Consider the following 46,235-nt stretch of genomic DNA (forward strand, 5'->3'; position numbering starts at 1 on the left):
GGCTCCTCCTGGTCTCCGATGGTCGCGGGGAGCCGGCCAGCGGCCGGCACTACCGTTTGTTGTCCTCTCGGCGCTATGGTCTGACGCTTCCCATCCAAGGTGAGGCGTCATGACGTTGCGCAGTCTGTCTTTGCTGGTTTCGCTGGCGTTGTGCACGCCACTGGCCGCCCACGCGATCGAATTCACCCCGCAGGAACTGGCCAGGGCATCTACGCTGCAGCACCGGCTGCTGACCTTGGACAGCCACCTCGACACGCCGGCCAACTTCCACCGCGACGGCTTCGACATCACCCAGCGGCACGACCATAACGCGCTGTCGCAGGTGGATTACCCGCGCATGGTCGAAGGCGCGCTCGACGGCGGCTTCTGGGCGATCTACACCGACCAGGGCGACCGCAGCGCGCAGGCGCACCAGCATGATCGTGATGCCGGCCTGCTGCGGCTGACCGAGATCCGCGAGATGCTCGCCGCGCATCCGGACACCTTCCAGCTCGCGCTGACCGCCGCCGATGCCGCGCGCATCAAGGCCGCCGGCAAGCGCGTGGTCTACATCAGCATGGAGAACGCCAGCCCGCTGGTCGACGACCCCACGTTGCTCAGCTACTACCACCTGGCCGGCCTGCGCCTGCTCAGCACGGTGCACTTCGCCAACAACGAGTTCGCCGATTCGGCTACCGATCCCAAGGGTGCCGAGTGGAAGGGCCTGAGTCCGGCCGGCAAGGCGCTGGTGGATGAAGCGGTGCGGCTGGGTATCGTCATCGATCAGTCGCATGCCGCCGATGCGGTGTTCGATGATCTGATCGAGCGCATGCCGGTGCCGTTCGTGCTTTCGCACAGCTCGGCCAAGGCGATCTACAACCATCCGCGCAACCTCGATGATGCGCGTCTGAAGCAGCTGGCCAAGGCCGGCGGCGTGATCCAGGTCAACGCCTATGGTGGCTATCTGATCGACACCGCCAAGAGCGAGGCGCGCAAGGCGGCCGAGACGGCGCTGATGGCGCAGCTGGGCACCGATTACGACGGCATGAGCATCCAGCAGGGCGTCGCGCTGAAGAAGGGGCTGGAGGAGATCGACCAGCGCATTGCGCTGCGCAAGGCCACGCTCGACGATTTCTTCGCCCACTTCGAGCACATCCTCAACGTGGTCGGCCCCGAACACGTGGGCATCGGGCTGGACTGGGATGGCGGCGGTGGCCTGGCCGATCTGCCCGACGTGAGCCAGCTGCCGAAGATCACCGCGTGGCTGCTGCGCAAGGGCTACAGCGAGAAACAGATCGCCGGTATCTGGGGCGGCAATCTGCTGCGCGTCATGCAGCAGGCGCAGGATCACGCGGCCAAGGTTGCCGCCGCCGCGAAGCCCTGAGTACAGGGGGCATCACGCGCGCTGCCCGGCAGCGCGGCTTCACCAGCGCCCGCAAAGAAAAAGGCAGGCCCAGGGCCTGCCTTTCCCACACCCGGTCATCGCCGGCCCGGTGGCCGGCGCGATCTCTCAGCGCTTGCCCAGCACCGCATTACGACGCCCGTAAGCGAAGTAGGCGATCAGGCCCAGAACGTTCCAGCCCAGGAAGTACAGCTGGGTCGTGCTCGGCAGGCTGAAGAACAGGTACACGCACCCGATCATCGCCAGCGGGCCGACCACGTAGGCCAGCGGCGTGCGGAACTTGCGCACGCGGTTCGGCTCGCGCTTGCGCAGCACCACCAGGCACAGGCCCACCGCGGTGAACGCGGCCAAGGTGCCCGCGTTGGCCAGCGCGGCGATCTCGTCCAGACGTGCCACGCCGGCCAGCGCGGCAACCAGCACGGCGGTGAACAGCGTGGTGGCGACCGGCGTGCCGGTGCGCGCGCTGACCTTGGACAGGCCACGCGGCAGCAGGCCATCGCGCGACATGACGAAGAAGATGCGGCTCTGGCCGTACAGGAAGGCCAGCAGCACGGTCGGCAGCGCGATCACCGCCGCTGCGCCGATCCACTTGGCCGCGCCCGGGCTGCCCAGCTCGCGCAGGATCAGCGCCAGCGGCTCGGCGCTCTGGCCGAAGATCGTGTAGCTCATCGCACCCACGGCGGCCAGCGCCACCAGCACGTAGATGATGGTGCAACCGACCATCGAGCCGATGATGCCGATCGCCAGGTCGCGCTCGGGCTTCTTGGTTTCTTCAGCGGCGGTGGAGATCGCATCGAAGCCGTAGAACGCGAAGAAGATGATCGCGGCGGCCGCCATCACCCCGCGTTCCACGCCATCGGCGCCCAGCGACTTGACGAAGCCGAACGGCATGAACGGCTCCATGTGGCTGGTGTCGAAGTGCGGCATCGCAATGGCCACGAACACGGTCAGCGCGATGATCTTGATCACCACCAGCACCGCGTTGAGGGTCGCGCTTTCCTTGGTGCCGGCCATCAGCATGCCGGCGACCAGGAAGGTGATCAGCACCGCCGGCAGGTTGATGAAGCCGCCTTCCACGTGGGGGCCGGCGGTCAGCATCAAGGGCAGGTCGATCCCGAAGCCGTGCAGGAAGCCGACCGCGTAGCCGGACCACCCGACCGCGACCGTACTCACCACCAGCGAGTACTCCAGGATCAGGCTCCAGCCGACCACCCAGGCCACCACCTCGCCCAGGGCGGTGTAGCTGTAGGTGTAGGCGCTGCCGGCGGCCGGCATCATCGTGGCCAGTTCGGCGTAGGACAGGGCCGCGCAGGCGCAGACCGCGCCGGCGATGGCGAAGGAAATCAGCACCGCGGGGCCGGCCAGGTTCGCGCCGACACCGATCAGGGTGTAGATGCCGGTGCCGACGATGGCGCCGATGCCCAGCGCGATCAGGTGCGGCCAACTCAGGGTCGGGATCAGTTGCCTGCCGGCTTCATGGACGGTGACGGTGTCTAGGGACTTGCGCCGGAGCAATGACATGGGGCCTCGCGGTGGATGACTGTGAACGACAAGTCTGCGAGTTTTACCGAACGCGGCGCAGCATTACTACTGCCAAGCGTCGTAAGCGGCTGCACGGCCCGCATGACTGAGGCGAAGGTGACGAAAGCGGCACAAAGGCCGGACGCTCATTCCCAGTGGCAGCCGGTGTCGGTGATCGCCTCGAAGTCTTCGCCGAAGGCGGTCTGCTGGCCGGTGCGCGCGTTGGTGTAGGAGAAGCCATAGATGCGCGCGCCTTGGGTGCTGATCGCGTAGTGGCCAATGACCTTGCCGTCCAGGTGCTCGTCCCACACCGTGTCGAACTGCCACGGGCGGTCTTCGGCCAGCACCGTGCTCTCCTGCGAGGCCAGGGTCAGCCGCAGCCACGCGGTCTTGCCGGCGTAACGCACATGGCTGACCCGCTCACCGTCCGCGGTGCCCTCGGGGAGTTTCCATTCGAGGTGGATCTGCTGGCGGCTGCCGCCGGTCAGGCAGCGGATCTCATCGGCGTGCGCCGGCGCGATGGCCAGCAGCAGCAACAGCGGGGCGAGCCAGCGCATGGGGCAGGGTCCATCCAAAGAGAAAGAGGGCCATTGTCCTCCTCACGCAGGGTTAGCGACGCGTCGGCCGGATCGAACATGCCGATCCGGCCGGTGGACATCAGCGGTTCAACGTCGCCATGGCCGCAGGGGCATAGCGCGGGCCGGCGGCGGCATGGGCCGGGAAGATCGCATCGATCCGGGCCAGTTCGTCGGCACTGAGCTGCACCTGCAGCGCGCCGAGGTTTTCTTCCAGATAGGCCAACCGCTTGGTGCCCGGGATCGGCACCAGGTCCTCGCCCTGCGCCAGCACCCAGGCCAGGGCCAGCTGCCCGGGCGTCACGCCCTGGGTCGCGGCCATTGCGGTCACCGCATCCACCAGGGCCAGGTTGCGCTCGAAGTTCTCGCCCTGGAAGCGCGGCGACTGGCGGCGGTAGTCATCGGCGTCGAAATCGGCCGGGCTGCGGATCGCGCCGGTCAGGAAGCCACGGCCCAATGGCGAGTAAGGCACGAAGCCGATGCCGAGCTCGCGCACCGTCGCCAGTACACCGTTGTCTTCCGGATCGCGCGACCACAGCGAGTACTCGGTCTGCACCGCGGTGATCGGATGCACCGCATGGGCGCGGCGGATCGTGCCGGCCGAGGCTTCGGAGAGGCCGAGGAAGCGCACCTTGCCCTGTTCGACCAACCGCGCCATCGCCCCCACGGTGTCTTCGATCGGCACCGTGCCGTCCACGCGGTGCTGGTAGTACAGGTCGATGTGGTCCACGCCGAGACGCTGCAGGCTGGCCTCGCAGGCGGCGATCACGTACTCCGGGCGGCCATCGACGCTGCGCGCGGCGGTATCGCTCGGCTCCAGCTTGATCCCGAACTTGGTGGCGAGGAACACCTGGTCGCGGCGGTCGGCGATCGCCTTGCCGACCAGCACCTCGTTGGTGTGCGGACCGTACATGTCGGCGGTGTCGAGCAGGGTGACGCCGCGCTCCAGCGCGCGGTGGATGACCGCGATCGCGTCGGCATCGCTGCCGCGGCCGCCATAGAACGCGCTCATGCCCATGCAGCCCAGGCCGAGCGCGGAAACGGTGGGGCCATCACGGCCAAGGGTGCGGGTCTGCATGCGGTACTCCGGGGAAGGGAAGGAACAGGACCAGCATCCTCCTGCGGACTATGTGGATAAACTGGCTGCTCCTGCATCGTCCTTGAAGCCAGCCTTCACAATGAGCGCTCAGCATCCTCTGCCCGCCGTGGTTGCCTTCGCCCGCGTCGCGCACCATGCCAGCTTCACCCGGGCCGCCGACGAGCTGGGCGTATCGCCCTCGGCGCTCTCGCAGACGGTGCGCGCGCTGGAGGCCCACCTTGGCGTGCGGCTGCTGCAACGGACCACGCGCCGGGTCGGCCTGACCGAGCAGGGCGCGCGCTTCCTGGCGCAGGTACGTGAGGGCCTGGCCCGGATCGATGCCGCGTTCGACGACCTGGACCAGCTGCGCGATGTCCCCGCCGGCAAACTGCGCATCAACGTGCCGAGGATCGCTGCCGAACTGCTGGTGCTGCCGCACCTGCCCGGCTTCCTGGCGCGTTATCCACAGATCGAGGTGGAGCTGTTCGTGGAGACCGCGCTGACCGATCTGGTCGCTGGGGGCTTTGACGCGGGGATCCGCTTGGGCGAAAGCCTGGCCCGCGGCATGATCGCAGTGCCGATCGGGCCGCTGGAACGCCAGGTGGTGGTGGCCACGCCGGATTATCTGGCCATGCATGGCGTGCCCGTGACCCCGGCCGACCTGGTCGGGCACGAGTGCATCGTGCACCGGCTCAGCACCGGACGGCGGATGGCGTGGGAGTTCACCGGCGAGGGGCGCGATTTCGAGGTCGAGGTCGCGGGCCGGCTGGTGTTCAACGACGCCGGGCTGATCCATGCCGCTGTCACCCGGGGCATGGGCCTGGCCCAGGGGTTCGAGGCGCTGTACGCCGGCGATGTGGCGGCCGGCCGGCTGCAGTGCGTGCTGCAGGACTGGCAGCAGCCGTTCGCCGGTTTCCACCTCTACTACCCGGCACGCGAGCAGATGGCACCCAAGCTGCGGGTGTTCATCGACCATCTGCGTGAGGCGATGCGGCACTGACGCGTGCGGCTCAGCCGGTGCCCGGCAGCAGGGCGCGTGCCCAGTCTGCCTGCGGTGGATGGCCCTGTGGATAGATCACCTGCGCATCCCCGGGGAAGCGCTTGCAGCACAACACGCCGTCGGCATCGAACAGACGCCAGCCCTGCGCCGCCGCTTCGGCCTCGGCGATGCGATGGCGCAGCCCAAGCACCAGGCTGGCGTGGCAGTCGAACAGGCACGCACGCAGATCGATCCGGTCCAGCGGCTGAAGCCCCGCGACGATGCGGGTCACGGCTGGATGGGCCAGATCGATGCGCCGGGTGTGCATGCCGAGCAGGCGCTCGTCATGACCGCTCAGGTGCTGCACGAAGTAGACAGGTGCCGGCATGGGTCCCCGCAGTGTTGTGCACGCGCCGGTGAGGCGACGTTGGACGATGGCGCCGATTGGACACCTCGCCGGTACGCAGGGGAATCTCAATGTTTGAATGAAAACCGAGCGTCGCGATGATGCTGCCTATCCGCGGCCGAACGCGACGCGCGCTGTCGTCGTGCACCACGCTTGCGTGCAAGGGCTCAGCCGCTCACGCCCAGCCGCACACCGAACCCGACCAGGAACACCCCCGCCACGCGCCTCAGCCAAAGCCCGACACGCGGGTGCTGCAGAATCCGACGGCGCAGCAGGTTGCCCACCCCGATCAGCACCGAGCAGTAAGCCAGCCCCATGACGAAGATGATCAGCGCCATGGTCGCAAACGTCACCACACCCTGGTGCCGTGCCGGATCGATGAACAACGGCAGGAAGGCCATGTAGAAGATGATCGCCTTCGGGTTGAGCAGGTTGATCAGCACCGCCTGGCGGAAGTAGTGGCCCGGCGTGAGGCGGATGCCACCTTCCTCGCCCTGGGCGCGCGGCTGGCGCAACAGGCCGATGCCGATCCACACCAGGTACCCCGCGCCGAGGTATTGCACCGCGTGGAACACCAGCGGGTTGGCCTTGAGCAGCGCCGCCACACCGGCCACCGCCAGCCACATCAGGATCTGGTCGCCCAGCAGCAGGCCGAACAGCGCCGTGTACCCGCCGCGCACGCCGCCACGGCCGGTGGCGGTGAGCAGGGTGAAGGTGCCCGGGCCCGGCAGTGCCAGGAACACCAGCACAGCAGCAACAAAGGTCCACAGATCCTGGATGCCCATCCACGGCATGGCGGTGACTCGACTACGGGGGAGGGGCATTGTCCGGCAGCCGCGCGCCGGGCGATAGCGTCAGCGCGCGCCGGCCGGCAACCCGGCAAGCAGCGGCTGCAGCCGTTGCGCGAATATCGCATGCAGCTGCCGGATCGCCGGCGAGAACTGCTTGCGGTGCGGGCACACCAGGTTCAACGGCAGGCTGTCGCCGGCCCCGCCCAGCAGCACCTGCAGGCGCCCGGCCTGCACATCGGCGCAGATATCCAGCCACGACTTGAAGACGATGCCTTCCCCTGCCACTGCCCAGCGGCGGACCACGTCGGCATCGTCGCAGACCATGTTGCCGCGCACCGGGATCACCGTGCGCCGGCCGTCGGCCTCGAAGCTCCAGCGGTCGTAGGCCCGCCCAGCGAGTTGATAGAGCAGGCAGTGGTGCTCCTTCAGCGCCTCCAGGCTGTCCGGCGCACCGTGCCGGGCCAGGTAATCCGGTGACGCGGCCAGTACCCGGCGATTGCCGGGCAGCAGCGGCAGGGCGACATAGCTGGCGTTGTCGAAGCGGCCCAGGCGGAAGGCGATGTCGACCGGGTCGCGGAACACATCGGCAACCTGGTCGGACACCTGCAGGCGCAGCTGCAGCTTCGGATGCGCGGCGCGGAACTCGGTCAGCCATGGCAGCAGCAGGTTGCGGCCCAGATCCGAGGGTGCGGCCACCTGCAGCGTGCCGCGCAGTTCGGCATCCTCGCCACGCACCCGGGCCTCGCCCTCGCGCAGCGCGGCCAGCACCTCCTGCGCATAGGGCAGGTACAGCGCGCCCTCGGCAGTCAGGCGCAGGCTGCGGGTGGAGCGCACGAACAGGCGCAGGTCCAGCTCGCGTTCCAGCCGCGCCACCGCCGCAGCAACCTGGCCGGGCAGCAGATCGGCCTCGCGCGCGGCGTTGGAAAAGCTGCCCAGCGCGGCGGTGCGGACGAACAGGGCGAGGTCATCGAACCGGACCATTTTCATTCCTGCTGTGAAAGTGCTGCCCGATTTTGCGCCTTTCTCCACCCCGCCGTGAAGCGCAGGCTGTCCGTCTTCCCCACTGGATCTCCCCCGATGAAAGCCGTCGCCTATACCCAGCATGGCCTGCCGATCAGCGACCCCGCCGCGCTGGTGGACATCACCCTGCCGATCCCCACCCCCGGCCCGCGCGACCTGCGGGTCGAGGTCCGCGCGATCTCGGTGAACCCGGTCGATACCAAGGTCCGCACCGGCGTGGCGGTCACCGAGCCACGCGTGCTGGGCTTCGACGCGGTCGGCATCGTGGATGCGGTGGGCGATGAGGTGACGCTGTTCCAGCCCGGCGACGCGGTCTTCTATGCGGGTGCGATCGGCCGTGCCGGCAGCAACGCCGAATACCAGCTGGTGGACGAGCGCATCGTCGGCCACAAGCCGGCCAGCCTGGATGACGCCGCCGCCGCGGCGTTGCCGCTGACGGCGATCACCGCCTGGGAACTGCTGTTCGACCGCCTGCGGATCGCCGAGAACGGCGGCGAAGGCCAGACCCTGTTGGTGATCGGCGCCGCCGGTGGCGTCGGCTCGATCCTGGTCCAGCTGGCCCGCCAGCTGACCCGCCTGACGGTGATCGGCACCGCCTCGCGCCCGGATACCCAGGACTGGGTCTACGCGCTGGGCGCGCACCATGTGATCGACCACACCCAGCCGCTGAGCGAAGGCCTGCAGCGCCTGGGCATCGCCGAGGTCAGCCATGTGGCCAGCCTGACCCATACCGACCAGCACTACGACCAGATCGTCGCGGTGCTCGCGCCGCAGGGTCAGCTGGCGCTGATCGACGATCCCGGCCAGCTCGATGTGATGGCGCTCAAGCGCAAGAGCCTGTCCCTGCACTGGGAATCGATGTTCACCCGCTCCAGTTTCAACACGCCCGATGTGCAGCGCCAGCATGAGCTGCTCGAGCGCGTCGCCGCGCTGATCGATGCCGGCGTGCTGCGCACCACGCTCGGCGAACACTACGGCCGCATCAACGCTGCCAACCTGCGCCAGGCGCATGCCCTGATCGAGAGCCACCGCGCGCGCGGCAAGCTCGTGCTCGAAGGGTTCTGACGCAGCCAATGAGACCGCCGCGGCCTACACTTGGCGCATGCAAACCGAATCTCTGATCCTTGGCGGCCTGGTGTGTGCCGTCCTCGTGCTGCAGCTGCTCGCGCTGCTGCGGCGTTCCGGCCATGGCGACCTTGAACAGACCCTGCGCGAGGAAGCGCGGGTCGGCCGCAGCGAACTGCGCGAGCAGCTCGAAGGCCTGGGCCGCCAGCAGGATGCCCGGCTGGAAAGTTTCGCGCGCGCGCTGACCGATCTGTCCACCCGCACCGACCAGCGCCTGGACCTGCTGCGCGATGCGCTCGGTGAAGACGCGCGCAAGGCACGCGAGGAAAGCACGCTCAGCCAGCAGCGCACCGGCGACCTGCTGGCCCTGCGCATGCAGGAAGTGCGTGCGCAGCTGGAAGCGTTCGGGCAACAGCAGCAGGCGCGCATCGAAGCGTTCGGCCAGCAGCTGGTGGAACTGACCACGCGTACCGACAGCCACATGGCCGCGTTGCGCCAGGCCCTGGCCGAAGACGCGCGCCTGGGCCGTGAGGAAACCGGTCAGTCCCAGCTGCGCCTGGGTGAATCGCTGGGCCTGCGCCTGCAGGAGATGACCCAGCGCAACGAGCAGCGTATCGGCGAGATGCGCGCCACGCTCGAGCAGCAGCTCAAGAGCCTGCAGAGCGACAACGCCGAGAAGCTCGACCAGATGCGGGTGACCGTGGACGAGAAGCTGCAGACCACCCTGGAAACGCGGCTGGGCGCTTCGTTCCAGCTGGTCTCCGAGCGGCTGGAGCAGGTCCAGCGCGGGCTCGGCGAGATGCAGCAGCTGGCCACCGGCGTGGGCGACCTCAAGCGCGTGCTGACCAACGTCAAGAACCGCGGCAGCTGGGGTGAAGTGCAGCTGGACAACATCCTCGAGCAGACGCTCACCCAGGAGCAGTACGCGCGCGGCGTCAAGGTACGCCCGGACAGCAACGAGATCGTCGATATCGCGGTGCGCCTGCCGGGCCGCGGCCATGAAGACACGCCGGTGTGGCTGCCGATCGATTCCAAGTTCCCGCGCGAGGATTACGAGCGCCTGCTCGATGCGCAGGAGCAGGGCGACGTCGAGGGTGTGCGCGTGCAGGGCGCGCAGCTCGAGCGCGCGATCCGCATCCAGGCCAAATCGATCTGCGACAAGTACATCGCCCCGCCGCACACCACCGATTTCGCGGTGATGTTCCTGCCCACTGAAAGCCTGTACGCCGAAGTGATCCGCCGCCCTGGCCTGATCGACCTGCTGCAGCGCGACCATCGCGTGGTGGTGGCGGGCCCGACCACCGTCACCGCGTTGCTCAACAGCCTGCAGATGGGCTTCCGCACGCTGGCCATCGAACAGCGCTCCAGCGAAGTGTGGGGCCTGCTCGGTGCGGTCAAGAGCGAGTTCGGCAAGTTTGCCGGCATCCTGGAAAAAGCCGAGAAGCAGATCACCACGGTTGGCCGCAGCCTCGGCGAAGCCAGCCGCAAGACGCGCACCATCGAGCGCCGCCTGCGCAGCGTGGAAACGCTGGGCAGTGAACAGACCCAGGACCTGCTCGGCGACATGAGCGGCGAGGACGAGGACGTGGCCGGCGACGAGACCAGCCCCGCGCAGGAGTGAACGCCGACGCCGTGCATGCAGGTGATCGCGCATGCTGCGCGGCACGTCTTTTCCCTGCCGTCTTCAACCTTTCAAGGAACCGCCCATGCGTCTGACCCTGATGCTGTCCCTCCTGTTCGCCCTGGCCGGGTGCAGCAGCACACCGCCTGCCGATACCACCGCCGCCACGCCCAGCGCCGCCGAATGCACCGCCGCCGGTGGCAGCCTGCAGCCGCTGGGTCGCCTGCAGCGCGTGCAGTGCGTGGTGCCCTACGCCGATGCCGGCAAGGCCTGCAGCGCCAAGGCCGACTGCACCGGCCAGTGCCTGGCCACCGGCGATGCCGCACCGGGAACGGCCGCGCGTGGCGTCTGCCAGCGCGATGTCAGCCAGAACTTCGGCTGCCGCCAGCGCATCGATGGCGGTGTGGCGATGGGCACGATCTGCGTCGACTGACCGCCCCACGGCACGGCTATGCTGTGCCTCCCCTGATCCAACGCAAGGAACCTGCCGTGAGCCAGACCGTCTACGACATCCCCGTGACCACCATCGAAGGTCAGCCGACTTCGCTGGCCGACTACCGCGGCAAGGTGCTGCTGGTCGTCAACGTCGCCTCCAAGTGCGGCCTGACCCCGCAGTACGAAGGCCTGCAGGCGCTGTACGCCGACAAGCAGGCCGCCGGCCTGGAAGTGCTGGGCTTCCCGGCCAACAACTTCCTGGCCCAGGAGCCGGGCAGTGAAGCGGACATCCAGCAGTTCTGCCAGCTGGAATACAACGTCAGCTTCCCGATGTTCGCCAAGATCAGCGTCGCCGGTGAGGACACCCATCCGCTGTACCAGCAGCTGACCGCCGCACAGCCGGCCGCCACCGGCGAAGGCCCGATGCGCGAGAAGCTGCAGGGCGCCGTGGCCAAGTATCCGGAGCTGGTGGTCAATGCCGCCCCGGGCGTGCTGTGGAACTTCGAGAAGTTCCTGATCGGCCGCGACGGCCAGGTCATCGCACGCTTCGCCCCGGACGTGCCGGCTGACGATGCCCGCCTGGTGGCCGCGATCGACGCCGCGCTGGCGGCCTGATCGGCGGACCCGGAAACAAAAAAAAGCCCCGCTTCGGCGGGGCTTTTTCGTGGGGGATCAGTTACCCCAGTTCGGCATCGGCATCGCATCGACCGGGATCGGCGCGGTGTCATCGGCGTCCTTGCCGCGCGCGTGCTTGCCACGCAGGTCGTTCTCGATCTGGTAGTTGCGACGTTGCAGCCACGCATCGCGGGTGAGGGCGTACTCGTCCACGGCGTTGTCGCGGATGTCATCCAGCGCCATCAACTGCGATCGCATGTCCACCAGCTGCAGACCCTGAAGACCGATACGAATCTTGTCTTCTTCAATGGTACGGATCGGCGAGAGCGGAATGTCGCCCGCTAGACCGAACACGTCGCGCACCGTCCGCGGGCCGAAGAACGGCAGCTCCACATAGCGCGAGCCGCGCCAGCCCCAGGCACCCAGGGTCTGGCCGAAGTCCTCGCTGCGTCGCGGCACCATCGCCTTGCTGGCCGGATCGAACAAGCCACCCAGGCCCAACGTGGAGTTCATCAGGAAACGACCCAGGCTGTCCCAAGCATCATCCGGACGGCCCTGCAGCAGCTGGTTGGTGATCGTCACCGGCGCGCGCAGGTTGCTGAAGAAGTTGGTGACACCGGTACGCGCAAAACGCGGAACCACGCGCGTGTAAGCAGTAGCAAGCGGTCGTGCCACGGCGCGGTCGACCACGTTGTTGAAACTGTGCACCTTGCGGTTGAAGGGTTCCCAGGGATCGTAGGCCGTACTGCCGCCTTCACTGCCCTCCGCGGTCGGGGCCGGGCCACCATACAGCGCGGCAAAATCGTCCTCGGCATTGGTCGGTGCGGTGCCGCCACTGACTGGCGCGGTGGCCGGGTCGGCGCCGGCCTGCGCAGCGGGGGGCGTCGTGTCGGCGACGATATCGGCCGGTACGGCATCGGCGTCGGCCGTCGCGGTCGTCGGTGCCGTCACGGGGGCGACCTCGACGCTGACCGGTGCGCTGTCGCGTGCGGGTTTGCCGGCACAGGCGCTCAAGGCCAGCGCCAGCACGAGGAGGGGGAGGGTGCGTATGACGTTCATGTCAGCTCGCCGCAGAAAGGGCATGGAAATCCAGGGTGGGTGCCAACCGGTAGGCGGCACTGAGGTCGGTAAAACCGTCCGGGCTGCCGACGATCGTCGGTGGGGTCCCGTCTGCACGCAGGCGTGCGGCCAGCTCGGCCAGCAGCGCCAGACCGGCGCTGTCGAGCCGGCTCACCGCCGCCAGATCCACCTGCTGCACGCCGTCCAGCGCGGTCAGCGAGGGCCACAGAGCCGTCACCGCCGCGCGGTCGAGCGCCCCGCTGAACACCAGCGAGGTGCCGTTGCGCTGCACGCTGGCGCTGTTACTTGCCACGCGGGGCCTGCCCGGCCTGCATGCTGCCGTTGCGCAGTTCGGTGGCGACCTGCTGGATCGACTTCTGGCGCAGCGGGGCGTCGAACTGGGTCTTGAAGGTCTGCACGTAGGAGATGCCTTCGATCATCACATCGAAGATCTTCCACTGGCCGTTGACGTTGCGCATCAGGTAGTCGACCGGGGTCGGCTCGCTGCCGGCGCGGATCAGCTCGGTGGACACGCGCACGCCACGGTTGCCCGGCAGCGGCGACTCGGTTTTCAGGCGGAAGGTCGGCTTGCCCTGGATCTCGAGCAGGGCCGAGCCGTAGCGCTGCATCAGGTTGTCGGCCATCGCATCGGCGAACAGCTTGACGTCGGCATCGGAGGCGCCGCGGCCGTGCACGCCCAGCACGAGGCGGGCGGCGTAGTCACGGTCGAAGGTCTTGTTGAGCTCGCTGTTGATGAAGTCACGCAGCACGGCCGGGTTGGCCCGGAACTCGGTGCGGCGCTGCTGCAGCGAGGTCAGGATGCGGGTGCTGGCGTCCATCACGGCCTTGCTGGCCTGGCCCTGCTGGGCGGCAGCGGCCGCCGGGGCGGCCTGGGCGAAGGAGAGCGAGGGCGTGGCGGCGAGCAGGGCCGAGGCCAGCAGTGCCGGGATCAGGGTCTTTTTCATGGTTGCGGTTCCGTTGCAGGCGCGGGCGCGCCGTTGCCATCGTGGGAGTCAGCGCCACCGGTGTTGGCCGGACCGCTGAACATGTACTTGCCGACCAGCTGCAGCAGGTCCACCGCCGGCTGGGTGAAGACGATCTCGTCGCCGGACTTGAGTACGTCCGGATCTCCGCCCGGCTGCAGTCCGATATAGCTCTCGCCGAGCAAACCGCTGGTGAAGATGCCGGCCGAGGTGTCGGCGGGCAGATCCTTGAACTTGCCGTCGAGCTTGAGGGTCACGATCGAGTCGAACTTCTGGGGATCCAGTTCGATGCCCGAGACCTGGCCGATGGTGACGCCGCCGATCTTGACCGGGGCCTGCTTGCGCAGCTGGCCGATCTGGGTGAAGCGCGCCTTGAGTTCGTAGCCGCTGCCACCGGTGCCCCACCGTTGATTGGTGGAGGCCACGGCCAGCACCAGCAGCGAGGCCAGCGCCAGCAGCAGGAACGCGCCGACGGAAAATTCGAGTCTGGGACCGCGGATGGCCATGGGATATCTCACTGTTCTTTGTCAGGTGCCTGGACAGGTGTCCGGGCGGGAAGTCTTTGCGTACCGACCCACGGTCGGTACCTACTGGAACATCATGGCGGACAGCACGAAGTTGAAGACCAGCACCAGCAGCGAGGCGTTGACCACCGCACGCGTGGTGGCGACCGAGGTGCCTTCGATGGTGGGTTCGGCATGGAAACCGACATAGGAGGCCACCAGGGCCGCCGTGCCGCCGAAGATCGCCGACTTCAGCATCGCCACGCCGAAGTCGTCCCAGAAGTCCACGCTGTTGCTCAGCGCCGACCAGAACACGCCATTGTCCAGGCCGAGCACGTGCACGGCCTCGAAGTAGCTGGCACTGATCGCCAGTGAACAGAAGATGCCGGTCAGCAGCGGCACGGTCAGTACCGCCGCCCAGAAGCGCGGGGCAACGACCTTGGCGACCGGGTCGATCGCCATCAGCTCCAGGGCCTTGATCTGGTCGGTGGCCCGCATCAGGCCCAGCTCGGCGGCGATCGAGCTGCCGGCGCGGCCGATGAACAGCAGCGCGGTCAGCACCGGGGCCAGTTCGCGGTACAGCGACAGGCCGAGCAGCGTGGACAAGGCATCGGCGGCACCGAAGGTGGTCAGCGTGCGGTAGCCCTGCAGGGTCAGCACCAGGCCCACGAAGGCACCGCCCACGGCGATGATCGGCAGCGAACGTGCACCGATCTTGTAGATCTCGCGGGTCAGCTCGGCCAGGAAATCGGCGGTCGGCAGCGAGCCGCGCAGCACCGTCAGCGAGAACAGGCCGGCGCGACCGAGCGAGCGGGTGGCGTCAACGAACGGCATCAGGCAACCCTCGCACGCGGTGCGGCATCAAACGGGATCGGGCCGTCCGGCTCACCATGCAGGAACTGCCGCAGCAGCGGGTCCTGGCTGGATTCGAGCGCGGCCGGGCTGCCCTGGAACACGATGCCGCCGTTGGCGATCGCGATCACCTGGTCGCAGATCGGCAGGGTCTCGTGCACGTGGTGGCTGACGATGATGCTGGTCAGCCCTAGGCTGTGGTTGAGGCGCTGGATCAGGCTCATGATCACGCCCGAGGCGATCGGATCCAGCCCGGTCAGCGGCTCGTCGTAGATCATCAGCGGCGGGTCCAGTGCCAGCGCGCGGGCCAGGGCCACACGGCGCGCCATGCCGCCGGACAGCTCGCGCGGCCAGGCATCGGCAGCGGCCAGCAGGCCGACCGCATGCAGCTTCATCTGCACCAGGCGGCGCAATACGGGCTTGGGCAGGCGGGTGTGGGTGCGCAGCGGCAGCGCCACATTCTCGGCCACGGTCAGGTCGGTCAGCAGGCCGTTGCCCTGCAGCAGCACGCCCACGCTCTTGCGCATCTCCAACAGCGCGCGTGCGCCGGTCGGGATGGGCTGGCCGAACAGGGTGACCTCGCCGGCAACCGGCCGCAGCTCACCGGTCAACGCGGCCAGCAGGGTGGACTTGCCACTGCCCGACGGGCCGAGCACGGCCGTGATGCTGCCGCGCGGAACGGTCAGCGAAACGTCGCGCAGGATCGTACGTCCGCCGCGGTCTATGCGGACGTTGGACAACTGCACCAGACTCTCTTCGGAAACCGTCATGAGCGCCATTAACAAAATTCCAACGTTGTAAGATCGTGGTGAACGGCTGAACATAACCGAACTGCACCGTGCAGTATTGTCGCACGGGCAGGTGAGGGCAGCGCCCCGGCAACCAGGCCGTGGGCTGCAACACAGCGTGTCGGGCCGGTATCGGCCACGGGCTTTTCCGCGTCCGGACACCGGCCAGCGCTGCGTTCGTGCGCGGGCTGCGGCACACTCCTGCGATGACCGACGCCGCTTCAGACTTCCGCCTGTACCACTCCAACTCGCTCGATGTGCTGGCCGCCCTGCTGGCCACGACGCTGCGCACGCCCGTGCCGGGCCAATCGATCCTGGTGCCGGAGGTGGTCCTGATCCCGCAGGTCGCGATGCGCCGCTGGCTGCAATCGACCCTGGCGGCCGAGTATGGCATTGCCGCCAACCTGGAGTTCCTCACCCCCGGTGAGCTGGTCGCCCGCGCCCTCAACGCCAACGTGCCCGGCGAACATGACGATCTCAATGCCGAGGGCCTGCGCTGGAGGCTGTACGCCGCGCTGCGTGACCCGGTGCTGATGGCGCAGCCGCCGATGGCGGCCCTGCAGGCGTATCTGTCCGCGGCCGATCCGCTCAAGCCGTGGGCGCTGGCCGCCGAGCTGGCCTCGGTGTTCGAGAAGTACCAGGCCTGGCGCCGCGATTGGCTGCTGCGTTGGGAGGCCGGCGCGGCACCGAACGACCCGCAGGCGATCCTGTGGCGGCATATCGCCAGCGGCAAGCAGTACCGTGCGCGCCGCATCGATGCCTATCTCGCCCGTTTCGAGGGCGCTGGCCAACCGCTGCCGCAGGGCCTGCCGGCGCGGGTGTTCGCCTTCGCCACGCTCAACATCTCCCCGGACGTGCTGCGGGTGATGGCCACCCAGGCGCGGGTCGGCACGATGCACTTCTATCTGCCCACACCGACCCAGGCCTACTGGGGCGATCTGCAGACCCTGGGCGAGAAGCTGCGCAGCGGCGCGCCCGATCCGTTCGGCGAGGCGGCCGGCGAGAACCGCCTGCTGCAGGCCTGGGGCGCGGCGGGCCGCGACTTCATGGCGGTGCTGGGCAGCTACGAGGTCGTGCACCCCTCCGGTGAGATCGCCGCCTACGATGATCCCGAAGAGGACGCGCGCCCGGACATGGACGCCGGCGGCCTGTCCGACAGCCTGCTGCATCGCCTGCAGCGCGACCTGTTCCACCGCCGCGGGCAGCCCGCCGGGCCTCTGCGCGAGGCGCTGCGCTACGACGACCCCAGCCTTCAGGTGCATGCCTGCCATACCCGCCTGCGCGAACTGCAGGTGCTGCACGACCAGCTGCGCGGCCTGCTCCAGGACCCGCGCTTCGATCCGCCGCTGCAGGCGCGCGAGATCGCGGTGCTGGCGCCGGACATCGATCCCTACGTGCCCTACCTGGAAGCGGTGTTCGGCGGGCGCGGCGGCGGCGATGACCACATTCCCTATGCGCTGGCCGACACCAGCCCGCTGGCGGGTGAGCCACTGGCCGATGTGTTCGTGCACCTGCTCGGGTTGCCGGTCTCGCGCTTCGGCTTGAACGAAGTACTTGATCTGCTCGCCAGCGCGCCGCTGGCCGAAGCGGCCGGTCTGGATGCGGCGGCGTTCGACCGCCTGCACGACTGGCTGCAGGCCGCCGGCGCGCGCTGGGGGCTGGATGCGACCCATCGCGGCCAGCACCAGGCCCCGGTCGATGATGCCTTCACCTGGCAGTTCGCACTTGATCGCCTGCTGCTCGGCCATGCCAGCGGCAGCGACGGCGATATCGCCGGGGTCGCGCCGTGGCCGGAGCTGGAAGGCAGCGCACTGGATGCGCTGGACCGCCTGCTCGGCCTGCTGCGGGTGCTGGCGCGCTACCAGAAGGCGTTGGGAGAGGCGATGTCGCCTGGCCAGTGGCGGCAGCGTCTGCTGGCGCTGCTCGATGCGCTGCTGCCGGAGCCACCGCAGGCCGCCAACAGCCAGCGCGCGCTGGAGCGGCTGCGCAAACTGATCAACGAGTTCGCCCGTGACGCCGACACCGCCGGCTTCGAGGGCGACGTGCCGCCGGAGGTGCTGCGCGCGCATTTCGCCGGGGTGCTTGCGCAGGCCGATACGCGTGCGCCGCTGCTGACCGGCGGCGTCAGCTTCGGGCGGATGGTGCCGATGCGCCTGCTGCCGTTCCGGGTGATCTGCGTGCTCGGGCTGAACGATGGCGATTTCCCGCGCCGCGACCCGGCTGCGGGGCTCAACCAGCTCACCGCCGAACTGGGCACCGACAAGCGCCGGCATGGCGACCGCTCGCTGCGCGAGGACGACCGCTTCCTGTTCCTGCAGCTGTTCGCCTCGGCGCAGGACGTGTTCTACCTGAGCTACCTGGGCGCCGATCCGCGCGATGGCAGCGTGCGCGAACCGTCGGTGCTGGTCAGCGAGCTGATCGATGCCGCCGCCGAGTACCACCTGGAGCCGCCCGCGGCCGCCAAGCGGATGACCGTGCGGCACTCGCTGCAGCCGTTCGCCCCGGCTGCGTTCGGGGGCGGTGAGGAACCGCGACGTTTCAGCTACCGCCAGCAATGGCACCCGGCCGCCGGCTCGCTTGGCGGCGCACGGCGCGCGCTGGCGCCGTGGTTCGCTCGGCCGCTGCCGCCGATGGAGAGCGTGGTGGGCGAGGCGGAACTGAGCGTGGATGCGCTGCGTCGCTTCCTCACCGATCCGGCCAGCCAGTTCCTCTCGCAACGGCTCGGCCTGCGTCTGCCCGACGACGTGGACAACGCCGAGGATGTGGAGCCGCTGGTGATGGCGGCGCGCGGTGGCGATACCGTACTGCTGCAGCAGGCGGTGATCGAGGCCACCCTCGACGAGGATGCCGCGCCGTTGTACCCCCGGCTGCGCGCGCGTGCGCTGCTGCCCTCCGGTGCACTGGGGGAGCGTCAGTTCGCGCTGCTGCAGGCGCAGACCGAACCCTACGCACAGGCGCTGGCGCAGTGGCAGGCCGGTACCGCTGCCGGCAGCCGCCGCTACGAAGTGGATATCGACGGGGTGCGTCTGCACGGCCGAGTCGACGGCCTGCATCCGCATGGCCTGGTGCGCCTGCGCCCGGGCCCGCTCAATGGCCGCGCCGCGATCCGCCAGGGCCTGGACTGGCTGCTCGCCAACGCCGCCGGCGACCCACAGCCGCTGGTCCAGTTCCACGACGCGGGCGATGACGGGCTCGGCCCGCACACGCTGCCGCCGCTGGAGGCCGAACGTGCGCACGAGGTGCTGCGCCGCCTGCTGCAGCTGCGCAGCGAAGGGCTGCGCGCGCCGCTGTTGTACGGCCCGTCCACCGGCTGGGTGCTGTACACCGCCGCCGAGGCCAAGCGCGAAGCCGAAGGCCGCGCCAAGTGGCATGGCAGCGACCGGACCTGGGGCGAATCCACCGGCGCGGGCTACCAGCTCGCGCTGCGTGGCCATGATCCGTTCGCCAGCGCGGACAGCTACCGACACGTGCTGCACAACAGCTTCGTGGTGTTTACCGCGGTGCGCGAAGGCCGGGTATTCCCGGGCTTTGACGAGGAAGGAGCCCTGCGATGATCGACCACGACCTGCTCAACGATCCCTATCTGGCGCTGCCGCTGGAGGGCGTGCGCCTGATCGAGGCCAGCGCCGGTACCGGCAAGACCTTCACCCTGGCCACGCTGTTCACCCGGCTGGTGGTGGAGAAGGGCTGGCGCATCGGCCAGATCCTGGCGGTCACCTTCACCGATGCCGCGACGCAGGAACTGCGCAAGCGCATCCGCGAGCGCCTTGCCTTGGCCGCACAGCTGGTCGAGCGCGCACCGAGCGAACAGGACAGCCCGGAGGTCGTCCTGACCCGGGCGATCCTGCACCGCCAGCTCGCCCTCGGCGAAGAAACACCGGCCGCGCTGGCGCGCCGGCTGCAGACCGCGGCCGACGAAATCGACCTCGCCTCGATCTTCACCATCCATGGCTTCTGCACCCGCGTGCTGCGTGAGCATGCCCTGGAGAGCGGACACACCTTCGATCCGCCGACCCTGCTGCCGAGCGAACGCGCGCTGCACGAGGAACTCGCCGCCGACCTGTGGCGCGTGCATGCCAACGACGCGGCCACGGTCGATGCGCTGACCTGGCTGTGGTCCTCGCCCGAGGCGCTGGCCGGCGATCTCACCACGCTGATCAAGCCGTTGCCGTTGCTGCCGGCGCGACCGACCCACACCTTCGACGACCCCGCGCCGCAGCTGCGGCTCGCCGCGGCCGCGCTGGCCGACGCCATCGAGACCCACGCCGAAGACGCGCAGGCGCAGATCGCCACCGCCTTCGATCGCAAGGTCTTCGACGGTCGCCGTGCCAAACGGCCCAGCTTCGACAAGGCCTTCGGCGAGCTGTTTGCCGGCCGCAGCGCGCAGCACTGGCCGCGCGGTGACAAGAGCCACCTCGGCAAGCTGCTGCCGGTGCAGCTGCTGGCCTTCTGCAAGGACGGCATGGACGGCCAGTGCCCGGTCTCGCCGCTGTTCGATGCACTGCAACGCTGGTGGCACGCCGCCGACGCGCGCGAGCAGTGGCTGCGCCAGCAGGCCACCGCGTTTCTGCATGACCTGCGCGATGAAGCGCGTGCGCGCCTGGCCGAGCTCAAGCGGATCGGCCGCGTGCAGACCTACGATGACCTGATCGACGGTGTCGCCGATGCACTCGACGGCCCGCACCGCGCCACCCTGGTGCAGCAGCTGCGCGCGCAGTACGCGATCGCGCTGGTGGACGAGTTCCAGGATACCGACGACCGCCAGTGGGGCATCTTCCAGCGCGTGTTCGGCGAGTCGGAGGAGACTCGCGAGGCCGGCCTGGCACCGGCATTGTTCCTGATCGGCGATCCCAAGCAGGCGATCTACGGTTTCCGCGGCGGCGATATCCACACCTACCTCAAGGCCAAGCGGCAGGCCGATGCCGCGCCCGCGCTGGACCGAAACTTCCGCTCGCGCCCGGCGGTGCTGCACGCGACCGAAGCGCTGTACGCCAATGCCGGCGAACGCGCCTTCCTCGAAGCCGACATCGCCTTCGAGCCGGTGCACCCCGGCAGCACCCGCGTGGATGCGGATTTCCTGCGCGACGGGATTCCCGCACCCGGCTTGACCGTGCGCGTGCTGCACAACACCGAGGCCGGCGATCTCAAGGCCGATCCCTCGCGCCAGCAGGCCAGCGACGCCTGCGTGGCCGCGATCCACCAGATCCTCAGTGAGGCCCGGCAAGGGCGCGCGCTGCTGCGCGACGTGCCGGTACAACCCGGCGACATCGCGGTCCTGGTGCGCTCGCACAAGGAGGCCACGCGCATCCAGCAGGCGCTCGGTGCGGTGGGTATTCCCGCCGTCGCCGCGGGCAAGCAGAGCCTGTACGCCACACCCGAAGCGCACGACCTGCGCCTGCTGTTGCTGGCCCTGCTGCAACCGGCCGATGAAGGACGGCTGCGCGCGGCGCTGTCGACCGTGTTGCTTGGCGAAGATGCCGAGGCGATCGATGCGCTGGAGCGTGAAGGGGATGCACAACGCTCGTTCCAGGTGCGACTGCTGGAATGGCGTGAGCGCTGGCAGCGCGGCGGCCCGTTCGCGGTGATCGCCGATCTGTGTGCCGAGCACGCCGAGCGCCTGCTCGGCCTGCTCGATGGCGAGCGCCGCTTGACCAACTACCTGCAGCTGGGCGAACTGCTGCAGCAGGCGGCCGGGCAGACGCTGGGCATGCACGGCCTGCTCGACTGGCTGCAGGTGCAGATGGCGCACGCCGACCAGAACGACGAACAGCAGCTGCTGCGCCTGGAATCGGATGCGCGCCGCGTGCAGATCATCACCCTGCACAAGAGCAAAGGCCTGGAGTATCCGCTGGTGTTCCTGCCGTTCGTGGGCATCGGGGGTGGCGCGCCGAACACCGAGGCCAACTGCACGGTGTACGCCAATGGCCGCCGTGAACTGCACTGGAAGCTGGACAAGGACGACAGCTGGAGCGCGGCCAGCACGCGCAGCGCGCAGGAACAGGAGGCCGAAGACGCGCGCCTGCTCTACGTCGGGTTGACCCGCGCCGAGCACGCGCTGTGGATCGCCGCGGGTGATCTGGCCGGCCTGGCGAAGACCCGCCTGGCACCGATGCTGTCCAACATGGCCGCCCTGCGTGACCACCCGGACATCGCCGTGATCGAAGGCCCGGTGGAGACCCGGCCGGCACAGCTCGCCTTCGAACGCGAGGGCGAACTGCCGCCGGTACGCGCGCTCACCCGCCGCGTGCCGCACGATTGGTGGGTGTACAGCTTCACCCAGCTGGCGCATGCCGACGCCGGCCACGACACCGATGCCGCCGCGACCGAAGTGCCGGCCCCCGCGGCCGACGAACCGGCCGGCGTGGACCTCACCCTGGACGCCGAGCAACCGGCCGTGGCCAGCGACGAGATCGACCCGCGTTTCATGGGCAGCCGCTTTGGCAATGTGCTGCACGATGCGCTGGAGAACACCGATTTCGCGCTGTGGGGCGGCTGGCAGGCCGGGCAGCCGGCACCCGGCGAGGACGCCGAGGTCCTGCGTGCTTCGCTGCGCGCCGAAGGCTATGCCGAGGAAGATCTGGACGATGGCGTGGCCATGTTGACCGCGCTGGTCGGCCAGACCTTGACCGTGCCCCTGCCGGAAGGCGGCGCACTGCACGACCTGCCGGCCGATGCACGCCGTGCCGAGATCGAGTTCCACTTCGCGATGCAGCCGACCGCCGTTCCAGCGCTGCTGAGCCTGCTGCACGCGCACGGACTGGTGCGTGACCGCCATGGCTTCGGCACACGCCGGCGGCTGGAAGGCCTGATGACCGGCAAGATCGACCTCACCTACGTGCGCGCGGACCGCTGGTACGTGCTTGATTACAAATCCAATCGCCTGCCCGGCTACGACGCAGCCCGGCTGGCCAGCGCCATGCAACACAGCGAATACGACCTGCAGGCACTGATCTACACCGTGGCGCTGCACCGCTGGCTGCGCTTCCGGCTGGGCGCGCAGTACGATTACACGCGCGACATGGGCGGCATCCGCTACCTGTTCTGCCGCGGCCTGGACGCCGGCCGCGAGGACAGCCCCGGCCTGTATGCGCATCGCTTCGATCCGGCCCTCGTGGATGCGCTGGATGCGCTGTTCGCCGGTGGCGAACACGCCCAGGCCCGCATGGCCGCCCGCGCACGGGGGGACGCATGAGCCTGCTCACCACGCTGTACCGCGGCAATGCGCTGCGCACACTCGATCACGCGCTGGCGCAAAGCCTGCGCCGGCTGCGCCCGGACACGCCCGAGGCGGTGCTGCTCGGTGCTGCACTGGCGTCGCTGGCGGTCTCGGAAGGCCATGCCGGCCTGGATCCGAGCCAGCCGCAGCGGCTGATCGATGCCGAGATCGAGTGGCCCGCGCCCGAGGGTTGGTTGGCGCAGCTGCGCAGCTCGCCGTGGGTGGAGGTGCCGGATGCAGATGACGCGGTCTCCGGCGATGCACCGCTGGTGTTGGAGAACGGGCTGCTCTATCTGCGCCGCTACCGCGAATACGAGCGGCGGCTTGCCGCGGGCCTGCAACGCATCGCCACGCATCCGCTGGCCGAGGCCGATCCCGGTACCTTGGCCACGCTGTTCGGCCAGCTGTTCCCGCAGGCGCGCGAGGGGATGGATCACCAGGCCCGTGCGGCGGCCGTCGCCCTGTGCCATCCGCTGGTGCTGGTGACCGGCGGCCCCGGCACCGGCAAGACCACCACCATCGCGCGGCTGCTGGTACTGCTGGCCGCACAGGCGGTGCAGGCGGACCAGGCATTGCCACGGGTCGCGCTGGCCGCGCCGACCGGCCGTGCCGCCGAACGCATGGCCGAGAGCCTGCGCCTGGCCGTGCAGCGGCTGCGGCTGGTCGGCATCGCGCCGGCCCTGTGTGATGCGATGCCGAGCACCGGCACTACCCTGCATCGCCTGCTTGGGGTGATCCCCGATTCGCCGCGCTTCCGCCATCACGCCGACAACCCGCTGCCGTATGACGTGGTGGTGGTGGACGAGGCCTCGATGATCGATCTGCCGTTGATGACCAAGCTGGTCGAGGCGGTCGCCGATGGCAGCCGGCTGGTGCTGCTCGGCGATCCGGATCAGCTGCCCTCGGTGGAAGCCGGCGATGTGCTCAGTGCGATCCTGCGTGCCAGTGGCGATGGGCTGGGCACGCAGGCCGACGACGCGCAGGCATTACGCGCGCTGCTCGCGCCCGACGCGCTGCAACCGCTGGCACCGCCACGCCGGTTCGCGGGCCGGCGCGTGCAGCTGCAGCGCGGCTACCGGCAGACCGACGCGCTCGATCTGGCGCCGCTGGCGCATGCCGTGCGCGAGGGCAACAGTGCCACCGCACTTGCCCTGTTACGCGTGGGCACGCTGGCCGGTGTGCACTTCCACGAGGACCAGAGCGACCCGCTGCAGCATCATCGCGAGCACCTGCTCGGGCATTGGCGTGGCCTCGGCGAAGCCGCCGATCCCGGTCAGGCGCTGGCCAATGCCGGCCGCATCCGCCTGCTTACCGCCGTGCGCGAAGGCCCACAGGGTGCACGCGGGCTCAACGCGCGCATCGAAGCACTGCTGGCCGGTGTGCCGCGGCCGGGCATGGCGCCGGGCTATTTCCACGGTCGGCTGCTGCTGATCACTGAAAACAGCTACCGGCACCGCCTGTTCAACGGCGACATCGGCATCTGCCAGATTGACCGGCATGGCAGCGTGACCGCGTGGTTCCCCGGCGAGACGCCGGACCAGCCGCGCGGCTTCCACCCGGGTGCGTTGCCCGCACATGAGAGTGCGTTCGCGATGACCGTGCACAAGGCGCAGGGTTCGGAGTTCGATGAGGTCTGGCTGCAGCTGCCGCGGCGCGACAACCGCGTGCTGTCGCGCGAGCTGATCTACACGGGTATGACCCGTGCGCGGCAGTCGCTGCACGTGCTCGGCAGTGCGGAAGTGTTGGAGGCCGCGTTGGCGCGGCATGCCAGCCGTTTGTCGGGCCTGGCGGCGCGCCTGCAGGGCGGCCAGGGCGACGCAGTAGCCGACGCCGTCGTGACGGCGCCGGCCCAGGGGCAGTTGTTCTAGCCCCGCGTCCGGTTTTACTCCGGAATCACCACGGTGCCATCGGGGAACACGATGGCACCGTCACCGCTGACATCGAAGAAGCCCAGCTGGTGGGTGTTGGCCAGCACCTGCACCAGGCCGTGCGCGTTCTCGGCCACCTCGTCATCGAACGAGGCATAGACCACGTGCTGGCCGATACTGTAATCGGTCACTTCCGGGCGGTCATCTTCCTCATCGGACAGCGGGCCGTCCATCGGCGGGTAGTGCTCGGCGAGCGCGGCGAAGAACGCCTGAAGCGCCGGCACCGACACCTTGGGGTCGTCGTAGTCGTGCGTCTCGTTCCATTCGGTCTGCGCGTCGTACCACTGCAGGAAGGCCTCGGCCTCGCGCGGGGCGACGGCGGGGTCGAACACCATCAGGTCGTAACTCATCGGAAATCACCTTGATCCATGCGCAAATGCATGCGTCAGGATAGCCCTGATCGGTGTGGGCCGGCCGGTCTGCGGCCAGGCCGGTTCAGCGCGGCGCGGGCAGGCCGGGTGCCGCTGCGGGGGTCTCGGCAGGGGTATCGACCACCGGCGCCTCGGGGAACAGGGCATAGCGCAGCCCGATCAGGCCCATCAGCGCCTCATCGCGGGCCTTGCCGGCCGCCACGGTCTGCACGCGCTTGAGCGAGGCCTCCAGCCGGGCCTGCAGCCCGGTGGGGGCGGGCACCGGCCGGCGCTGCGCGGCCTGGGCGCGGTAATGGCGGGCGGTATCGTCCAGGATCGCGTCGATCGCGGCCACGCTGGCCGGCGGCAGGCCGTGCCGTGAGCGGCGCAGCTGCAGGATGTTCAGGCCGATCCGCGCCTCGGTGAGCATGTCCACCGAGGCGATATCGCTGCCTTCCGGCGTCGCCGCCAGCCGCGGTGCCAGCAGGCCGAGCAGATCGAGCATGCGTGCGGCGAACTGCTGGCGGTCCTGCTGGCCACGGCCCTCGGCTGCATCGGCCAGCGTGTTCCAGCCCTGGCGTACGAGCCGGCGTGCGGTCCACTCGGCACCCACCGAGCGGAACAGCCGCGTCATCACCACCGCAAAGCCGATCCCGATGAACATCGCCACGGCAGAATTGATGAAGCTCTGGATGTTGGCGCTGTAGGTGTTCTGCACGTTCAACAGCGCGACCAGATTCACCGTGAGCGGCAGACCGATCAATGCGGTCTTGGGCCGATGCAGCAGCAGGCCCAGCGGCAGGAAGATCACCGCCAGCACCAGCACCAGGCTGCCGAAGTCGTGCACGGCCGGGAAGATCCCGAACAGGTACACGCCGGCCACCAGGCTGGCCACGATCGCCCAGAGCAGGAAGGACAGCATGCTTGGCGCCGGATCATCCTGCGCGGCGAAGAATGCGGCAGCCACCGCGGCCATCATCGCGCCGTTGCCGCCGCCCTCCCAGCCGAGCCCGATCCACAGCACGCAGTACGTCATCAGGGCGACGCCGGCACTGGCGGCCGAGAACAGCGCCATGCCGTAGTCCACGTGGCGCACGTGGTCCACGCGCTGGGTGCGCACGCGGTAGTGCGCGGTATCGCTCGGCGCGGTGCCGGCATCGATGGCGGCATGCAGGGTGGTGCAGTCCTGCCAGAGGTCCACCAGTTCTTCCAGGCGCAGCAGCAGGGTGACCAGCAGCAGGTGATCCAGCTCGCCGTCCACCGCCGGCTTGAGCGCGACGATGCGGGCGCGCAGTGTGGCGTACGTGCTGGCGCTGGAGCGGCCGGGCTGCTCCAGCCACTGCGCCAGATCGGCGATCAGCGTCTCCAGCCCAGGCGGCAGCGCACGGCCACCCGCGCGCAGCGCCCCCAGCCGGTCGGCGATCGAGGAGAGCACCGGCAACATCAGCAGCATGCGCTCGCGCAGTCGCTCCATCGAGACCGCCGCACCGGCATGGCGCGGGTCGTCGCGACGCATGAATTCGATCAGCGCCTCGAACTGGACCAGATCGGCGGCCAGCCGGTTGCGCGGGCCATGCGCGTGGCCGCGCGTCAGGATCTGCCGGCACCAGTCGGCGGCATCGCCCATCCAGTTGCCGATCCGCGCGCGCAGCATCGGCCGCACCGAGGCGGGGAAGAACAGTGAGGCAAACAGCACCGCCACCACCGTGCCGAGGATGATCTCCTCGCTGCGCGCCACTACGGCGTCGAAGATGGTGTCCGGCGAGGTCACCGCCGGGAAGCCGATGAAGGCGGTGGTGTACCCGGCCAGCAGGAACGCGTAGCCGCGCGGGCCACGGTTGAGCAGGGCGATGAACAGACACCCCGACAGCCACAGCGACATCGCCGCGCTCAGCAGCAGCGGCGTTTCCACCAGGTGCGGCAGCATCCACAGTGTCGCCGCACCGGCGATCAGCGTGCCGAGGATGCGGTAGGCGCCCTTGGCACGGGTCGGGCCCAGCATCGGCTGGGTCACGATGTAGACCGTGGCCATCGCCCAGTACGGCCGCGAAAGATTGCCGGCCAGGCCGATGTACAGCGCCGCGATCGCCGCCAGGAAGGTTTTGACCGAGAACAACCAGGCCTGTCTGTCCAGCAGCAGCATGGCTTACCTCGCGGCCGTGCCGGTGGCGACGGCGTCGGCATTCCAGCCGCCGCCGAGCACCAGGAACAGCTGGATCTGGTCGCGCGAGACCTGCGCCTGCGCGTCCGCCAGGGTCGCATCGGCGCTGGCCAGGCTGCGGTCGGCATCCAGGCTGGCCAGGTAGGGCGTGCGCCCGCCCTGATAGAGGCGGCGGTTCTGGCTGGCAGCCAGATCGGCCTGCTGCTGTGCCTGCTGCAGGAACTGCAGCCGCTGCAGATCCTGGGCATAGCGGCTCAGCGCGGTCTGGGTTTCGCGCAGGGCCTGCAGCACGCTGTGATCGAACTCGGCCAGCGCGGCATCGGCACCGGCCTCGGTGGCGTGGATGCGCGCATGCGTGCCGGAAGAGGGCAGCGTCCAGGAAATCAGCGGGCCGATCGACCATTGCTGGGTCAACGGCGTACCGAAGTCTTCCAGTAGGCCGGCCGCACCGACCGAGGCGCCCAGGCGGATGTCCGGGTAGAGCTCGGCGGTGGCCACGCCGATCCGCGCGGTGGCGGCGGCCAGCTTGCGCTCGGCCTGGCGGATGTCTGGGCGGCGTTGCAGCAGCGCGCGGCCATCGCCGATCGGCAGGGCCTGGGCCAGGGTCGGGGCCTGGCTGCAGTCGCTCACGCCCTCGGGCAGCTGGCCTGGCGTTCGGCCGAGCAGGGCGGCCAGCTGGTATTCGGAGGCCTGGCGGTGTGCACGCAACGGCGGCAGCGCGGCCTGCAGCATCGCGACCTGGGCATTGGCGCGGGCCAGCTCCGGCGGCGTACCGCGGCCGGCCGTGATCAAGCGCTGGGTGACCTCGCGGCTGCGCTGCTGCAGCTGCAGCGAGTGCTCGGCCACGTGCAGCTCATGGTTGGCGTGGCAGATGTCGGCGTAGCTGCCGGCCACCTGCGCGACCAGCGACACGCGCGCCAGGTCCATCGCGGCGGCGGTGGCCTGCTCGTCGGCATGCGCGGCCTCGGAGGCGCGCTTGAGCTTGCCGAACAGATCGAACTGATAGGACACCGCGAATTTGCCGTCGGCCAGGTTGATCGGCGGCAGTTCGTGCTCAAGCAGGAACGATTCGGCCGAGAGCTGCGCGCGGCTGACTCCGGCCTCGGCCTCGTACTCGAACCCACCCGCATCCAGCGCCTGCTCGTACACGGCGGCGGCGCGGCGCAGGTTGGCATCGGCCACCTTCAGTTCCACGTTGTCGCGCAGCGCCTGCTGCACCAGCGCGTTTAGGGTGTCGTCCTGGTACAGCTCCCACCAGCGTGCGGGCAGCGCGGCGCCAGCGGCGACCTGCGGGTTGCCGGTGTCCAGGAAGGCGGCGTTCGCCTCCGGCCGCTGGAAGGCGGACCCGGCCGGCACCGCGTAGTCCGGGCCGACGGTGCGGCACGCGGCCAGCGTGGTCAGTGCCACCCCCAGGGCGATGCGGTGAAGCGCCGGGCGGTTCACAGCGCCGTCCGTGCCGGTTGCGCTGGCGTGGCCTGCGCGGTGTCCGGCTGGATGGTGACGGTGGCGGTACGCCCTGCGATCAGGTTCACGCCGGCCGGCACGCGGTCGATATGGATGCGCACCGGGATGCGCTGGGCCAGCCGCACCCAGTCGAAGGCAGGCGTCACGTTCGGCAGCAGGCTGCTGCCTTCGCTGCGGTAACGGTCTTCGATGCCGGCGGCGATGCTCTGCACGTGGCCCTGCAGCGGCTGCGCTTCGCCCATCAGGCGGATGTCGACCTTCTGCCCGGCATGCACGCCCTGCAGGCGGGTTTCTTCGAAGTAGCCGTCCACGCGGAACGAGCCGGTATCGAGCACGGCCATCACCGGGCGCCCGGCGGTCACGTAGTCGCCCGCGCGCACGGTGCGGTCGTTGAGGTGGCCATCGCTGGGGCTGCGCACTTCGGTACGCGCCAGGTTGAGCTTGGCCAGATCGACGGCGGCCTGCGCGGTGGCCATCGAGGCCTGCGCGGCGAGCAGCTTGGCGCGGCGCACTTCGGCATCCTCGGCGGCGACCAGATCCTGCAGGCTGCGGTCGCGCGCGATCTCGCGGCGCAGCTGGTCCAGCGTGGCGCGGCGTTCGCCCAAGGCGGCCTGGGCCTGCTCCAGCGCTATCTCATAGCGTGCCCGGTCCACCACGAACAGCACCTCACCGCGCTTGACCGGCTGGTTGTCGGCCACCTTCACCGCCTCCACCAGCCCGGACACGTCCGGCGCGACCTGCACCACGTCGGCGCTGACATGCGCATCACGCGTCCACGGCTCATCCATGTAATAGGCCCACAGGTGGCGCAGCACCAGCACGGCGGCCAGTACGGCCACGGCGGTCAATACGACCGGGAATGTCTGCTTGAGGATCTTGTTCACGATTGCATCCAACGCATCAGGGAAAACAACCCGCCGAGCACGATCACGTACACGGCCAGGTTGAACAGGGCGGGGTGCCAGATGTGGCGGTAGGCGCCGGTGCGCTGCAGGACCACGCGCAACCCGCTCTTGAGCAGGTAGGCAAGCAGCATCAACCCGAGCAGGGTCGGGACGAACACACCATAGAGACTGAATTCACCGTACATCGAGGCAAAGGATTCACAGGGGAGCGGAAAGGGGATCGCCCGGCGTCGAGGGACGACACCGGGCGGTACAACGGGGAACAGGCTTACGTCACGCGGTCAGCCGCATCGGCCAGCAGCTGCCACAGCTTCAGGACGGTGCGCAGTTCATCCAGGGTCAACTCGCCGAACACATCCTGGCGCAGGCCGATCAGCTGGGTTTCCAGCTCGCTGACCAGGGCCTCGCCCTTGTCGGTCAGCCACAGCAGGTTGGCGCGGCGGTCGCTGGCGTCGCATTCGCGGCGGACCAGGTCGCTGGCGGCCAGCTTGTCCAGCAGGCGCACCAGCGAGGGCCCTTCCATGCCCAGCTGGTGGGCCAGCGCCACCTGGCGGATCCCTCCCCCGGCGCGCCCGATCATCAGCAGCGGCATGGTGCAGGCAGCGGAAATGCCGTAGCTGCCCAGGGCCTGGTCGGCCAGGCGCTGCCACTGCCGCCCTGCATAGAGCAGGCCGGAACTGAGCTGCATCTGCAGCTGGGTACGTTCGTCAAGGGATCGGTTCATTAGAATAGATAGGATACTACTAATTCGTCTCCTATCAATACCCGTGGCACAACCGCGGCCCAATGAATGCCTTTCCGAGCGCGGCCCGGGCGCCCCAGCGCAGGACGCCCGAGGGGTCTGTCGGGTACGATGCTCGCCCCCCTTCGGGTGCTGTATGTAATGAGCAAGCAAGACAACGACGCCAACCCCGTCACCCAGGCCGAGGCCGAATCGGCGGTGCGCACCCTGCTGCGCTGGGCCGGTGAAGATCCGACCCGTGAAGGCCTGCTGGATACCCCGCGCCGCGTTGCCGAAGCCTATGGCGACTGGTTCAGCGGCTACCGCGACGACCCGCGCGCCTACATGGAGCGGACCTTCGAGGAAGTGGCCGGCTACGACGAACTGATCGTGCTGCGCGACATCGAGTACGAAAGCCACTGCGAACACCACATGGCGCCGATCATCGGCCGCGTGCACGTCGGCTATCTGCCGGCCGGCAAGGTGGTGGGCATCAGCAAGCTGGCCCGCGTGGTCGAGGCGTACGCGCGCCGCTTCCAAGTCCAGGAAAAGATGACCGCGCAGATCGCCCAGTGCATCCAGGACGTGCTGCAGCCGGTCGGCGTGGGTGTGGTGGTGGAAGGTGCGCACGAGTGCATGACCACCCGCGGCATCCACAAGCGGGGCGTCAGCATGGTCACCTCGAAGATGCTGGGCAGCTTCCGCGAGGACGCGCGCACCCGCGCCGAGTTCCTGCGTTTCATCGAAGTGGGCGGCAAGCGCTGATTCCCCGCGCTGTCGCGCGCGGCCGGCAGGCGCTGGGCTTCGGCCCGGCCCTGCGGGTGCGTGCGCGTCCCGTTTCCCTCCCGGCCGCCGCGACCCGCGCGGCCCGTCTTCCTGTCCCCGGTCTCGAATGAAACATCGCGAGCGCATTACCCGTTACCGCCACCTGCGCGAACAGTCGCAGTGGAAGCTGCTGGCGGCCGATCACGCGCCGGAGATCATCGGCCTGCTGCAGAGCCTGCTGATGCAGGACGAGCGCACCCTGTCCACTGCGGTGCTGCACGAACGCCTGCAGCGCGCGCTGGATGATCTCAAGGCCGATGAGCTCTCGCGCGACCTGCCTCGCACCGCACAGGCCTACATCGCGCACTGGCTGGCCCAGGGCTGGCTGGAACGTCGCCTGCCCGAAGGCGCCGACCAGGAACAGTACGAACTGTCCACCCAGGCCGCGCAGGCGATCCGCTTCGCCGACAGCCTGGAGCAGGCGCGCGCTGCCGCCACCGAGAGCCGGCTGGCGCTGGTGATCGAGCAGCTCTCGCAGCTGGCCGCGCTGACCGAATCCAACCCGGATGCGCGCCTGTCCGCGCTGCGCGACGAGCGCGACCGCATCGATGCCGAGATCGCCCGTGTCAGCGGCGGCAAGGTCTCCTCGCTGGACGGCAAGCGCGCGCTGGAGCGGACCCGCCAGATCATCGGCCTGGCCGACGAGCTGACCGAAGATTTCCGCCGCGTGCGCGACGACTTCGAACGCCTCAACCGTGAATTCCGCGAACGCATCATCGATGATGAGGGCGAGCGCGGTGACGTCCTGTCCAAGCTGTTCGAAGGCGTGGACGTGATCGGCGACAGCGACGCCGGGCGCAGCTTCGAGGCGTTCTGGCGCCTGCTCAATGATGCCGAACAGAGCGCCCAGCTCGATGCCGCGCTGGAGACCGTGCTCGCGCGTGGTTTCGCGCGCAAGCTGGATCGCAACGAGCGCACCTTCCTGCGTGGCTTCACCACCACCATGCTTGAGCGCGGTGGCCAGGTCCACGACGTGCTGCAGCACTTCGCGCGCAGCCTGCGCGGCTTCGTGCAGAGCCGTGGCTACCTGGAACAGCGCCGCCTCAACCAGCTGCTCAAGCAGGCCCAGGGTGAGGCGCTGGGCCTGCGCGACCACATCCCGGCGCAGCGCGGCATCGGCCGCGACCTGCAGCTCACCACCAGCCGGCTGCGCTCGCTCTCGCAATGGAAGCTGCACGATCCGCGCCAGGCGCAGGTGGATGGCAGCGTGCAGCGCAACGACACCGCCGCGATCTCGCTGGAGAGTGTCGGCGACCTGGTGGCTGCCTCTGAAATCGACTTCCGCACCCTGCGCCGCGATCTGCACGAGCTGCTCGGCGAGCAGCCGCGGCTGTCGATCGCGCAGGTGCTTGAACACCGCGAGGCCCCGCAGGGCCTCGGCAGCATCATCGGTTACCTCTCGCTCGGCACCCGCCACGGCGAGGTCGCCACCGATCAACAGGAGATCGCGCAATGGCGCGGCGGCGATGGCCAATGGCGTCGCGCCCGCATTCCGCTGATCTGGTTCACCCAGGAGAAACGCCATGAGCTGGCATGAACAATCCACCGACACCCCGATCGACGGCGGCGCAGACGAGCAAGACGACGAGCCGGTCGTGGTGACGCCCGTCCTGCGGCGTAACAATGACGTCTTCTACATGGGCGACACCGGCCGGCTGCCGCTCGATGGCCGCCGCGCGCTGTGCCAGCTGCTGATCGGCCCGAGCATCGACCAGCTGCGCCACGCCAAGCTGTGGCCGGCGCTGATCCGCAGCGAAGCGGCGATCCGCTCGGCGCTCTCGGACCTGTTCCTGGAACTGGTGCTGGACCGCGAGAGCGGCGTGGCCTTCACCCGCCAGGCCGATACCGAAGATATCGATGCACCGGTGCTGCTGCGTACCTCGCCGCTGACCTTCATCGATTCGGTGCTGCTGCTGCACCTGCGCCAGCAGTTGGCCGAAGCCGATGCGCGCGGCGTGCGCGCGGTGGTCGAGGATGCCGAACTGGCCGAAGCACTGGCCGTGTACGAGCGCCACCTGTCCACCGACCGTGCCGGCTTCAACCGCCGCGTCGCCAGTGCCGTGCAGAAGATGAAGGACAACCACATCCTCACCCGCCTCGGCGGCGACGATGCGCGTCATGAAGTCTCGCCGGCATTGAAACTGATGTTCTCCGCCGAAGATGTCGCCGCCCTGGCCCAGGTGTACCGCCGCCTGCGCGAAGCGCCGGCCGACCTCGACGCCTGAGCGCGCGCCCGCGCGCCGCTGCCCTGCCTGGATTGCTAGCCCTGCCATGACCGTCCACATTCCCGCACCCGCTCTGTTCCCCGGCGACCAGCCCGACCCGCGCGCGCAGCAGTTCCGCATGCGCCGCCTGCAGGTCCACAACTGGGGCACCTTCTCCGGCCTGACCGAAGTGCCGATCGCCGAACGCGGCTTCCTGTTCGTCGGCCGCTCCGGCTCGGGCAAGTCGACCCTGCTCGATGCGATGTCCGCGCTGCTGGTACCGCCGGCCCTGGTCGACTTCAATGCCGCCGCGCGCGAAGCCGAACGCAGTGGCCGCGACCGCAACCTGGTCTCCTACGTGCGTGGCGCCTGGGCCGACCAGCAGGACAGCGGCACCGGCGAAATCGCCACCCAGTACCTGCGTAAAGGCGCTACCTGGACCGCGCTGGTACTGGAATACCGCAGCAATGACGGCCGCATTGTCAGCCTGGTGCGCCTGTTCTGGATCGCCGGCAACGGCGCGGCGGCGGCCGATGTGCGCAAGCACTACATGGTGGCCGAGCGCAGTTTCGACATCGCGCGCGACCTCGGCGGCTTCGACCTGGACCTGCGCAAGCTCAAGCAGCGCCTGGGCGATGTGCATCACTTCGACAGCTTCGCCAGCTACGCCGAACGGTTCCGCCACGTGCTCGGGATCGAGAACGAGATGGCGCTGCGCCTGCTGCACAAGACGCAGTCGGCGAAGAACCTCGGCGATCTGAACGTGTTCCTGCGCGACTTCATGCTCGATGCACCGCGCACCTTCGATGCCGCCGAGCGGCTGGTCGATGATTTCGCCGAACTAGATGGCGCCCATCAGGCCGTGGTCACCGCGCGCCGCCAGGTCGAAACCCTGCTGCCCGCACGCGGCCACTACGCCGATCTGCAGGCACTGCGCCGCCAGCGCGAAGACCTGGATGAGATGAAGCTGGGCATCGACGGCGTGCGCGAGCAGCGTCGCCTGGCCCTGCTCGAGGCGCGCCTGCTGGAACTGGATACCCGTGACCGCGGGCTGTCCGGCGAAGAAGGCCAGCGCCGCAGCGCGCTGGACAACCATGAAAGCCACCTCGCCGAACTGGAAGCGCAGCGGCGCCAGCAGGGCGGCGAGCGCATCGAAGAGCTTGAGCGCGAGCAGGGCCGTGTCGCCCAGGAGCGCGACCGCCGCCTGGCCAAGCGCAGCCAGGCCAACCACGCTAGCCGCGAACTGGGGGAAACCCTGGCCGAGACCGCGCACGGGTTTGCCGAGCAGCTCGCCCGCGCCCAGGCCCGCCTGGACGATGGCCAGCGCGCTGCGGCCGAGCTGGATGAAGCCATTGCCGAGCGCATGGGCGGCAAGCGCGACGACGAACGCCGCTTCGCCGAGGTGCGTTCGGAACTGGAGGCGCTCAAGCGCACCCCGTCCAGCATCCCTGCACCCATGCAGCAGCTGCGCGCACGCCTGAGCAGCGATACCGGCATTCCCGAGGCGGCACTGCCGTTCGTCGGCGAACTGCTGCAGGTCCGCGACGAAGACGCCGCATGGCAGGGCGCCATCGAGCGCGTGCTGCACGGCTTCGCGCAATCGCTGCTGGTCGATGAGCGCCACCACGCCCAGGTCTCGGAGTGGATCAACCAGACCCACCTGGGTACCCGCCTGGTCTACTACCGCGTACGCCGCAACGACGATGCGCTGCAGGGCCGCGAGCCGGGCGCACGTTCGCTGCTGCACAAGCTGGTGCTGCGCGAGCACGGCTATGCCGGCTGGCTGCGCCGCGAGCTGGGCAAGCGCTTCGACTACGAATGCGTGGATGCACGCCATCTGCGCGATACCGACCGCGGCATCACCAAGGAAGGCCAGGTCAAACACCCGGGCGAGCGCTTCGAGAAGGACGATCGCCACAACATCAGCGACCGCCGCCGGTGGCTGCTGGGCTTCAACAACCGCGACAAGCTGGACCTGTACGAGCGCGAAGCGATCGAACTGGCCCAGCGCATCGCCGCCTGCGACAGCGACGTGGCCGGCCTGCGCGCGCAGCGCGAACAGGACGGCAAGGCCCGACTGGCCTGCCATCAACTGTGCACGCTGGGCTGGGACGAGATCGATGTGGCCGCACCGCTGCAGCGCCTGGACGACATCGCCCAGGCCCTGCACGACCTGCGCGAAGGCAATGCCGATCTGCGCAAGCTGGGCGAACAGATCGAGAAGACCCGGGCTGATGTGGCCCAGGCCAAACGCACCTATGAAGACGTGCGCGTGGAGCGCGGCCAGCTTGGCCGTGAACACGAACGCCTGGAACGCCTGCACGAGCAGTGCGCGCCGCTGGCCAAGCGCGTGGTCACGCCCCTGCAGCAACAGGGCCTGGACGAACGCCTGAAAGTGCTCGGCGTGCTCAGCCTGGAGAACCTGGAAGCCCACTTCCGGCAGATCAGCAACACGCTCAACGAACAGCTCGGCGGTTCCCAGGCAGAACACAACCGCCTGGAGAACCTGCTGCTCGGCTGCTTCCGCCGCTACTGCCAGGCCTGGCCCGAAGACAGCGGCGACTTCACCGTCAGCCTGTCCAGTGCCGAGGATTTCCTGGCCCGCCTGCAACGGCTGGAGAACGATGGCCTGCCGCAGCACGAGGCACGCTTCTTCGATCTGCTGCAGAGCCAGAGCAAGAACAACCTGCTGGCCCTGCAGCGGCACACGGCCGAGGCGCGCAAGTCGATCGCCCAGCGCCTGGACGAGGTCAATGCCTCGCTGGAGCAGGTGCCGTTCAACCGCGGCACCCTGCTGACCATCGAACTCACCGATCGCCGCCTGCCTGAAGTGCTGGAGTTCCACCAGCGCCTGCGCGACGTGCTGTCCCAACAGCAGACCGACCAGCGCGAACTGGCCGAAGCACAGTTCGCGGTCCTGCGTGAGCTGGTCGCCAAGCTCGGCTCGCAGGAAGGCGAGGACAAGCGCTGGCGCGAGCTGGTGCTGGACGTGCGCCTGCATGTGGAATTCGTCGGCGTCGAGCTCGACGCCGCCACCCGCCAACAGGTGGAGATCTACCGCAGCGGTGCGGGCAAGTCCGGCGGCCAGCGCCAGAAGCTGGCCACCACCTGCCTGGCGGCCGCGCTGCGCTACCAGCTCGGTGGCGCCGACGGCCAGCTGCCCAGCTACGCGGCGGTGGTGCTGGATGAAGCCTTCGACAAGGCCGACAACGAATTCACCGCGCTGGCGATGAACATCTTCGACAACTTCGGGTTCCAGATGGTCGTGGCCACCCCGCTGAAGTCGGTGATGACGCTGGAGCCGTTCATCGGCGGTGCCTGCTTCGTGGAGATCAGCGGTCGCCACGACTCCGGCGTGCTGCTGATCGAGTACGACGACGAAGGCAAGCGCCTGAAGCTGCCCGAGCGTGCCCGCGCCGGCGAGACGACGGCGGCACCGGCACCGGCACCGGCCGTGATCGCCGCGCCTGCCGTGGTGGATGCCCCCGAGGTGATGGCCAACGAGGTGATGGCTGCCTCGGTCGACGAGGACGCCCACGTCGAGGCCGAGGTCGAGGGCGTGGACGCACCGGCAGCCGTGCCGGCATCCCGCGCGAAGAAGGCTGCGCCCCAGGTACCGGCGAAGAAAGCGGCAAAGAAGACGGCCACCAAGGCCGTACCCAAGGCGGCCGCAAAGAAGCCGGCCAAGCCCAGGCGCTGAGCAACCAACGGGTCAGCCCCAGGGCTGGCCCGTCCGGCTAACCGCCGAAGGTATCCCAGCCCATCCGGGCGATCAGCACCACCACCAGGCCGACGAACAGCTTGCGGATGAAGGGCGTGCCACCGCGCAGCGCCATCCGCGTGCCGACCACCGAGCCGATGATGTTGGCCGCGGCCATCGGCAGCGCGAACAGCCACAGGATGTTGCCGGTCGGCACGAAGAAGGAGATCGCCGCCACGTTGGTCGCCAGGTTCACCACCTTGGAGGCGGCAGACGCCCGCAGGAAGTCCAACCCGAAGAAGCGCACGAACAGGAAGATCAGGAAGCTGCCGGTGCCGGGCCCGAAGAAGCCGTCATAGAACCCGATCACCGCACCGATCGCCAACGCGGTGACCAGCTCCTTGCGGCCGATCTCGCGCGGGCGGTGCAGGGCACCGAAGTCCTTCTTCCACAGCGTGTAGCCGAGCATCGCCACCAGCAGCACGAGCACCAGCGGGCGCACCGCATCCTTGGGCAGCAGGCTGACCGCCGTGGCCCCGGCGAAGGAGAACACGAAGGCCGTGCCGGCCGCGAACAATACCGGCCGCCACGGGAAGCGCACATTGCGCGCGTAGCGGAACGCGGCGGCGGCCGTGCCGAACATCGAGCTGAACTTGTTGGTGCCGAACAGCATCGCCGGCGTGTGCTGCGGCAGGACCGTGAACAACCCGGGCAACTGCACCAGCCCACCGCCGCCGACGGCGGCATCCACCAGGCCGGCGATGAAGGCGATCGCCACCAACCACAACAGTTCAGGGGGAACCAGCTCAAGCACGGCGGCACATCGCGGCAGAAGGCGCGCCAGCATACGCCCGGTCATCGCGCGACAATACCCCCATGACCACCGCCCTCTCCGATCCCTGTCCCTGCGGCCACCCACTGGCCTACACCGCCTGCTGCGGCCTCTACCACGCCGGCACACCCGCGCCGGATGCCGAAGCGCTGATGCGCTCGCGCTACAGCGCCTACGTGCGCCACCTGGCCGCGTACCTGCTGGCCAGCTGGCACCCGTCCACGCGCCCGGCCGAGCTGTCGCTGGACGAAGCACCCGGCCAGCGCACCCAGTGGCTGGGGCTGACGATCCACGCACATACCCGCTCAGATGCCGACCACGCCCAGGTCCGCTTCACCGCGCGCTACAAGGTCGGCGGCGGCAGTGCGGTGAAAATGCTCGAACACAGCCGCTTCGTCCGCGAAGACGGCCGCTGGTTCTATCTCGACGCGTTGCCCTGAGCCAGCGCGGTGGCGCGCACCGGCACGGTGCCCTGCTGCCCAAGCGCACGCACACAGTTGCGGCCGGCGTCCTTGGCTGCATACAGGGCCTGGTCGGCGGCCTTGAGCACTGCCTGCGGGCTGTCGGCGACCCGGCTGTCGGCCACGCCGATGCTCACCGTCACCTGCACCACCTCGCCACTGCCACCGCGTCCACGCTGCAGCTGCCCCACCGCATCGTCGCGGCTGCGCGCGGCCCGGTCACGCAGATGCATGCGGACGCCTTCGATCCTGGCGCGGATTTCCTCCACCGACGCCACGCAGGCCGGGGCAGGGCGATCCAGGAACACCAGCGCGAACTCTTCGCCGCCGTAGCGGAATGCGCGGCCACCGCCCCCGATCTCGGACAGGCGCGCGGCCACCAGCTTGAGCACGTCATCGCCGGCATCGTGGCCGTGGGTATCGTTGAAGCGCTTGAAGTGATCCACGTCCACCATGGCGATGGTGTAGGTGGCCCCGACCCGCTGCAGGCATTCATTGAACGCGCGGCGGCCGGGCAACCCGGTGAGTTCATCGCGGAAGGCCATGTGGAAGGCTTCCTGCAGCATCGCCGAGATGACCAGCAACAGCGCCATGCAGCTGACGGCGGGCAGCAGGGCCGGCGAGACGAACACCCGTGGCAGCATCCACCACAGGCAGAGCAGGGCGATCAGCAGGGCGGTGTGCAGCGGCCGGGGCTGGCGCCAGGCCTGTACCGCCAGCGCGACCGTCGTCACCGCGAACAACAGCGCAGGCAGCTGGGCCAGCGCATTCCAGCCACTCGGCAGCCACGGCAGGTGGCGGTCCGACAACAAGGCATGCATGCCGACCGGGCCTTGTGCGGCCATCAGCAGGAAAATGCCGAGGGCCGTCCCGCTGACCACGCCGCGCAGCAACAGGTCCTGGCGCAGCCGTCCGCGTTCGGGCCACAGCCCATGCAGCAGGAACAGCAGTGGCAGCCACCACGACACCGCGTGGAAGATCAGCGGGGTCAGCGCCGAAACAACGCCATCGCGCAGGAACGTGCCGACCACACCATGCAGCAGGGCGAACGCCGAGGCGATGGCCAGCATCAGGCACAGCGCCCGGACGCGGTTGTAGATCAGCGCCAGGCCGACACCCAGGCAGGCCAGCACCATCGGCAGCAGGCGATGCACCGAACTGCCGGCTTCCGCCGCGGGGGTGGCGGCCCACAATCCCAGCGCCACCAGTACTGCAGGCAGCACGAACAGATAGTGACTGGGCTGGCGTAGCAGATGCGTCCGCAAGAAGGGGTCCACGTGGTGGCCGGCGCGCCGTGGCTGCAGCGTGCAAACCGGACTACACAGGCGATGGGTCTTCCCCGGTAGCGGCCTGCGCGTATTCAACTTGAGCAATGTCACCGGATCGATGCGGTGCCATGACGTGGCACTCACCCCGGCTGGTCGATCCTCACCGCAATGAATACCGCCGTCGCTGCCGCACTACCGCACACTGCCGCCCCGCCATCGCCGCTGGCCGTCCGCTACGCCAGCGTGCGTGCACGCACGCTCGCGCTGGCCGCACCGCTCAGTGCCGAAGATGCCATGGTCCAGAGCATGCCCGACGCCAGCCCGGCGAAATGGCACCTGGCCCATACCACGTGGTTCTTCGAGCGCTTCGTGCTGGCGACCCGCCCCGGCTACGCGCCGATCGATGCGGACTGGCACTACCTGTTCAACAGCTACTACCAGAGCATTGGCCCGGCCCATGCACGCCCACAGCGCGGCCTGCTCTCGCGCCCGACGCTGGACGAGGTGCTGCACTTCCGCGCGGAGATCGATCAGCGCGTGCTCGCCGCACTGCAGGCCGGCAATCTGAGCGAGCAGGCCCAGCATCAGCTTCTGCTCGGCCTGCACCATGAGCAGCAGCACCAGGAACTGCTGCTGACCGATATCAAGCACGCGTTCTGGTCCAACCCGCTGCAGCCGGCCTATCGCGCGGATCTTGTCGCGGCGCCGGCCCGTGCGCTGCCGCTGCGGTGGCTCAGCAGTCCCGAACAGATCGTGGAGATCGGCGCGCCGGTCTGGCCCACCCGCCCCACGTTCGCCTATGACAACGAATCGCCGGTCCACCGCGCCTTGGTGCCCGCGCATGCGCTGGCCAACCGCCCGGTCAGCAATGAGGAGTACCGCCAGTTCGTGCAGGCCGGTGGTTACCGCGAGCCGCGCTGGTGGATGAGCGAAGGCTGGACGCTGTGCCAGGAACAGCAGTGGCAGCACCCGCTGTACTGGGATGACGCGCTGGCGCGCGAGTTCACCCTCGGCGGCTGGCGTGCGCTCGACCCCCACGCACCGGTCTGTCATCTCAGCTATTTCGAAGCCGACGCCTACGCGCGTTGGTGCGACGCCCGCCTGCCCACGGAGTTCGAGTGGGAAGCGGCGACGGCCGGCCGCGCCCTGCGTGGTCGCTTTGCCGACGCCGATGCGCTGCACCCGGGCGGCGCGGAGGAGGAGGGCGACATCGTCCAGCTGTTCGGCGATGTCTGGGAATGGACCAGCAGCGCCTATGGGCCGTATCCAGGCTTCCGCACCTTCCCGGGCAACCTCGGCGAGTACAACGGCAAATTCATGTGCGGGCAGTGGGTGCTGCGCGGGGGCAGCTGCGCCACCCCGGCAGATCACCTGCGCGCCAGCTACCGCAATTTCTTCGCGCCGTCGGCCCGGTGGCAGTTCGCCGGCCTGCGCCTGGCCCGGGACGCCGCATGAGTTCGGTCCGTGATGCACTCCAAGCGCTGACCGATCTGCAGCCGGATAGGGACCAGATCACCGCCGACATCCTGCGTGGCCTGTCCTCCACACCGCGGCAGCTGCCCTCCAAGTACTTCTACGATGCGCAGGGCTCGGCGCTGTTCGAGCAGATCACCCAGCAGCCGGAGTACTACCCGACCCGCACCGAGCTGCAGCTGCTGCAGGACTGCGCGCGTGACATTGCCAAGGTGGTCGGCCCACGCTTGCATGTGGTCGAGCTCGGCAGTGGCAGCGGGCGCAAGACCGAACTGCTGCTGCATGCGCTGCGGGACCCGGTCGCCTACACCCCGATCGAAATCTCCCGCGCTGCGTTGCTGGACAGCATCACCCGGCTCGCGCCCTCGCTGCCAGAGATCGAAATGCTGCCGGTCTGCGCGGATTTCACCCAGCCGGTGCAGTTGCCATCGCCGCAGCGCGATCCGGCCCGCCACCTGGTGTTCTTCCCCGGCTCGACCCTGGGCAACTTCGCCCATGACGACGCCATCGCACTGTTGAAGGCGATGCGCCAGACCATGGGCCCGGATGGCATGGCCCTGATCGGCATCGACCTGCACAAGGACGCGGCGCTGATCGAAGCGGCGTACAACGATGCCGCCGGGGTCACCGCCGAGTTCACCCTCAATCTGCTGCGCCGGCTCAACCGCGACATCGGCAGCGATTTCGATCTGGAGGGCTTCCGCCACCGCGCCCGCTACAGCGTGCCGCGCCTGCGCATCGAAACCGAGCTGATCAGCCAGCGCGACCAGCGCGTGCAGCTGGATGGGCAGAGCTTCGATTTCGCCGAAGGCGAAGCGATGACCGTGGAGTACAGCCACAAATACACCGATGCGGTGTTCGCCCGGATGGCCGCGGATGCCGGGCTGCAGGTGACGGCGCACTGGAACGCGACCGATCCCGCCTTCGGCCTGCGCCTGCTGCAGCCGGCCTGACCTGCGCGGCATTGCCGCTATGATGCAGGTCCACTGGCTGCAAGGATTCCGCCAATGCGATGGTCGCCCCTGTTGTTGTCCGGGCTGTGGCTCGGCGTACCCTCGCTCGCGGTCGCCGCGCCGGACGCCTTCTCCACGTGCCTGGTCACCCTCAAGGCCCAGGCCGGCAAGCAGGGCATCCCGGCTGAGCGTTTCGACGTGCTCACCGCCGGGCTGACCCCCGATCCCAGCGTGCTGCCGCTGCTGGATGCGCAGCCGGAGTTCACCACCCCGTTGTGGGACTACCTGGCCGCGCTGGTGGATACCCAGCGCGTCGATGACGGGCGCGCCCGTCTGATCGAGCACCGTGATCTGCTGGCCCGTGTTTCGGCCGAGTACGGCGTCGATCCGGCCGCCATCGTCGCGGTCTGGGGCGTAGAGAGCGATTACGGGCGCGTGTTCGGCAAGCGCCCGCTGCTGCAGTCGCTGGCCACGCTCTCCTGCGAAGGCCGCCGCCAGCCCTTTTTCCGCGGTGAACTGCTGGCCCTGATCAAGCTGATCGATGCCGGCGACCTGCGCGCCGAGGGCCTGACCGGCTCGTGGGCCGGCGCCTTCGGCCACACCCAGTTCATGCCGTCTACCTATGCGCGTATCGCGGTGGATGGTGACGGTGATGGTCGTCGCGATCTGGTCGCCTCCATTCCCGATGCGCTGGCCTCCACCGCCAACTATCTGAAGAAGGCCGGCTGGCGCACCGGGCAGCCGTGGGGCATCGAGGTGAAGATCCCGGCCGGCTTCAACACCGCCCAAGCCGGCCGCACCCAGCGCAAGCCATTGGCCGACTGGCGCGCGCTGGGCATCGTGCCGGTTGCCGGCGGAACGCTGGCGCCGGCCGGGCTGCCCGCCGACAGCACTGCCGCATTGCTGCTCCCGACCGGTGCCAAGGGCCCGGCGTGGCTGGTGTTCCGCAACTACGACGCGATCTACGCCTACAACGCCGCCGAGAGCTATGCCCTGGCGATCGCCACCCTGGCCGATCGCCTGCGGGGTGGCCCGGGTATCGTCGCCGCCTGGCCAACCGATGATCCTGGCATCGGCCGTACCGAACGCCGAGAGCTGCAGACCCTGTTGCTGGCCCGCGGCCACGACATCGGTACGGCGGACGGCATGATCGGTACCGCCACCCGCCGCGCCATCCAGGCCGAGCAGCAGCGCCTGGGCTGGGCCCCCGCCGATGGCCGTGCCGGCCAGCGCATCCTCACCGCCCTGCGCGGTGCTCCTCCTTCTTCCACACCGACCATGCCCGCATCCACCGTGTTCACCCTGCCGCCCAACCATGCCCAATACGTCCAGTCGCCGGCCGCGCCGCGCGCTGCCCTGCCCAAGGTGCCCGGACTCAGCCTGGCCGACATCCAGGGCTTCCCCGCGTGGAGGGTCGAGACCCCGTTCGCCACCGCTGCGATCAGCGTGTTCGGTGGCCAGCTGCTGTCCTATGTGCCCAAGGGCGGGCAGGACGTGATGTGGCTCTCGCCGAGCGCCCAGCCGCTGCCGACCCCGATCCGTGGCGGCAGCCCCGTGTGCTGGCCGTATTTCGGCCGCCAGGGGCAGGGCAGTGACGTCCCTTCGCATGGCTTCGTCCGCAACGTGCCATGGACCCTGCAGCAGGCCCGTCGCGAGGCCGATGGGACCATGGTGCTGACCCTGGCCCCGCCGGTGCTGGAGAACCTGGATCTGCGCCTGCGCATGGAACTGCGGATCGGCCGCACCCTGGAACAGCGCCTGATCACTGAGAACACCGGCCGCCAGCCGGTCGCCTTCACCCAGGCCCTGCACAACTACTTCCATGTCAGCGATGCGATGCAGGTCAGCGTGGAAGGCCTGGATGGCCTGTCCTACCTGGACAAGTTCGAGAACTACGCGACCCCGCGCCAGCAGCAGGGCGACTGGAGCCTGCGCGACCCGCGCGATCCCGGCCGCAGCGACCGCATCTATACCCAGGCCGGTGGCCGCTATCTGCTCAAGGACCCGGGCCTGAAGCGCCGCATCGAGATCACCACGAGCGGCAGCCGCTCGCTGGTCGCGTGGAACCCGGGCGAGGCGGGCGCCAGCAAGATGGCCGATGTCGGGGCCGGCTGGCGCAACTATGTGTGCCTGGAGGCGGCCAATGCCGGCCCGGATGTGGTGACCCTGGCGCCGGGTGCGCAGTACGTGTTGCAGCAGACGCTGGCGGTTCGCCCGCTATGAGTACGGTTCCGCCCCCGGCCCGGATCGACGAGAGTGCCGGGAATCCTTATCGCGCGCCCAGCACCGCCATGCACGAGGCCATGATCGACGCCCAGATCGATGCGGCCGTGGCGGTGCATGACCGCCATCCGCTGCTGGCGAAGGCGGTGGGCGACAACTTCGCGTTGTATGCCCGTCGCTGGCATCTGGATGACGCCGGTGGCCGCTGGCCGCGCCCGTGGCACTGGCCGGCCGTCCTGTTTGGCTTCCACTGGCTCATGTACCGGCGCATGTACCTGGTGGCATTGGCGGTGCTGATCGCCGATTTCGCCATTGGCATGGCGATGGTCCTGCTGGACCTGGCGGTGGGCGGCGTCGTGTTATCGCTGGGTGTGCAGCTCTCGCTGGGCATCTTCGGCAATGCGCTGTACCGCTGGCATTGCCGCCGCATGGTGGCGCGGGCGCAGGCCCGTTTTACCGGGCAGCCGGAGCGGATCAACGCGGAACTGGTGCGCCGCGGGGGGACCAGCCGGCTCGCGCTGGGTGTGGGCCTGGCGCTGTTCGTCGTGCTGCGGGTAGTTGAAGGCGCGTGACCCGTCAGTGGGCGACCGGGCGCGGTCGCAACGCCACCAGGCAGATGCCGCCGGCCACCAGCCCCCAGAAAGCCGAGCCGATCCCGGCCAGCGACAGGCCCGAGGCGGTGACCAGGAAGGTCACCAGGGCCGCCTCGCGATCGGCCTCCTCACGCAGGGCCATCGCCAGGCTGTTGGCGATGGTGCCGAACAGCGCGATCCCGGCCACGCAGGCCACCAGTTCCTTGGGGAAGGCGGCGAACACGGCCGCCACCGTCGCCCCGAACAGCCCGACCACGATATAGAAGGCGCCCGCGGCCACGGCTGCGGTGTAACGCCGCGCAGGATCCTCGTGTGCTTCGCGCCCCATGCAGATCGCCGCCGTGATTGCGGCCAGATTGAGCCCAAAGGCGCCGAAGGGGGCGAGCAGCGTATTGACCACCCCGATCCAGCCGATCACCGGCGATACCGGCGTGTCGTAGCCGGAGGCGCGGATCACCGCCACGCCCGGGATGTTCTGCGAGGCCATGGTCACCACGAACAGGGGCAGAGCGATGCCGAACACCGCCGACCACGACAGCGTTGGCCAGGTGAACACCGGCGTGGCCAGCTCCAGCCGCACGTCCTGCATATGAAGCAGCCCCTGACCGGCCGCCACCATGACACCGACAAGCAGCGTGGCGATCACCGCATAGCGCGGGAACAGCCGTCGCCCGATCAGCCAGGTGGCGAACATCACCAATGCCATGCCCAGCTGGGTGCCCATCGAGACGAACACATCCAGACCGAAGCGCAGCAGTACGCCAGCAAGCATGCCCGCGGCCAGCGCCATCGGCACACGCTTCATCAACTTCGCGAAGATCCCCGAGAAGCCGGCGAGCATTCCGAGCACCGCGGCAAGGACGAACGCACCGATCGCATCGCTGTAGCCGACCGCGCCCGCACCCACCACGAGCATTGCCGCACCCGGCGTGGACCATGCAGTGACGACCGGCATCCGATAGCGCAGTGACAGACCAATACAGGTCACGCCCATGCCAAGGCCCAACGCCCACATCCACGAGGCGATCTGCGCCTGGTCGGCGCCAACCGCGCGTGCGGCCTGGAACACGATCACCGCCGAACTGGCGAAGCCCACCAACACCGTAATGAAGCCCGCCATCACCGCAGGCAGGGAGAGATCGCGCCACAACGAACGTTTGCCTACCGCGGACATCGCATGCATTCCTGATGACTAGAGATGCATTGTTAGCAAGCCAGCGGGCCCCCCCCCCAACCCCCTGCGGGCCCCGCGGTTTTAAAACACACACGATTGGGGTCCCGGGTTT

38 protein-coding genes and 1 pseudogene are annotated in these 46,235 nt (G+C 69.0%); 18 read left to right on the plus strand and 21 right to left on the minus strand.

Translation table 11 applies throughout. The annotated features are described in order from the left end of the window. Nucleotides 1-109: 109 nt before the first annotated feature. Nucleotides 110-1,363: a dipeptidase gene (locus QMX81_RS08670; protein ID WP_259260744.1), complete on the plus strand. Its 1,254-nt coding sequence runs from the start codon at nt 110-112 to the stop codon at nt 1,361-1,363. 126 nt (nt 1,364-1,489) lie between these two features. Here the strand turns inward: QMX81_RS08670 and QMX81_RS08675 are convergent, their stop codons facing one another. The 3 genes from QMX81_RS08675 to QMX81_RS08685 form a co-directional block, all read right to left on the minus strand. Continuing rightward, nucleotides 1,490-2,902 (minus strand): amino acid permease, encoded by a 1,413-nt coding sequence (locus tag QMX81_RS08675; RefSeq protein WP_282260621.1) that lies wholly within the window; start codon nt 2,900-2,902, stop codon nt 1,490-1,492. Between the two features lie 146 nt (nt 2,903-3,048). Continuing rightward, complete coding sequence (locus QMX81_RS08680) at nt 3,049-3,459, minus strand: hypothetical protein (protein ID WP_259260746.1); 411 nt, start codon at nt 3,457-3,459, stop codon at nt 3,049-3,051. Between the two features lie 100 nt (nt 3,460-3,559). Beyond that, entirely contained in the window at nt 3,560-4,555 is a 996-nt protein-coding gene (locus QMX81_RS08685) for an aldo/keto reductase (RefSeq protein WP_259260747.1), read from the minus strand. Nucleotides 4,556-4,655: 100 nt separating this feature from the next. Here QMX81_RS08685 and QMX81_RS08690 point away from each other — a divergent pair, with 100 nt between their 5' ends. Next, nucleotides 4,656-5,555: a LysR family transcriptional regulator gene (locus tag QMX81_RS08690; protein WP_282260628.1), complete on the plus strand. Its 900-nt coding sequence runs from the start codon at nt 4,656-4,658 to the stop codon at nt 5,553-5,555. Nucleotides 5,556-5,565: 10 nt separating this feature from the next. On the opposite strand, the gene QMX81_RS08695 is transcribed toward QMX81_RS08690, so the two are convergent. The 3 genes from QMX81_RS08695 to QMX81_RS08705 form a co-directional block, all read right to left on the minus strand. Then, complete coding sequence (locus QMX81_RS08695; RefSeq protein WP_282260630.1) at nt 5,566-5,922, minus strand: hypothetical protein; 357 nt, start codon at nt 5,920-5,922, stop codon at nt 5,566-5,568. Between the two features lie 185 nt (nt 5,923-6,107). Further along, nucleotides 6,108-6,734, minus strand: a complete 627-nt coding sequence (gene leuE, locus QMX81_RS08700; protein WP_259260749.1) for a leucine efflux protein LeuE — start codon at nt 6,732-6,734, stop codon at nt 6,108-6,110. A gap of 60 nt (nt 6,735-6,794) precedes the next feature. Further along, complete coding sequence (locus QMX81_RS08705; protein ID WP_259260750.1) at nt 6,795-7,718, minus strand: LysR family transcriptional regulator; 924 nt, start codon at nt 7,716-7,718, stop codon at nt 6,795-6,797. A 90-nt stretch (nt 7,719-7,808) separates the two neighbouring features. Between QMX81_RS08705 and QMX81_RS08710 the strand changes: the two genes are divergently transcribed. The 4 genes from QMX81_RS08710 (at nt 7,809) to QMX81_RS08725 (ending at nt 11,487) form a co-directional block, all read left to right on the plus strand. Then, the gene (locus QMX81_RS08710) at nt 7,809-8,816 is read left to right on the plus strand and encodes a zinc-binding alcohol dehydrogenase family protein (protein ID WP_123730931.1); all 1,008 of its coding nucleotides are present in this window, start codon (nt 7,809-7,811) and stop codon (nt 8,814-8,816) included. A gap of 37 nt (nt 8,817-8,853) precedes the next feature. Next, on the plus strand, nt 8,854-10,437 hold the full coding sequence (gene rmuC / locus QMX81_RS08715) for a DNA recombination protein RmuC (protein ID WP_282260638.1): 1,584 nt from the start codon (nt 8,854-8,856) through the stop codon (nt 10,435-10,437). Between the two features lie 85 nt (nt 10,438-10,522). After that, nucleotides 10,523-10,870, plus strand: coding sequence for a hypothetical protein (locus tag QMX81_RS08720; protein ID WP_282260640.1), 348 nt, complete (start codon nt 10,523-10,525; stop codon nt 10,868-10,870). A 56-nt stretch (nt 10,871-10,926) separates the two neighbouring features. After that, the gene (locus QMX81_RS08725) at nt 10,927-11,487 is read left to right on the plus strand and encodes a glutathione peroxidase (protein ID WP_088435249.1); all 561 of its coding nucleotides are present in this window, start codon (nt 10,927-10,929) and stop codon (nt 11,485-11,487) included. A 57-nt stretch (nt 11,488-11,544) separates the two neighbouring features. Here the strand turns inward: QMX81_RS08725 and QMX81_RS08730 are convergent, their stop codons facing one another. The 6 genes from QMX81_RS08730 to QMX81_RS08755 form a co-directional block, all read right to left on the minus strand. Further along, on the minus strand, nt 11,545-12,546 hold the full coding sequence (locus QMX81_RS08730) for a VacJ family lipoprotein (protein WP_282260643.1): 1,002 nt from the start codon (nt 12,544-12,546) through the stop codon (nt 11,545-11,547). Nucleotide 12,547: 1 nt separating this feature from the next. After that, nucleotides 12,548-12,859, minus strand: a complete 312-nt coding sequence (locus QMX81_RS08735; RefSeq protein ID WP_282260646.1) for an STAS domain-containing protein — start codon at nt 12,857-12,859, stop codon at nt 12,548-12,550. Next, nucleotides 12,849-13,511 (minus strand): ABC transporter substrate-binding protein, encoded by a 663-nt coding sequence (locus QMX81_RS08740; protein WP_121043669.1) that lies wholly within the window; start codon nt 13,509-13,511, stop codon nt 12,849-12,851. The genes QMX81_RS08735 and QMX81_RS08740 overlap by 11 nt, the downstream gene beginning before the upstream one ends. Further along, on the minus strand, nt 13,508-14,035 hold the full coding sequence (gene mlaD / locus QMX81_RS08745) for an outer membrane lipid asymmetry maintenance protein MlaD (protein WP_019183994.1): 528 nt from the start codon (nt 14,033-14,035) through the stop codon (nt 13,508-13,510). Before mlaD ends, QMX81_RS08740 begins: the two co-directional genes overlap by 4 nt. A gap of 81 nt (nt 14,036-14,116) precedes the next feature. Then, complete coding sequence (locus QMX81_RS08750) at nt 14,117-14,866, minus strand: MlaE family lipid ABC transporter permease subunit (RefSeq protein ID WP_019183993.1); 750 nt, start codon at nt 14,864-14,866, stop codon at nt 14,117-14,119. Further along, nucleotides 14,866-15,654 (minus strand): ATP-binding cassette domain-containing protein, encoded by a 789-nt coding sequence (locus QMX81_RS08755; RefSeq protein ID WP_019183992.1) that lies wholly within the window; start codon nt 15,652-15,654, stop codon nt 14,866-14,868. Before QMX81_RS08755 ends, QMX81_RS08750 begins: the two co-directional genes overlap by 1 nt. Before the next feature lie 224 nt (nt 15,655-15,878). Between QMX81_RS08755 and recC the strand changes: the two genes are divergently transcribed. The 3 genes from recC to recD are packed head-to-tail and all read left to right on the plus strand — an operon-like array spanning nt 15,879 to nt 24,756. Beyond that, nucleotides 15,879-19,226 (plus strand): exodeoxyribonuclease V subunit gamma, encoded by a 3,348-nt coding sequence (gene recC, locus QMX81_RS08760; protein ID WP_282260659.1) that lies wholly within the window; start codon nt 15,879-15,881, stop codon nt 19,224-19,226. Then, nucleotides 19,223-22,864 (plus strand): exodeoxyribonuclease V subunit beta, encoded by a 3,642-nt coding sequence (gene recB / locus QMX81_RS08765; protein ID WP_282260661.1) that lies wholly within the window; start codon nt 19,223-19,225, stop codon nt 22,862-22,864. The genes recC and recB overlap by 4 nt, the downstream gene beginning before the upstream one ends. Next, nucleotides 22,861-24,756, plus strand: a complete 1,896-nt coding sequence (recD, locus tag QMX81_RS08770) for an exodeoxyribonuclease V subunit alpha (protein WP_282260663.1) — start codon at nt 22,861-22,863, stop codon at nt 24,754-24,756. Before recB ends, recD begins: the two co-directional genes overlap by 4 nt. A 14-nt stretch (nt 24,757-24,770) precedes the next feature. On the opposite strand, the gene QMX81_RS08775 is transcribed toward recD, so the two are convergent. From QMX81_RS08775 to QMX81_RS08800, 6 genes are all read right to left on the minus strand, one after another. Continuing rightward, on the minus strand, nt 24,771-25,166 hold the full coding sequence (locus QMX81_RS08775) for a hypothetical protein (protein ID WP_088435243.1): 396 nt from the start codon (nt 25,164-25,166) through the stop codon (nt 24,771-24,773). An 85-nt stretch (nt 25,167-25,251) separates the two neighbouring features. After that, complete coding sequence (locus tag QMX81_RS08780; RefSeq protein ID WP_282260667.1) at nt 25,252-27,309, minus strand: FUSC family protein; 2,058 nt, start codon at nt 27,307-27,309, stop codon at nt 25,252-25,254. A 3-nt stretch (nt 27,310-27,312) separates the two neighbouring features. Then, complete coding sequence (locus QMX81_RS08785; protein WP_282260669.1) at nt 27,313-28,770, minus strand: efflux transporter outer membrane subunit; 1,458 nt, start codon at nt 28,768-28,770, stop codon at nt 27,313-27,315. Beyond that, nucleotides 28,767-29,675, minus strand: coding sequence for an HlyD family secretion protein (locus QMX81_RS08790; protein WP_282260671.1), 909 nt, complete (start codon nt 29,673-29,675; stop codon nt 28,767-28,769). Before QMX81_RS08790 ends, QMX81_RS08785 begins: the two co-directional genes overlap by 4 nt. Continuing rightward, nucleotides 29,672-29,881, minus strand: coding sequence for a DUF1656 domain-containing protein (locus QMX81_RS08795; protein WP_019183984.1), 210 nt, complete (start codon nt 29,879-29,881; stop codon nt 29,672-29,674). The genes QMX81_RS08790 and QMX81_RS08795 overlap by 4 nt, the downstream gene beginning before the upstream one ends. A gap of 83 nt (nt 29,882-29,964) precedes the next feature. Further along, entirely contained in the window at nt 29,965-30,420 is a 456-nt protein-coding gene (locus QMX81_RS08800; protein ID WP_121043644.1) for a MarR family transcriptional regulator, read from the minus strand. A 159-nt stretch (nt 30,421-30,579) separates the two neighbouring features. On the opposite strand from QMX81_RS08800, the gene folE reads away from it, so the two are divergent. The 4 genes and pseudogenes from folE to QMX81_RS08820 all read left to right on the plus strand — a co-directional run bounded on the left by folE (nt 30,580) and on the right by QMX81_RS08820 (nt 37,146). Continuing rightward, on the plus strand, nt 30,580-31,182 hold the full coding sequence (gene folE, locus QMX81_RS08805) for a GTP cyclohydrolase I FolE (RefSeq protein WP_019183982.1): 603 nt from the start codon (nt 30,580-30,582) through the stop codon (nt 31,180-31,182). Nucleotides 31,183-31,309: 127 nt separating this feature from the next. Next, a complete protein-coding gene (locus QMX81_RS08810) occupies nt 31,310-32,779 on the plus strand; it encodes a DUF3375 domain-containing protein (RefSeq protein WP_282260681.1) in 1,470 nt (489 codons plus the stop codon). An 88-nt stretch (nt 32,780-32,867) separates the two neighbouring features. Next, nucleotides 32,868-33,467 (plus strand): annotated as a pseudogene (locus tag QMX81_RS08815) (DUF4194 domain-containing protein); the annotation flags it as partial. A 46-nt stretch (nt 33,468-33,513) separates the two neighbouring features. Beyond that, nucleotides 33,514-37,146: an SbcC/MukB-like Walker B domain-containing protein gene (locus QMX81_RS08820; protein ID WP_282260688.1), complete on the plus strand. Its 3,633-nt coding sequence runs from the start codon at nt 33,514-33,516 to the stop codon at nt 37,144-37,146. 37 nt (nt 37,147-37,183) lie between these two features. Here the strand turns inward: QMX81_RS08820 and QMX81_RS08825 are convergent, their stop codons facing one another. Beyond that, nucleotides 37,184-37,960, minus strand: a complete 777-nt coding sequence (locus QMX81_RS08825; RefSeq protein ID WP_121044016.1) for a TSUP family transporter — start codon at nt 37,958-37,960, stop codon at nt 37,184-37,186. Nucleotides 37,961-38,022: 62 nt separating this feature from the next. Here QMX81_RS08825 and QMX81_RS08830 point away from each other — a divergent pair, with 62 nt between their 5' ends. After that, nucleotides 38,023-38,418, plus strand: coding sequence for a YchJ family metal-binding protein (locus QMX81_RS08830; protein WP_282260690.1), 396 nt, complete (start codon nt 38,023-38,025; stop codon nt 38,416-38,418). On the opposite strand, the gene QMX81_RS08835 is transcribed toward QMX81_RS08830, so the two are convergent. Beyond that, complete coding sequence (locus QMX81_RS08835) at nt 38,397-39,704, minus strand: GGDEF domain-containing protein (RefSeq protein ID WP_282260692.1); 1,308 nt, start codon at nt 39,702-39,704, stop codon at nt 38,397-38,399. The genes QMX81_RS08830 and QMX81_RS08835 overlap by 22 nt on opposite strands. Nucleotides 39,705-39,875: 171 nt before the next feature. Between QMX81_RS08835 and egtB the strand changes: the two genes are divergently transcribed. From egtB to QMX81_RS08855, 4 genes are read left to right on the plus strand one after another with little or no spacing between them, the layout of a single operon-like run. Continuing rightward, a complete protein-coding gene (gene egtB, locus QMX81_RS08840) occupies nt 39,876-41,162 on the plus strand; it encodes an ergothioneine biosynthesis protein EgtB (protein ID WP_282260694.1) in 1,287 nt (428 codons plus the stop codon). Beyond that, nucleotides 41,159-42,133, plus strand: a complete 975-nt coding sequence (gene egtD, locus QMX81_RS08845; RefSeq protein ID WP_121043622.1) for an L-histidine N(alpha)-methyltransferase — start codon at nt 41,159-41,161, stop codon at nt 42,131-42,133. The genes egtB and egtD overlap by 4 nt, the downstream gene beginning before the upstream one ends. A gap of 54 nt (nt 42,134-42,187) precedes the next feature. Then, entirely contained in the window at nt 42,188-44,356 is a 2,169-nt protein-coding gene (locus tag QMX81_RS08850) for a lytic murein transglycosylase (RefSeq protein WP_282260696.1), read from the plus strand. Next, nucleotides 44,353-44,928, plus strand: a complete 576-nt coding sequence (locus tag QMX81_RS08855) for a DUF2628 domain-containing protein (protein WP_121043616.1) — start codon at nt 44,353-44,355, stop codon at nt 44,926-44,928. The genes QMX81_RS08850 and QMX81_RS08855 overlap by 4 nt, the downstream gene beginning before the upstream one ends. Before the next feature lie 4 nt (nt 44,929-44,932). Here QMX81_RS08855 and QMX81_RS08860 read toward each other — a convergent pair whose 3' ends face one another. Continuing rightward, nucleotides 44,933-46,123: a benzoate/H(+) symporter BenE family transporter gene (locus QMX81_RS08860; protein ID WP_282260700.1), complete on the minus strand. Its 1,191-nt coding sequence runs from the start codon at nt 46,121-46,123 to the stop codon at nt 44,933-44,935. Nucleotides 46,124-46,235: the final 112 nt, after the last annotated feature.

It is taken from the genome of Stenotrophomonas sp. PS02301 (assembly GCF_029959485.1).
Classification (GTDB): Bacteria; Pseudomonadota; Gammaproteobacteria; order Xanthomonadales; family Xanthomonadaceae; genus Stenotrophomonas; species Stenotrophomonas maltophilia_Z.

Bases quoted from the DNA above. Each gene is read 5' to 3' on its own strand.
- QMX81_RS08670 (WP_259260744.1), top strand. From the start codon at position 110: ATGACGTTGCGCAGTCTGTCTTTGCTGGTTTCGCTGGCGTTGTGCACG.
- QMX81_RS08675 (WP_282260621.1), bottom strand. From the start codon at position 2,902: ATGTCATTGCTCCGGCGCAAGTCCCTAGACACCGTCACCGTCCATGAA.
- QMX81_RS08680 (WP_259260746.1), bottom strand. From the start codon at position 3,459: ATGCGCTGGCTCGCCCCGCTGTTGCTGCTGCTGGCCATCGCGCCGGCG.
- QMX81_RS08685 (WP_259260747.1), bottom strand. From the start codon at position 4,555: ATGCAGACCCGCACCCTTGGCCGTGATGGCCCCACCGTTTCCGCGCTC.
- QMX81_RS08690 (WP_282260628.1), top strand. From the start codon at position 4,656: ATGAGCGCTCAGCATCCTCTGCCCGCCGTGGTTGCCTTCGCCCGCGTC.
- QMX81_RS08695 (WP_282260630.1), bottom strand. From the start codon at position 5,922: ATGCCGGCACCTGTCTACTTCGTGCAGCACCTGAGCGGTCATGACGAG.
- leuE (WP_259260749.1), bottom strand. From the start codon at position 6,734: ATGCCGTGGATGGGCATCCAGGATCTGTGGACCTTTGTTGCTGCTGTG.
- QMX81_RS08705 (WP_259260750.1), bottom strand. From the start codon at position 7,718: ATGAAAATGGTCCGGTTCGATGACCTCGCCCTGTTCGTCCGCACCGCC.
- QMX81_RS08710 (WP_123730931.1), top strand. From the start codon at position 7,809: ATGAAAGCCGTCGCCTATACCCAGCATGGCCTGCCGATCAGCGACCCC.
- rmuC (WP_282260638.1), top strand. From the start codon at position 8,854: ATGCAAACCGAATCTCTGATCCTTGGCGGCCTGGTGTGTGCCGTCCTC.
- QMX81_RS08720 (WP_282260640.1), top strand. From the start codon at position 10,523: ATGCGTCTGACCCTGATGCTGTCCCTCCTGTTCGCCCTGGCCGGGTGC.
- QMX81_RS08730 (WP_282260643.1), bottom strand. From the start codon at position 12,546: ATGAACGTCATACGCACCCTCCCCCTCCTCGTGCTGGCGCTGGCCTTG.
- QMX81_RS08740 (WP_121043669.1), bottom strand. From the start codon at position 13,511: ATGAAAAAGACCCTGATCCCGGCACTGCTGGCCTCGGCCCTGCTCGCC.
- mlaD (WP_019183994.1), bottom strand. From the start codon at position 14,035: ATGGCCATCCGCGGTCCCAGACTCGAATTTTCCGTCGGCGCGTTCCTG.
- QMX81_RS08750 (WP_019183993.1), bottom strand. From the start codon at position 14,866: ATGCCGTTCGTTGACGCCACCCGCTCGCTCGGTCGCGCCGGCCTGTTC.
- QMX81_RS08755 (WP_019183992.1), bottom strand. From the start codon at position 15,654: ATGACGGTTTCCGAAGAGAGTCTGGTGCAGTTGTCCAACGTCCGCATA.
- recC (WP_282260659.1), top strand. From the start codon at position 15,879: ATGACCGACGCCGCTTCAGACTTCCGCCTGTACCACTCCAACTCGCTC.
- recB (WP_282260661.1), top strand. From the start codon at position 19,223: ATGATCGACCACGACCTGCTCAACGATCCCTATCTGGCGCTGCCGCTG.
- recD (WP_282260663.1), top strand. From the start codon at position 22,861: ATGAGCCTGCTCACCACGCTGTACCGCGGCAATGCGCTGCGCACACTC.
- QMX81_RS08775 (WP_088435243.1), bottom strand. From the start codon at position 25,166: ATGAGTTACGACCTGATGGTGTTCGACCCCGCCGTCGCCCCGCGCGAG.
- QMX81_RS08780 (WP_282260667.1), bottom strand. From the start codon at position 27,309: ATGCTGCTGCTGGACAGACAGGCCTGGTTGTTCTCGGTCAAAACCTTC.
- QMX81_RS08795 (WP_019183984.1), bottom strand. From the start codon at position 29,881: ATGTACGGTGAATTCAGTCTCTATGGTGTGTTCGTCCCGACCCTGCTC.
- QMX81_RS08800 (WP_121043644.1), bottom strand. From the start codon at position 30,420: ATGAACCGATCCCTTGACGAACGTACCCAGCTGCAGATGCAGCTCAGT.
- folE (WP_019183982.1), top strand. From the start codon at position 30,580: ATGAGCAAGCAAGACAACGACGCCAACCCCGTCACCCAGGCCGAGGCC.
- QMX81_RS08810 (WP_282260681.1), top strand. From the start codon at position 31,310: ATGAAACATCGCGAGCGCATTACCCGTTACCGCCACCTGCGCGAACAG.
- QMX81_RS08820 (WP_282260688.1), top strand. From the start codon at position 33,514: ATGACCGTCCACATTCCCGCACCCGCTCTGTTCCCCGGCGACCAGCCC.
- QMX81_RS08830 (WP_282260690.1), top strand. From the start codon at position 38,023: ATGACCACCGCCCTCTCCGATCCCTGTCCCTGCGGCCACCCACTGGCC.
- egtB (WP_282260694.1), top strand. From the start codon at position 39,876: ATGAATACCGCCGTCGCTGCCGCACTACCGCACACTGCCGCCCCGCCA.
- egtD (WP_121043622.1), top strand. From the start codon at position 41,159: ATGAGTTCGGTCCGTGATGCACTCCAAGCGCTGACCGATCTGCAGCCG.
- QMX81_RS08850 (WP_282260696.1), top strand. From the start codon at position 42,188: ATGCGATGGTCGCCCCTGTTGTTGTCCGGGCTGTGGCTCGGCGTACCC.
- QMX81_RS08855 (WP_121043616.1), top strand. From the start codon at position 44,353: ATGAGTACGGTTCCGCCCCCGGCCCGGATCGACGAGAGTGCCGGGAAT.
- QMX81_RS08860 (WP_282260700.1), bottom strand. From the start codon at position 46,123: ATGTCCGCGGTAGGCAAACGTTCGTTGTGGCGCGATCTCTCCCTGCCT.